We start from the raw sequence: 57,671 nt of genomic DNA on the forward strand, positions 1-57,671 counted from the left end.
GAAGCTAGATGTTGAGAGAGAAAATCATATAGTTCGTCTTATATTGAGTTTTTTTTTTTAAGGCGGTGGCATGTACAGGTTCGTTATCCCCGTGCCGAGTCCAATGATGCAGCCCGTCCGCTGCACCGCATCGGGCATGGGTCACAATCTATACAACCCGCCACACGCATTGTCTTCCGGTCCATGGCCGACGCACGTTCCTCCCCATGCCCTCATCCAAGTCCACCTACGATCTGTCCTCCGGAGCCCCGGGCTTCGTCGTCAAAGAACAGCACATCGAATACGGCTTCATTGGCACGCTTCAGAACCTGAAGTACGACTACCGTGACGACATCCGTGATCGCGTTGCACTGGAAAAGAACTTCCGCGAGAGGTTCCAGGACCTCAACCGAGTCAAACTGACCGACGCCGAGTTCGCCAGGCTTCTGGATGAAATCGTCACCCAGGACGTCTTCACCGCTGCTAAGACCCTCCGTGGTATCAATGCCTTCACTCGCGACGACGGCACACCTCTGAACTACACGTTGGTGAACATCAAAGATTGGTGCAAAAACCACTTTGAGGTCGTCCGCCAACTCCGAATTAACACCGACAACAGCTACCACTGCTACGACGTTCTCATCCTCATCAACGGCGTGCCCTGTGTGCAGATCGAACTGAAAACCCTGGGCGTGAATCCGCGGCGCGCCATGGAGCAGATCGTCGAATATAAGCAAGACCCCGGCAACGGCTACACCAAGACGCTGCTCTGCTTTATGCAGCTCTTCATAGTCAGTAACCGCGACCGCACCTACTACTTCGCCAACAACAACGCCCGCCACTACGCCTTCAATGCCGATGAACGCTTTCTGCCCATCTATGAATTTGCAGGTGAGGACAACCGCAAGATCACTCAACTCGACGAGTTCGCCGAGCACTTTCTGAAGAAGTGCGATCTAGGCCGCACCATCAGCCGCTACATGGTGCTGCTCGCGGGGGAGCAAAAGCTCATGATCATGCGGCCATATCAGGTGTATGCCGTGCAGCATATCGTGAAGTGCATCGACGAAGACAACGGCAACGGCTACGTCTGGCACACCACGGGCAGTGGCAAGACACTCACCTCCTTCAAGGCCTCCACGCTGCTGAAGGAAAACGACCACATCCACAAATGTGTGTTTGTCGTGGACCGCAAAGACCTCGACCGCCAGACGCGAGAGGAATTCAACAAGTTCCAGGAAGGCTGTGTTGAAGAAAACACCAACACCGCCGCTCTCGTGCGCCGCCTGCTTTCGGAGGACTACGCCGACAAAGTCATCGTCACCACCATCCAGAAACTTGGCCTCGCGCTGGATGAAAACAGTAAGCGCAACAAGCAGCGCACCAAGAATGGCCAGGTCACCTACAAGGAACAGCTCGAAGCGCTGAAGGACAAACGCATCGTCTTCATCTTCGACGAGTGCCATCGTTCGCAGTTTGGCGAGAACCACAAAGCCATCAGAACGTTCTTTCCCGAGGCGCAGCTCTTCGGCTTCACCGGTACTCCTATATTCGGTGGTCCCAAGGGCAACGCCAGTCGGGTAAAAATCGACGGCGAGGTGGCCTCATATCAGACCACCGAAGAGCTGTTCCAGAAGCAGCTCCACGCCTACACCATCACCCATGCCATCGAGGATGGGAACGTCCTGCGTTTCCACGTCGATTACTTCAAGCCCGAGGGCAAGAGACCGCCTAAGCCCGGCGAGGCCATCGCCAAGAGGGCCGTCATCGAGGCCATTGTGGCCAAGCACGATGCCGCCACGGGCGGACGCCGCTTCAACGCCATCCTTGCCACCTCGTCCATCAATGACGCCATCGAGTACCACGCCCTGTTCAGGACGATGCAGGTGGACAAACAGGCTGCAGATCCTGACTTCAAGCCGCTGAACGTCGCCTGCGTCTTCTCCCCACCTGCCGAGGGCGACCCGGATGTGAAGCAGATCCAGGAAGACCTGCCGCAGGAGCAGGCAGACAACGAAGAAGATCCCGAGGGGAAGAAGGCCGCGCTCAAGACCATCCTCGCCGACTACAACGCCCGCTACGGCACCAACCACCGTTTGAGCGAGTTCGATCTCTATTACCAGGATGTACAAAAGCGCATCAAGGATCAGCAGTGGCCCAATGCCGACTATCCTGCTGCGCAGAAGATCGACATCACCATTGTGGTGGACATGCTGCTCACCGGCTTCGATTCCAAGTTTCTGAACACGCTTTACGTGGATAAGAACCTCAAGCACCACGGCTTGATACAGGCGTTCTCCCGAACCAACCGCGTACTCAACGGCACCAAACCTTACGGCAACATCCTCGACTTCCGCCAGCAACAAGATTCCGTAGATGCAGCCATTGCCCTCTTCTCTGGCGAGAAGACCGGCGAGCAGGCGCGCGAAATCTGGCTCGTGGACAAGGCCCCTGTGGTCATCCAGAAGCTGGAGACTGCCGTGCAGAAGCTGGACGACTTCATGAAGTCCCAGGGCCTGGCCTGCACGCCTTCCGATGTGGCCAACTTGAAAGGCGACGAGGCTCGCGCCGCCTTCATCACCCACTTCAAGGAAGTCCAGCGGCTCAAGACACAACTGGATCAGTACACTGACCTCACGGGGGAGAGCAAGGCCATCATCGAGCAGGTCCTGCCCGATGAAAATCTGCGCGGCTTCAGGGGCCAGTATCTAGATACAGCCAAACGGCTCAGAGCGCGGCAGGGCAAGAGCGGAGAGGATGGTGATGGACCCGGCCCCGACGACCCCGTGGACCAGCTTGACTTCGAGTTCGTCCTCTTCGCCTCCGCCGTCATCGACTACGACTACATCATGGGCCTCATTGCCAAGTTCTCGGCCAAGGGGCCAGGTAAGGCAAAGATGACCCGTGAGGAACTCATCGGCCTCATTAGCGCCGATGCTAAGTTCATGAACGAGCGCGACGATATAGCCGAATACATCGGCACGCTCCAGGCAGGGGAAGGCCTCTCCGAGGTAGCCATCCGCGATGGCTACACCCGCTTCAAGGCCGAGAAAAACGCCAAGGAACTCGCCGCCATTGCCGCGAAACGCGGCCTTGCCACCGCTGCCCTTCAAAACTTCGTGGACGGTATTCTCGACCGCATGATCTTTGATGGCGAACAACTCAGTGACCTGATGGCCCCGCTGGACCTCGGCTGGAAAGCCCGTACCCAGGCCGAAATCGCCCTAATGGAAGACCTCCATCCCCTCCTCACCAAACGCGCCGCTGGCCGCGACATTTCGGGACTGAGCGCGTATGAGCGGTAAGAACAAAATCACCACCAAGAAGGAAGATGCAGGGGCCATGCTGGTGCCGACGCTGCGGTTTCCGGAGTTTCGGGAAACTAAGGGTTGGGAGAGCTCTATCTTGGGAGATTTATCCGAAGTTGTTCGTGGTGGATCACCGCGTCCGATTGATGGATTCATCACTACCCTTAAGGATGGACTCAACTGGCTCAAGATTGGCGATGTGGACAAGGACGCCAAATACGTCACTCGGACGGCAGAGAAAGTCCGTCCTGAAGCGCTGAGTAAGACCCGAGTTGTAAATCCTGGGGACTTGATACTGTCAAATTCCATGAGTTTCGGGCGGCCCTACATTCTTCAGATCAAGACTTGCATTCATGATGGCTGGATTGCCATTACGAAAATTTCCGAAAAGGCTGACAGAGACTTCCTCTATTATTCTATATCGGCACCCAGCAGCCAAAGATATTTTGTTGATAACGCCGCAGGCAGTGGGGTCCAGAATTTAAATGCGGAAATTATCAAAGCTCTACCGATCTGTTTCCCATCCCTTATCGAACAACAAAGAATCGCCGGATGCCTGAACTCGATGGACGAGCTAATTTCCGCGCAAGCGAGAAATGTGGGCGAGCTCAAGACCCATAAAAAGGGGCTGATGCAGCAGCTTTTTCCTCGCGACTACGAAAACCAACCCCGCCTCCGCTTTCCTGAGTTTCAGAACACCGGGGATTGGGAGGAAAAGAGGCTTGAAGACCTCGCTAAGCGTGGTTCTGGGCACACTCCTAGTAAGAGCCATTCCGAGTACTACAATGGCGGGATTAAATGGGTTTCTTTGGCAGACTCTAAGCGGTTGGATAACGGTATTATTTCTGAAACCGCAATTGAGATATCCAAGGAAGGAATTAAAAATTCATCTGCCGTGCTTCATCCGAAGGGCACTGTATTCGTCAGCCGTGACGCTGGAATCGGTAAGAGCGCGGTCATGGGTGAGCCAATGGCGGTGAGTCAACACTTCATCGCCTGGACCTGCAATTCCCGCATGCTTTCCAACTGGTTCCTGTATCACCTTCTTCAAAATGCAAAGCCACGCATCGAGAGAGCCGCCACTGGAAGCACAATAAAAACAATCGGACTCCAATTTTTTATTGATCTTGCGTTCCGAGTTCCTGTGCTGGCTGAGCAGCAGCGCATAGCCGAGTGCCTTAATCACCTCGACAACCTTATCACCGACGAAATCAAAAAGCTCGAAACGCTGAAGACTCATAAGAAAGGTCTTATCCAGCGGATTTTTCCAGCTTTGGAGGATTTAGAGTAATGGTAACCGTGCAAATTGAAAACCTCGAAGAGCTTGCTGCCCGTTTCCGGAGAACGCTGGATTCGAAGAGCGCTAAGAAATTCATTATTCTTTATGCCTATAATGGCACCGGAAAAACGCGGCTCTCGGGTATATTTAAAGACCTTGGTAAGAAAATCAATAAGGATGGGGAAACAAAGCATCGTGATACGCTATATTTCAACGCTTTCACGGAAGATCTTTTCTCTTGGTACAACGACTTGGATAACGACAGCGAACGTTATCTGACGCTCCACCCAACATCTCGGTTCTTTGCGGGCCTTGAGGAGTTGGAGATGGATAATCGTATTGGACCAATTCTTAGTCGTTACACTGATTTTGAGTTTAAGCTTGATAAAGCGCCGCTTAATAATTCACTTGGAGAATCAATTGGGGAGCAGCATATTGTTCGCTTCTTTCGAACGTTCATCACGCCATCTGGGAAAGTTGAGGTAAACAACATTAAAATTTCCCGTAGCGAAGAGAATATATTTCTTTGGTGTTTCTTTCTCGCTATTGTGCAATTGGTTCTTGATGGCGACAAGAACTACCAATGGGTAAAATACGTTTACATTGATGATCCAATATCCTCTTTGGACGAGAATAACGCTATCGCGGTTGCTAGTCATTTAGCCCACTTGCTGACAAAAGCGAGAAACACCCCCAAGACTGTGATCTCGACGCATCACACACTGTTTTTTAATGTTCTGTGCAACGAAATCGGAAAAGGAAAATCGAGTCGTTTCTTCCTGAAGAATGATGCTACGTCAGACGATTATTTGTTGTCCGATACCGACAATAAACCTTTTCTTCATCACCTCGCAACGCTGGCTGAATTGAAAAAGGTCACACAGTCTGGTGAAATTAAGCGACATCACTTTAATATGATGCGTTGCATCATGGAGCAGACGGCCATCTTTTGCGGATTAGACGGGTGGACGGCGTGTATCAAAGTGCCAGAGAATGACCCCGACCGAGACCTGCATGAACGTATGATAAATGTGATGAGTCATGCTGATTACTTGATTAACGAACCACATGACCCACCAGATCGATATAAAGATGATTTTCGAAATATTTTTGAAAAATTCGCCTCAAGCCATTTTTTCAGTGCAGCGCTGTATTCAGAGGCTACAAAAGCAGATTTACCATTGAAGAGGTCCAAAGAAAAATCTGAGAAACAAGGGCCGGAAAAATTAGAGATCAAGACTCCAGTTATATGACCGATATCAATCAACAGCAATTGGGAAACACACTCTGGAGTATCGCGGATAAACTGCGAGGCGCCATGGATGCGGACGATTTTCGCGACTACATGCTGTCCTTCCTGTTTTTGCGATATCTCTCCGACAACTACGAGACGGCGGCAAAGAAGGAGCTGGGGCGAGACTATCCCGATGTCAGCGGCGACATCCACAGGGTGCCGCTGGCCCTCTGGTATGCAAACAACGTAGACGACATCCTGACATTCGAGAAGCAGATGCGCCGCAAGGTGCACTACGTTATCCAGCCCGAGCACCTTTGGAACAGCATCGCCAACCTTGCGCGTACCCAAAATGCGGACCTGTTGAACACGCTGCAAGCGGGCTTCAAATACATCGAAACGGAGTCGTTCGAGAGCACATTTCAGGGACTTTTCTCCGAGATCGATCTGAGTTCTCCTAAGCTCGGCAAAACCTACGCCGACCGGAACGCCAAGCTCTGCACCATCATTCAGAAGATCGCCGAAGGGCTGGTGGAGTTTTCCACTGACATTGATGCGCTGGGCGATGCCTATGAATACCTGATCGGCCAGTTTGCCGCCGGGTCCGGCAAGAAGGCGGGTGAGTTCTACACCCCCCAGCAGATTTCCGACATCCTCTCTGCCATTGTCACGCTGGACAGTCAGAATCCAAAGACCGGTACCAAGAAGCGGTTGGAAAGTGTGCTGGACTTTGCCTGTGGCTCCGGCTCGTTGCTGCTCAACGTCCGCAAGAAGGTGGCCAAGGCGGACGGCACCATCGGCAAAATCTTCGGACAGGAAAAGAACATCACAACCTATAATCTTGCGCGCATGAACATGCTGCTGCACGGGGTGAAGGGCGCAGAGTTCGAGATCTTCCACGGCGATACCCTGCTTAACGAGTGGGACATAATGCGGGAGCAGAACCCGGCCAAGAAACCGAGCTTTGACGCCATCGTTGCCAACCCGCCCTTCAGCTACCGTTGGGAACCGACCGACGCGTTGGCCGACGACGTGCGCTTCAAGAGCCACGGCCTCGCGCCCAAGTCCGCTGCCGACTTCGCATTCCTACTGCACGGTTTCCACTACCTCAAAGACGAAGGCGTGATGGCTATCATCCTTCCACACGGCGTGCTGTTCCGAGGCGGGGCGGAAGAACGCATCCGCACCAAGTTGCTGAAGGACGGGCACATCGACACGGTGATCGGCTTGCCCGCCAATCTGTTCTATTCCACTGGCATCCCCGTCTGCATTTTGGTGTTGAAGAAGTGCAAGAAGCCGGACGACGTGCTGTTTATCAACGCCGCCGAGCATTTTGAAAAAGGGAAGCGCCAGAACCAGCTCAAGCCAGAGCACATCGCCAAGATCATCAGGACCTACCAGTTCCGTGAGGAAGAGGTGCGCTATTCACGCAAGGTGGAGATGGCCGAGATCGAGAAGAACGATTTCAACCTGAACATCTCGCGCTATATCAGTACGGCATTGACCGCGGCGGAGATTGTTCTGGATGAGACTCACCAAGAGCTGGTGGATATTGAAAAAGCAATTGGGGCTGCGAAGGACAAGCACAATGCATTCCTGAGAGAACTGGGTTTGAAGCCTTTGCCATAGTTGCTTACGCTGATTGGTCCGCGCAGACCGTGCTCAGCCTGCGCATCCTGATTCCGTAGGTTCAGCCCGTAGCCCATAACATTTTCTCAAATCTCTCTATCACCTCCGCCGCACTGCACTCCAGCCCCACGCAATCTTGAACACGATAACTAAGGCTGGTATGTGCTCCCCGCACTCCACCTTGCCCAACTGCGAACGCTCTAGGCCGGCGAGCTTGACCAGTGACTGCTGGTTCTTGCAATGTGCGTTGATCAATTGCGCCACAGGCCATGAGTTAAAGAAAACGTGGCCCAGCGCGCCTTGCAAAATAAGAATTGTGCGCCATGATCCACGCACAGCGAGCTTCGATGGAGCCACCAACCCTCGCCACCATTCCCCAACCCAAACTCGAAGACCTTGCCATCGACGCCGTCCTGCACCTGGGCGCTGCCCTCGAAGTGCTGGAGCTGCACGCTAGCCACAAGGTCACGGCCATCAACTGCGTGTGCCGCGACCTGCTGCGCATCTACTACGCCAAGGCCGATCAAGCGCAGTCGTTGGAGCCGCAGGACAAGGAACTGCTGGGCCTGCTGCACGACACGGCGGTGGACCTGGGCTATGCCGTCGAGGTGGTGGACCATCTGAATGGCGACGAGGCCGATGACCCCATCCTCTATGCCGTGAGCTATCTGCTCAAGGCGGCCAAGCGGTTTGCGGATGAGGGCGTTGCTGTGGCGCTTGCCGTGAAGGGGTAGGGCGCAGGGCTGCCGCCTGCGTTGCAGGGGCTGGGTTTCAAGGGCAGGGTTTGAGGTGTGCGGCCGTGGCCTGTTCGGTGAGCGGGTCTTCGGCCAGGGCCTGCAGCAGCGCGTCCAGCAGGCCGGGAAAGCGTGCATCCAGGTCTTCGCGGCGCAGGGAGAGCAGGTTTTCGCGGCCGTCGGGGCGCTGCCAGATCACGCCACTGTCGCGCAGCACGCGCCAGTGGTGAGTCATGGTGGATTTGGATTGGCCTTGCAGCAGCGAGCCGCAGGCGCGCTCATGGCCTGCGGCCAGCGCGCGCACCACGGCCAGGCGGAGGGGGTTGCCCAAGGCGTTGAGCAGGTTTTCCAGGCGTATCTGTTCGCGGTCGGGGTGGTTGGCAAGCATGAATCGTCCAGTCGATGGGGCGCCACTGTGCCATGGAAGCAGTGCCGCAGGGCGCTGCTGTGGTGTGCGGCGCGGGTGTGGGGCGGGCAGTTATCTGGCAGACACGCCCCTTGCGTGGTGAAAACATGAACCGTTCTGCAAGAAGTTGCGGAAGATAGTACGATTGTCTTCGTACATTCCAATTGTCATCAACCCTCATTCAACCCCCGCGAGAATCCCAGCCCACGGCAGATCCACGCATCAACGCTTATCAGCACCCAGGAGTCCTTTCATGGCCCGCCATACCCCCATAGAACGCTATCGCAACATTGGTATCTCCGCGCACATCGATGCCGGCAAGACCACCACGACCGAGCGCATCCTGTTCTACACCGGGGTGAGCCACAAGCTGGGCGAGGTGCACGAGGGCGCCGCCATCATGGACTGGATGGAGCAGGAGCAGGAGCGCGGCATCACCATCACCTCGGCGGCCACGACCTGCTTCTGGAAGGGCATGGACGGCCGCTTTGACCAGCACCGCATCAACATCATCGACACCCCGGGCCACGTGGATTTCACCATCGAGGTGGAGCGTTCCATGCGTGTGCTCGACGGCGCCGTGATGGTCTATGACGCCGTGGGCGGCGTGCAGCCGCAGTCCGAGACGGTCTGGCGCCAGGCCAACAAGTACAAGGTGCCGCGCCTGGCCTTCGTCAACAAGATGGACCGCACGGGCGCGGATTTTCTGCGCGTGCGGCAGATGATGATCGACCGCCTCAAGGCCAACCCGGTGCCCATCGTGCTGCCCATTGGCGCAGAGCAGCAGTTCACCGGCGTGGTGGACCTGCTCAAGATGAAGGCCATCATCTGGGACGAGGCCACGCAGGGCATGAAGTTCGAGTACCAGGAGATTCCCGCAGCCATGGTGGCCGACGCCAGGAAGTGGCGCGAGTCCATGGTGGAGGCGGCTGCCGAGGCCAGCGAAGACCTGATGAACCGCTACCTGGAAGAGGGCGACCTGCCCGAGGCCGACATCCTGCGCGGCCTGCGCCTGCGCACCATTGCGGGCGAGATCCAGCCCATGCTGTGCGGCTCGGCCTTCAAGAACAAGGGTGTGCAGCGCCTGCTGGACGCCGTGGTCGAGCTCATGCCTTCGCCGCTGGAAGTGCCGCCCGTGGAAGGCCATGCGGAAGACGGCTCCATCATCGTGCGCCATGCCGATGACAGCGAGAAGTTCTCTGCCCTGGCCTTCAAGCTGATGACCGACCCCTTCGTGGGCCAGCTCACCTTTGTGCGCGTCTACTCGGGCGTGCTCAACAAGGGCGACAGCGTGCTCAACTCCGTCAAGGACAAGAAGGAGCGCATTGGCCGCATCGTGCAGATGCATGCCAACGAACGCCTGGAGGTCGATGAAATCCACGCCGGCGACATTGCCGCCTGCGTGGGCCTGAAGGACGTGACCACGGGCGAGACCCTGTGCGACCCGTCAGCGCCCATCGTGCTGGAGAAGATGGTCTTCCCCGAGCCCGTCATCGCCCAGGCCGTGGAGCCCAAGTCAAAGGCCGACCAGGAAAAGATGGGCATTGCCCTGTCGCGCCTGGCGGCCGAAGACCCGTCCTTCCGCGTGCGCACCGATGAGGAATCGGGCCAGACCATCATTGCCGGCATGGGTGAGCTGCACCTGGAAATCATCGTGGACCGCATGAAGCGCGAGTTCAACGTGGAAGCCAACGTGGGCAAGCCCCAGGTGGCCTACCGCGAGACCATCCGCAAGAAAGTCACTGATGTGGACGGCAAGTTCGTGCGCCAGTCCGGCGGCAAGGGCCAGTACGGCCATGTGGTCTTCACGGTGGAGCCGCAGGAACCCGGCAAGGGCTTCGAGTTTGTGGACGCCATCAAGGGCGGCGTGGTGCCGCGCGAGTACATCCCTGCGGTGGAAAAGGGCGTGGTCGAGGCATTGACCAGCGGCGTGCTGGCCGGCTACCCCGTGGTGGACGTCAAGGTCACGCTGACCTTCGGTTCGTACCACGACGTGGACTCCAACGAAATGGCCTTCAAGATGGCGGCCATCTTCGGCTTCAAGGAAGCCGCCAGGAAGGCCAGCCCCGTCATCCTGGAACCCATGATGGCCGTGGAAGTCGAGACGCCTGAGGACTACGCCGGCACCGTCATGGGCGACCTGTCCTCGCGGCGCGGCATGGTGCAGGGCATGGACGACATGGCCGGCGGCGGCAAGTCCATCAAGGCCGAAGTGCCGCTGTCCGAAATGTTCGGCTACGCCACCTCCCTGCGCTCGCAAACGCAAGGCCGTGCCACCTACTCCATGGAGTTCAAGCACTACGCCGAAGCACCGCGCAACGTGGCCGAGGCCGTGATCAACGCACGCGCGAGGTAAAAGAGGCGGCAAACGTGCAGTGGGCAGCATGCTGCCCCTGACCGTGGCCCCCTCTCACCCCTCCCGTATGTCCACGCCTGCGTCGGGTCGCCTGCGGGGTTGCAGTCCTGCCGAAGGACAGGACTGCCTCGTCATCTGACTCGCCGTGATGTTTGAACGTAGCGCGCAGCGCGAAGTGAGTTTCACGGCGAACCCCGCAGGCGGCCCGGCGCAGGTTGCCCGCAGCGAAGCGAAGGGACGTGGACATTCGGGTCGCCTTCTTTGATCTGACCTTTCTTGGCGAATCAAGAAAGGGCAGTCGGCCGCCGGGCCGAGACCCGGCCTCGAAAAGCAACCCCCCGGCAGGGTCAAAAACAAAGTACCCAAATCCAAAGGCCCAATAAAAAACAGCCCCTTGAAGGAGCTGTTTTAAAGAGAGACAGGAGAAGCCGGAATCAAGCCTCAGGCTGCTGCTCAGACTCAGCAGTCTCAGCATCAGCGACGGGAGCCGCCTCTCCAGAGTCAGACAGCGCCTGCCGCACACCAGCCTTCTCACCAGCAGAAGCAAACTTGCTGTACTTGCCAACGATGCCGACCAGCGCACCATAGATGCGCGGATTGCCCGCCAGGCATTCCTTCTGCTCCAGGAAATCCGCCTCGCCCGTGAAGTTGCCGACCAGGCCACCGGCCTCGGTCACCAGCAGGCTGCCGGCGGCCACGTCCCAGATCTGCAGGCCGCTTTCGAAGAAGCCGTCTGCAAAGCCGGCTGCCACGTAGGCCAGGTCCAGCGCGGCGGCGCCGGGGCGGCGCACGCCTGCGGTTTCCTGCATCACGTCGCCCAGCATGTTCATGTACTGCTTGAAGTTGTCGCCACGGCGGAAGGGGAAGCCGGTGGAGATCAGGCTGTCCTTGAGCTGGATGCGCTTGGACACGCGGATGCGGCGGTCGTTCAGGTAGGCACCGCGGCCGCGCGTGGCCGTGAACAGGTCGTTGCGCGAGGGGTCGTACACCACGGCGTGCTCCACCTTGCCCTTGAAGGACAGGGCAATGCTCACGCAGTACACGGGGAAGCCGTGGATGAAGTTGGTGGTGCCGTCCAGCGGATCGATGATCCAGACGTAGTCGGAGTTCTTGGCGCCGAACTCGTTGCCCGATTCCTCGGCCAGGATGCCGTGGCCCGGGTAGGCGCCCAGCAAGGTTTCGATGATGGCCTGCTCGGCCGCCTTGTCCACCTCGGTCACAAAGTCGTTGACCTGCTTTTGTGCGACACGCACGGATTCCACGTCAAGAGCCGCGCGGTTGATGATGGCGCCGGCGGCGCGTGCGGCCTTGATGGCCACGTTGAGCATGGGATGCAGGTTGGTCGACATAGATTGTGAGGCGTTGGCGGAGCAGCGGCTGTGCAAGGAGAGGACGGTCCTCTCTGGCAAAAGCAGGCTGTTTGACGCGGGTAAGAACGGAAAAAGCCGCGTCCGGCGATGCGGGGCGGCGACAATAGCGCGCAATTTTACCCGCCTTGTCCGTTTTGTGCTGCGCAACCTGTCCCGTCTTGGGGGCTCTGCCGGCGCCGGCAGGCCAGCGACGCCATGAAAACCCGATTCGTACTGATAGAAACCAGCCACGCCGGCAATGTGGGCGCCGCCGCCCGCGCCCTGAAGACCATGGGCTTTGACGACCTGGTGCTGGTGCGCCCGCGCTGGCCCAACGTGCTGCGCAAGGAAGAGACCATCCAGCGGGCCAGCGGCGCGCTGGACGTGCTGGGCAATGCGCGCGTGGCCGAGACGCTGGAGGAGGCGCTGGACGGCATCAGCCACCTGTGCGCCACGGCCATGACGCCGCGCGACTTCGGCCCGCCCACGCGCACGCCGCGCCAGCATTTCGAGCTGCTGCTCAGCGGGGCGCTGGATGTGCTGGCTGCGCCCGATGAAGCGGCGGCGCCTGCCGATGCATCCGTGTCGGCACCGGCTCCCGCGCCGCGCTGCAACCAGTCGGGCGTGGCCTTCCTGTTCGGCTGCGAGCGCTTCGGCATGAGCAACGACGATGTCTACCGCAGCGATGTGGCGCTGTCGATTCCGTCCAATCCGCAGTTCGGCTCGCTGAACCTGGGGGCGGCCATCCAGGTGGTGGCCTACGAATGGCGCCAGGCGCTGGGCGGCTTTCCCGTGGTGGAGCACACGCCCGCGCCGCAGCGCGCCGACGCGGCCCAGGTGGCCGGCATGCTGGGCCATTGGGAGCAGGCGCTGGCGCATATCGGCTTTCTTGATCCGGCCGCACCCAAGAAGCTGATGCCGCGCCTCAACCAGCTTTTCAACCGCTCGCAACTGACCGCCGAGGAAATCCACATCCTGCGCGGTGTTGCGAAGGCCATGCTGCAGAGCACCCCACCGAAACGCTAGACTGAGCGGTCTTGTCAACAATAACCAGCCCCTAGATGCTTGACCGCCTGCGCTCCGATATCCAGTGCATCCTCGACCGCGACCCTGCGGCACGCAGCACCTGGGAGGTCATCACCTGTTATCCGGGTCTGCATGCGATCTGGCTGCAGCGCCCGGCGCACTGGTGCTGGAACCATGGCCTCAAGTGGCTGGGGCGCTTCATCTCGCACATCGGCCGCTGGCTCACGGGCATCGAGATCCACCCCGGCGCCGTCATCGGCGAGCGCGTCTTCATCGACCACGGCATGGGCGTCGTCATCGGCGAGACGGCCGTGGTCGGCGACGGCTGCACCATCTACCACGGCGTGACCCTGGGCGGCACCTCGCTGTACAAGGGCGCCAAGCGCCATCCCACGCTGGGCCGCGATGTGGTGGTCAGCGCGGGCGCCAAGGTGCTGGGCGGCTTCGAGGTGGGCGACGGTGCCAAGATCGGCAGCAATGCTGTGGTCATCAAGCCCGTGCCCGCAGGCGCCACGGCCGTGGGCATTCCGGCACGCATCATCGCCAGCAAGAACGGCCACAGCGCTGATGTGACCGAGCACGACCTGGCATCGGCCAAGGCCGAGTCCATCAAGGTCCCGTCGGCCGCCGCGCCCCAGCCGTTCACGGCCTACGGCATCACCCAGGAAATGGACCCCGTGGCCCAGGCCATGCGCGGCCTGAGCGATGGCGCGGCCGCGCACGAGCAGCAGATTGCGCTGCTGTGGGAGGCCATTGCCAAGCTCTCGGCCGGCAGCAAGGTGGGCGACTGCGTGCCCTGCGAGTCCGAGCGCCCGCAGGCCTTCCAGAAGGACAAGATCGACCAGATCATGGGCAAGTAGGCCTGCAGAAGATCACCAAAGATCCCCAAGAAGACCGGAGACTCCGACCAGCATGAACGTTGAACAGGCCTTGCATGCGCGCCGCTCCGTGCGCGCCTTCCTGCCCCAGTCGCCCGATGCGGCCCTGGTGCGCTCCCTGATGGAACAGTCGGCACAAGCGGCCTCGGGCGGCAACCTGCAGCCCTGGCGCGTGCTGGCGCTGACGGGCGAGCCGCTGCAGCAGCTGCTCACCGCCGTTGCCGAAGCCGAGCCCCAGGACGCCCAGCCCGGTCTGTCCTACCCGCCCAACCTCTGGGAGCCCTACCGCAGCCGGCGCTTTGCCAATGGCGAGGAGCTGTACCAGTCGCTGGGCATTCCGCGCGACGACAAGCCCGCGCGGCTGGAGCAGCTGGCGCGCAACGGCCAGTTCTTCGGCGCGCCCGTGGGCCTGATCGTGGCGGTGGACGAGCGCATGGGCCTGCCGCAATGGGTGGACCTGGGCATCTACCTGCAGTCCTTCATGCTGCTGGCCTGCGCCAATGGCCTGGCCACCTGCGCCCAGGGCTTCTGGCGCCGCTACAACGACGCCGTGACCCAGGCGCTGGCGCTGCCCGAGGGCTACCACGTGGCCTTCGGCATTGCGCTGGGCTACGAGGACAAGGATGCCCCCATCAACGGCTGGCGCGCCACGCGCGCACCGGTGGCCGAATGGGCACAGATGCGCGGCTTCGACTGAGCAGGGCTTTCAGGCCCCTGGGCAAACCCGCAGGGCAAGGGCGCCTTGCCATCCCCTATACTGCGCTCTGCTCCGGGGTGTGCTGATGCACTGAGATGCCAACCGGTCCATGCGCTGCATGGGCCAGGCGGCGAACCCGACGAACTTGATCCGGTTGATACCGGCGGAAGAAGAGCGGGACCCTGAAGCGGGGCCGAAGTCAGAGGATGGAAGTCCGCCACGGCGGATACACGCAGGGCCGCAACGGCCAGGCAGGCCACCATCCAACGCACATCGACCCTTGCCAACCAAGGCTGCTCGTGCGCCTTGGCGTGCGTGGCAACCAGGGGCCAAGGCCATACGGCCCTGGCAGGCCCACACTGGCATAGCCCGGTGCGCGGCCTTTGGCACAGCCCAAGGAGTGTCCGGTTCCCGGAGCGTTGTTGATCGACGCTTTGAACGCAAGGAACCCGACATGAACGCTCCCGATTCCATCTTCACCCCCGCAGCCGGCGAAGCTCCAGACGCACAGCGTTTTTCCGACCTGCTGGCGCAGTCGCGCAAGCCGTTCCCGGCCTCCACCAAGAGCTATCTGCAAGGCAGCCTGCATGCCGGCCTGAGCGTGCCCGTGCGCGATATCCAGCTGACCAATGGCGAGCAGGTCAGCGTCTATGACACCTCGGGCCCCTACACCGATCCGGCCGTGGCCATCGACGTGCGCAGCGGCCTGCCGGGCGTGCGCAATGCCTGGATCGAGTCGCGCGGCGACAGCGAGTACTACGCCGGCCGCCTGCGCCAGGCCCTGGACGACGGCGGCAAGCGCGGCGAGGAAGACGAGCGCGTGGCACGCCTGCGGGCCGAGGCCGCATCGCTGCAGCGCCAGCCGCGCCGCGCCAAGAGCGGCGGCAACGTCACCCAGATGCACTATGCGCGCAAGGGCATCATCACGCCCGAGATGGAATACGTGGCCCTGCGCGAGAACGGCCGCCGCGAATGGATGGCCGAGTACCAGCAGGACGCCGCGCGCGAGGCGCGCCTGGCCGGCAACGGCCTGGGCGCCGCCATCCCCAAGATCATCACGCCCGAGTTCGTGCGCGACGAAGTGGCGCGCGGCCGCGCCATCATTCCGGCCAACATCAACCACCCCGAGATCGAGCCCATGGCCATCGGGCGCAACTTCAAGGTCAAGATCAACGCCAACATCGGCAACTCGGCCGTCACCTCCAGCATCGAGGAAGAGGTCGAGAAGCTGGTCTGGGCCATCCGCTGGGGCGCGGACAACGTGATGGACCTGTCCACCGGCAAGAACATCCACACCACGCGCGACTGGATCATCCGCAACTCGCCCGTGCCCATCGGCACCGTGCCCATCTACCAGGCGCTGGAGAAAGTGGGCGGCATTGCCGAGGACCTGACCTGGCCCATCTTCCGCGACACCCTGATCGAGCAGGCCGAGCAGGGCGTGGACTACTTCACCATCCACGCCGGCGTGCGCCTGGCCTACATTCACCTCACGGCCCAGCGCCGCACGGGCATCGTCTCGCGCGGCGGCTCCATCATGGCCAAGTGGTGCATGGCCCACCACCGCGAGAGCTTCCTGTACGAGCACTTCGAGGACATCTGCGACATCATGAAGCAGTACGACGTCAGCTTTTCGCTGGGCGACGGCCTGCGCCCCGGCAGCGCCTCGGACGCCAATGACGAAGCCCAGTTCGCCGAACTCAAGACCCTGGGCGAGCTGACCCAGCTGGCCTGGAAGCACGACGTGCAGACCATGATCGAAGGCCCCGGCCACGTGCCCATGCACATGATCCAGGCCAACATGACCGAGCAGCTCAAGCACTGCCACGAGGCGCCGTTCTACACCCTGGGCCCGCTGACCATCGACATCGCCCCCGGCTACGACCACATCGCCAGCGCCATCGGCGCGGCCATGATCGGCTGGTTCGGCACCGCCATGCTGTGCTACGTCACGCCCAAGGAACACCTGGGCCTGCCCGACCGCGACGACGTCAAGCAGGGCATCATCGCGTACAAGATCGCCGCCCACGCCGCCGACGTCGCCAAGGGCCACCCCGGCGCCCGCGCCCGCGACGACGCGCTGAGCCAGGCCCGCTTCGACTTCCGCTGGCAGGACCAGTTCAACCTGGGCCTGGACCCCGACACCGCCCAGGCCTACCACGACGAAACCCTGCCCAAGGACAGCGCCAAGGTGGCGCACTTCTGCTCCATGTGCGGCCCCAAGTTCTGCTCCATGAAGATCACCCAGGAAGTGCGCGAATTCGCCGCTGCCAAGGGCGTGGCCGAGCAGGAAGGCATTGCCGCCGGAATGCAGGCCAAGGCCGAGGAATTCAACCGCGCGGGCGGAGAGTTCTATATCCCCATCGTGGCGGCCAGCAGCGATACGACGGCGCGTTGAAATCCGCTGACTCCTGATCGGGATTGCACCGTGTAGGCTGATATTTCCCCTATAGTCGATCCAGCCTTGGACTGGTCAAATAAACACCGCAGGCGCTTTGGTGCCTGCGGTGTTTTTTCTTAGGGCTATTCCTGTTTTTGCCGAGAAATAGACGGAAGAATCTGAATTGTCTTATGGGTGACTTCTTTGCGCATTCCACAGCCAATGCTTCAAAGTCCGATTGGCAATCCCTGCCGGATCACCTGAAGGGTGTGGGCACATTGGCTCGACAGTTCGCACGGGCCTTCGGTGCCGGTGAGCTGGCTGAGATACAGGGCTGGCTGCATGACCTGGGCAAGTACACCGGGCCCTACCAGTTGCGTCTGCAAGGCGATGCTCTTCGTGTGGACCACTCCACCTGGGGTGCGCGCATTGCAGCCAGGCACTATCCCGGAATAGGCCATTTGCTGGCCTATGGCATTGCCGGGCACCATGCGGGATTGGCCAATGGGGATGGGCAAGGGGAAAGATCCGCATTGCGCCAGCGGCTTGATGACGGGTACGAATTGCCGGCGCTGGATTCCGCCTGGAAGCGCGACATCGCATTGCCCGCCAAGCTGCCAATGGTCGATCTCAAGCCCTGTGACGGCAAACGCAAGAATTTCCAGTTGGCATTTTTCACACGCATGATGTTTTCATGCTTGGTCGATGCCGATTTTCTCGATACGGAGCGCTTTTATCTGAAGACGGAAAGCCGTCCCGATCATCGCAGCGCGGGTGAGCCGGCCCCTAGCCTGCAGGCCTTGCGCGAGCAACTCGACCACCACCTGGCAGGTTTGCCAACGGGGGGTGACGTCAACCCCATTCGCGCAGCCATCCTGCAGCATGTGCGTGCGCAGGCGGAACTGGCGCCGGGGCTGTTTTCCCTGACGGTGCCCACGGGCGGGGGCAAGACGCTGGCCTCGCTGGCCTTCGCACTGGACCACGCCATACGCCATGGCCTGAGCCGAGTGATCTTCGTGATTCCGTTCACCAGCATCGTCGAGCAGAACGCCGCCGTATTTCGCAGGGCCCTGGGCCCGCTGGGCGACGCCGCCGTGCTGGAGCACCACAGCGCTTTCGTGCAGACCGAGCCGCCGCGCGACGACCCCGAAAAATACCAGGCGCAAAAGAAGCTGCAGCTGGCCATGGAGAACTGGGACGCGCCCATCATCGTCACCACGGCCGTGCAGTTCTTCGAAAGCCTGTTTGCCGCCCGGCCATCGCAATGCCGCAAGCTGCACCGCATCGCGGGCAGCGTGGTCGTGCTGGATGAGGCCCAGACCATGCCCCTCAAGCTGCTGAGGCCCTGCGTAGCGGCCATCGACGAACTGGCGCGCAACTACCGCGCGAGCGTGGTGCTGTGCACCGCGACCCAGCCTGCACTGGTGGTGCCAGATTTCGAGGGCGGCCTGAAAGAAGTGCGGGAACTGGCGCCCGACCCGGACCGGCTGTTCACGCAGCTGGAGCGCGTGCGCGTGCGGCACCTGGGCGTGCTGGACGATGAGGCGCTGGCCGGACACATGCGCTCGCGCGAACAGGTGCTGTGCATCGTCAACAACCGCCGCCATGCGCGGGCCGTCTACCAGGCCATGGCCGATCTGCCCGGCGCACGCCATCTGACCACGCTGATGTGCGCAAGGCACCGCAGCGAGGTGCTGGCCGAAGTGCGGCAGATGCTCAAGGAAGGCAAACCCTGCCGGCTGGTATCGACGAGCCTGATCGAGGCCGGCGTCGATGTGGACTTTCCCACCGTGCTGCGTGCCGAGGCGGGCCTGGACTCCATCGCCCAGGCCGCTGGCCGCTGCAACCGGGAGGGACGGCGCGCCAGGGATGCCAGCGAGGTGCTGGTGTTTCTGCCGGGCAATCCGGATTGGGCGCCGCCACCTGAACTCAAGCAGTACGCGGAGAAGGCGCGAGAAGTGCTCAGGCAGTTCGAGGCGCAGCCTCTGGCCCCCGAGGCCATCCAGCGCTACTTCTCGCTGCTGTACTGGCAAAAGGGCTCGCAGGCCCTGGATGTGCCGGATCTGCTGGGGCAACTGACGGCAAGCCGCTTCGACAGCCTGCCGATGGAAACCCTGGCGGCGAAGTTCCGGCTTATCGACAGCGTGCAGATGCCGGTGATCGTGCCGTATGACGACAAGGCCAGGGACGCGCTGCGGGCGCTGGAGCATGCGCAAGGCAGCGTGGGCCTGGCGCGCAGCCTGCAGCCCTACCTGGTGCAACTGCCGCGACAAGGCTTTGATGCGCTGCGCAAGGCCGGGGCCGTGGTGCCGGTGGCCGAGAGCAAATGGGGTGATCAATTCATGGTGCTGGCGCACGAGGGCTTGTACGACCCGCGCCATGGCATCCATTGGGATGAGCCCGCGCTGATCCAGACCGAGCATTTGTGCTGGTAGCGCAGGCAACGGTGTCTTGCCGCTGAAGGAGAGGAGAGGGCATGGGATTTGGAGTGAAACTGAAGGTCTGGGGTGAGCGCGCCTGCTTCACCAGACCCGAGATGAAGGGTGAGCGCGTCAGCTACGACGTCATCACGCCTTCGGCCGCGCGCGGCATTCTGGAGGCCATCCACTGGAAGCCGGCTATACGTTGGAGCGTAGACCGCATCCACGTACTGAAGCCGATCCGCTTTGAATCGATACGGCGCAACGAGGTCGGCAGCAAGATCTCTCCGGCCAGTGTGTCCAAGGCGATGAAGGCCGGCTCCACGGAAGGCTTGGTCACGCATGTGGACCAGGACCGCCAGCAGCGTGCGGCCACGGTGCTGCGCGACGTGGCCTATGTGATCGAAGCGCATTTCGAGCTCACTCCCAAGGCCGGCGCCGACGACTCGGTGGGCAAGCACCTGGACATCTTCAACCGCCGAGCGCGCAAGGGCCAGTGCTTTCAGATGCCCTGCCTGGGCGTGCGCGAGTTTCCGGCGGACTTCGGCCTGCTCGAAGACGGCGAGGCATTGCCCACGCCGCACGAAAGCCTGCTGCCCGAGCGGGACCTGGGCTGGATGCTGCACGACATCGACTTTGCCAACGGCATGGCCCCGCGCTTTTTCCGCGCCAGCATGGCCGGTGGCGTGATCGCCGTGCCGCCCTGGCACAGCGAGGAGCTCAAGTCATGATCCTGCAGGCGCTTGCCACCTACTACCAACGGCTGCTGGAACGCCGCGAGGAAGGCCTGGCGCCCTTTGGCTACAGCCCCGAGAAGATCAGCTACGAAATACTGCTGTCCGCCGATGGCCGTGTGGTGCAGGTCAACGACATCCGCGACACCACGGGCAAGAAGCCGCTGCCGTGCGTGATGAACGTGCCCCAGCCGGAGAAAAGAACGGTGGGCATCAAGTCCAACTTCCTCTGGGACAAGACCAGCTATGTGCTGGGCGTGAGCGCCACCAGCAAGCGCGCGGACAAGGAGCATGAAGCCTTCAAGGCCTTGCACCGCGAGCATCTGGCCGGCACGCAGGATGCGGGCCTGAAGGCCTTGCTGGGCTTTTTCGACGCCTGGACGCCGCAGCAATTCGAAGCGCCCCATTTCACCCCGGACATGCTCGATACCAACATGGTGTTCCGCATGGATGGCGAAAAGGCCTATCTGCACGAACGCCCGGCCGCTCAGGCCCTGCGTGCCCGGCTGCTCGCCAGGGACGACGGTGGAGAAAGCAGTCAGGAGTCGGTGGCGACCTGTCTTGTGAGCGGCGAAAGCCTGCCCGTGGCGCGCCTGCACCCGGTCATCAAGGGCGTCAGTGGTGCCCAGAGCTCCGGCGCCTCCATCGTCTCCTTCAACCAGGAGTCCTTCACTTCCTACGGCAAAAGCCAGGGCGACAACGCACCTGTCTCGGAGCAGGCCGCCTTTGCCTACACCACCGTGCTCAACCACTTGCTGCGGCGCGGCGAGCATAACCGCCAGCGCCTGCAGATCGGTGATACCAGCATCGTCTTCTGGGCCGAGGCCGCAGATGGCCAGGAGGCCGAACAGGCCGTGCGGGCCGAGTCGCTGCTGGCCGACCTGCTCGATGACCGTCCCTCGGACGACCAGGAGGCCGCGCGCATCCGCATCGAACTGGAGAAGGTGCAGAAAGGCCGGCCGCTCAGCGACATCGACCCCAGGCTTGAGGAAGACACGCGCATGTACGTGCTGGGGCTGGCGCCCAATGCCTCGCGCATCTCCATCCGTTTCTGGGAGGTCGGCACGCTGGGCCTGTTTGCGCGCCGCCTGGCGGAGCATGCCCATGATTTCGCGCTGGAGCCGCAGCCCTGGAAGACGGCCCCGTCGGCCTATCGCGTGGTCTTGGCCACGGCACCGCACCGTGAGGGCAGCGCGCCCAAGATGGACGACGCCATGAGCAATCTCGTGGGCGAGTTCATGCGCGCCGTGCTCACCGGCCGCCCCTATCCGCGCAGCCTGCTGGCCAACGTGCTGATGCGCATGCGCAGCGACGGCCATCTGTCGGGGCTGCGCGTGGGTATCTGCAAAGGCATTCTGGCGCGTGAGCGCCGCCTCGGAATCAACAGTGACAAGGAGGAGATCCCCGTGAGTCTGGACAAGGAATCCACCAACGCGGCCTACCGGCTGGGCCGCCTTTTCGCCGTGCTGGAAAGTGCCCAGCGCCAGGCGTTGGGCGGGCAGGTCAACGCGACCATCCGCGACCGCTACTACGGCGCGGCCTCGGCCACGCCGGCATCGGTATTTCCCATGCTGCTGCGCAATGCGCAAAACCATCTGGGGCGCCTGCGCAAGGACAGGCCGGGCGCTGCCGTGGGGCTGGAAAAGGACATTGGCGAGATTGTCGGCGGCCTCACCGACAGCTTCCCCCGCAGCCTGCGCATCGAAGACCAGGGCCGTTTCGCCATCGGCTACTACCACCAGTCGCAAAGCCGCTTCAGCAAATCGGTTGCCAACGACGACAGCAACGATTCCACAGAAGACACCTCCGAGGAAGCCTCCGCATGACCGCCATCGCCCACCGTTACGAATTCGTCTACCTGTTCGACATCACCAATGGCAATCCCAATGGCGATCCCGATGCCGGCAACCTGCCGCGCCTGGACCCCGAGACCAATCGAGGCCTGGTCACCGATGTCTGCCTCAAGCGCAAGATCCGCAACTTCGTGAGCCTGGACAAGGAAGATGCGCCTGGCCATGCGATCTACATGCAGGAAAAGGCCATCCTGAACCACCAGCACCGCAAGGCCTACGAGGCCATCGGCCTCAAGCCTGAAGACAAGAAACTGCCCAAGGACGAAGCCAAGGCCCGCGAGATCACGGCCTGGATGTGCGCCAACTTCTTCGACATCCGCACCTTCGGCGCTGTCATGACCACGGGCGTCAATGCCGGCCAGGTGCGCGGACCCATACAGATGGCCTTCGCCACCTCCATCGACCCCGTGGTGCCGCTGGAAATCTCCATCACGCGCATGGCCGTCACCACGGAAAAAGAGGCCGAAGCCCAGAGTGGCGACAACCGCACCATGGGCCGCAAGCACATCATTCCCTACGGCCTGTACCGTGCCCATGGCTTCATCTCGGCCAAGCTGGCCGAGCGCACCGGGTTTTCCAACGAGGACCTGGACCTGTTCTGGCGCGCGCTGATCAACATGTTCGAGCATGACCGCTCCGCTGCACGCGGCGAGATGGCGGCGCGCAAACTCATCGTCTTCGAACATGAAAGCGCCATGGGCAACGCGCCTGCGCATGTGCTGTTTGACGCCGTCAAGGTGGAGTCCGCACAGCCGGCCGATGCGGGCGCTCCCCGGCGCTTTGCTGACTACCGTGTGCACATCGACACTGCGGCCGTGCCTTCGGGCGTGACCCTGCGGGAACTGATCTGAGACGGGTGGCAAAGCCGCCGACGCACCATGAGCGAAGACGACGCTATTGCCCTGTCGGCATTGCAGCACTACCTGTACTGCCCAAGGCAATGCGCCCTCATCCATGTCGAGCAACTGTGGGCCGAAAGCCGGCATACGGCCGAGGGCCGGCTGCTGCACGAAAAGGCCGACAAGCCCAAGGCCGAGCGGCGCAAGGGTGTGCGCACTGTCACGGCCATGCCGCTGGCCGATACGCGCCTGGGCATCACCGGCATTGCCGACGTGGTGGAATTCCACCAGGGCCCACAGGGCGAGCGAGCGTTTCCCGTGGAGTACAAGCGCGGCCGGCCCAAGGCCCATCGTGCCGATGAAGTCCAGCTCTGCGCCCAGGCGCTGTGCCTGGAGTCCATGCTGGGCCAGCCGGTAGAGGCGGGAGCCCTTTACTACGGCGAGGCCCGCAGGCGCACCGATGTGCGCTTCGACAACGAACTGCGCCAGCTCACCTGCGGCACCATTGCTGCGGTGCGCTCCATGCTGGAGTCGGGCACCACGCCCACGGCGCGCTACAGCCCCCGGCTGTGCGATGCCTGTTCGCTGCTGGACCTGTGCCAGCCCAGACTGTTGGGGCGAACCCAGAGTGTCAATGCCTGGCTGTCAGCGCAATGGGGCCAGCAGATGGAAGAAGGTCCATGCGACGGCAACTGAACACCCTGTACGTGACCACCGAAGGCGCCTGGCTGCGCAAGGACGGTGCCAACATCGTGATGGAGGTCGAGCAGCGCGAGCGTGCCCGGCTGCCGGTGCACATGCTCGAAAGCCTGGTCTGCTTCGGGCGCGTGCTGGTGTCTCCACCGCTGATGGGCTATTGCGCCGAGCAGGGCATCTGCACCAGCTTTCTCACACCCAACGGGCGCTTTCTTGCGCGGGTGGAGGGGCCTGTTTCCGGCAACGTGCTGCTGCGTCGTCAGCAGTACCGGGTCAGCGATGATCCGGGCCGTTGCGCTGCCATCGTTCACAACATCCTGCTGGGCAAGCTTCACAACCAGCGCGCGGTCCTGGGCCGGGCACTGCGTGACCACGGCGACAAGCTGGAGCCCGAAGCCGAGGCAGCACTGACGCACGCCTACAAGCGCCTGGGGCGCATTGCGGAAAAACTGCCCGGAGAAACCAGCCTGGACATGCTGCGTGGCTATGAAGGCGAGGCGGCGCAGGCCTATTTCGGCGTGTTCGACATGCTCATTCGCGTGGACAGCCCCGCCATGCGCTTTCAGGGGCGCAGCCGGCGTCCGCCGCGCGACGCGGTCAATGCCTTGCTGTCCTTTCTCTACACCCTCGTCACGCACGACTGCCGCTCCGCGCTCGAAAGCGTGGGCCTTGACCCCGCCGTGGGCTTCCTGCACCGTGACAGGCCCGGGCGCCCCAGCCTGGCGCTGGACCTGCTGGAGGAATTCCGCCCCCTGCTGGCGGACCGGCTGGCACTGTCGCTGATCAACCGTAAACAGCTGGGTGAGCGCGACTTCCAGATCATGGACAACGGCGCGGTCCTGCTGACCGAAGCATCACGCAAGACCGTGCTGACCGCCTACCAGGAGCGCAAGCGCGAAGAACTGCGCCACGCCTTCATCGAAGAAAAAGCCGCCATCGGACTGTTCCCCTTTATCCAGGCGCAAATGCTGGCCCGCCACCTGCGCGGTGATCTCGATGCCTATCCGCCATTCCTTTGGAAATGAAACATGGCCCCCACGCTTCCTTTGTTGCGCAAGGTCCGCTGCCCCCCGAGGGAGCCGCTTTTTTATCTTGGGGCAGCCCGGCGATGAGAAATGAGGTGTGCCGATGATGGTCCTGGTGAGCTATGACGTCCGTACCCAGGACCCGGATGGTGCCCGCCGCCTGCGGCGCATCGCCAAGGCCTGCCGGGACTTCGGCCAGCGCGCGCAGTACTCCGTCTTCGAAATAGAAGTGGACGCCGCGCAATGGGTCGCCCTCAAGGCGCGGCTGATGCAAATCATCGACCCCACCCAGGACAGCCTCAGGTTCTACTACCTGGGCCAACACTGGCGCAGCAAGGTCGAACACATCGGCGCAAAGCCCGTGCTGGACCTCGACGCCCCCCTCGTCTTCTGAACCTCCGCGCGAACCCCAAGTGACCGCCGCCTGCCCTTGAGGTTCGCGGCCGCGCAAGCTGTTGTTTTCAAAAGGGGGTGGGCGAGCGAATGGCTGAACGCCGATCCCGCGGCATGACAGTGCCGCCTGGTTCGCGGAAGCCTGGCTTTTTTCATAGCGGTGAAATTGCTCTATAAGTACCCCCGCCCCGTGCGGGCGCGTGGATTGAAACACTGCTGGGCGCGCTGGCCCTGGCCGGCTGCAGCTCGCGCCCCGTGCGGGCGCGTGGATTGAAACACGCACCGAACAACGGCACACGGTGATCCACGGTGTCTGCGCGCCCCGTGCGGGCGCGTGGATTGAAACACGCCGTCACTGGACGCCACCACGTCAAAATCACAGTCGCGCCCCGTGCGGGCGCGTGGATTGAAACACCCGGGTCGTAACGCCCTGGAAGGTGAACGCCACGTCGCGCCCCGTGCGGGCGCGTGGATTGAAACATCACGCGCACCTACCAGCGCGCGGCGGCCGTGCCGTCGCGCCCCGTGCGGGCGCGTGGATTGAAACGGCCACGGCCAACCCATCAGCGCGAGGGCAGCACGTCGCGCCCCGTGCGGGCGCGTGGATTGAAACTGGAGCCAGCGCACGCAGCGCGTAGCCTCTGCCGTCGCGCCCCGTGCGGGCGCGTGGATTGAAACGTGGCATCGGTCAGCCGGATGCTCAGCGAGACGCGTCGCGCCCCGTGCGGGCGCGTGGATTGAAACAGATCACTCTCAGCAAACAAGCCCCCTAAGAGCGTCGCGCCCCGTGCGGGCGCGTGGATTGAAACCTCACTGACGCCCAAGCGGTCGGCCAGCTCAGCCAGGTCGCGCCCCGTGCGGGCGCGTGGATTGAAACGACAGTTGACCCAGCGACTGCTGTATCCCAGACTTGTCGCGCCCCGTGCGGGCGCGTGGATTGAAACATGGGACATCACTGACAAGACCAAATACGCCGGGTCGCGCCCCGTGCGGGCGCGTGGATTGAAACGACGCGGACTCGGGCCTGCTGTCGGTCGAAGAGGCGTCGCGCCCCGTGCGGGCGCGTGCATTGAAACAGCCCACTGCGTCCGTTTGCCGCGTAGCTGTCCCCGTCGCGCCCCTTGCGGGCGCGTGGATTGAAACAAGCGTGGCGCAGCGGGCCTCCAGCTCCATCAGCGTCGCGCCCCGTGCGGGCGCGTGGATTGAAACAGGTCCATGCTGCCTCCCATGTGGTCAGGTCATGGTCGCGCCCCGTGCGGGCGCGTGGATTGAAACTATTCCGAAGCCGAGCGCGCAGAGATTCTGCAGCGTCGCGCCCCGTGCGGGCGCGTGGATTGAAACAGCTCTACATCCCGCTTGCCTGCCTCGGTCTTGGGGTCGCGCCCCGTGCGGGCGCGTGGATTGAAACGGCTTCACGGAGCGCCACAGGGTCACCGCACGCCGTCGCGCCCCGTGCGGGCGCGTGGATTGAAACAACGTACTCAAGATCCTCGACTTGTGCGAGATGGTCGCGCCCCGTGCGGGCGCGTGGATTGAAACGGATGCCATCCACATTCGCGCGGCGCTGCTACCTGGTCGCGCCCCGTGCGGGCGCGTGGATTGAAACCGCGCGAGCCTTCTTGCAAGCCGCGTCGAACTCTGGTCGCGCCCCGTGCGGGTGCGTGGATTGAAACCCAGGGGTGGCGGCTTAGGCCGTTGGCGTCATGCGGTCGCGCCCCGTGCGGGCGCGTGGATTGAAACGATCCCGAGCGCGCCGGCCAGCAGGACGGCATCACGTGGCGCCCCATGCGGGCGCGTGGATTGAAACATTGCGCGGCTCCTAATGTGTGAGTCCTATCGAACGTCGCGCCCCGTGCGGGTGCGTGGATTGAAACGACGCACTGCTCAACTACGCGGGCTCCGTGCACGTTGCGCCCTATTCGGGCGCGTGGATTGAAACGACCCTGGCACCGGTGCCTACCTCAACGACATCACCTTGTGCCCCATGTGGGCGTGGATTGAGACATCTCGCACCATCTGCACGAGGTCTATGAGATCTGTTGGCGCCCCATACGGGCACGTGGATGGTATCCCCCGTTTGCACTGCAGCCTCGTGTGGTGAAGCATGGGGAACTTGGGAGTTTGTGGCGGCCATGCCCCATCCCCGAATGTCGCTCGGCCCCCCTTCCAGGGGAAAACACCGGGGCGCCCGCGCCGCAAATGCATAGGTCTGCGCATGAATCGTTCAGGCCCGGCGCCATCCCTGCGGAGAATTCATGAAAGCAGCCTGCAGGGCATCGCAACCACGGGACTGCATGCGCCCGCAAGAACAACAAGCACAAGAAAAAGAAAAAGGGCTGGAGACCGGTTTCAAGCTGCTCCCCATGGCAGCCGTGCTGCGGCCATGGGGATTTTCGCCAATCGGCAATGTCAAGGAGGAGAGGGAGATGAATAAACGCATGATCCGCAGCGCTGGCCTGGCCGCGCTGGCGCTGGGCACGGCCCTGGCGGCCCAGGCCCAGAGTTCGGTCACGCTCTATGGGCGTGTGGTCGCGGGGGTGGACTACCAGAGCAATGTGTACGACCCGGCCACGGGGGGCTCTGGCAATCTGTGGCGGGCCGTGGGCAACCAGTGGGGCACGAGCATGCTGGGTTTCAAGGGGGAGGAGGATCTGGGCGGCGGGCTGCATGCGCTGTTCACGCTGGAGTCGGGCTTCAGCATCGACGATGCCAGGTTCAACGGCGCAGGTTTCTTCAACCGCCGCACCTTCGTGGGCCTGCGCAGCGGATGGGGCACGCTGAAGCTGGGCAAGGACCTGTCGATCTCGGATGCGCACTGGGCGCTGGACCCCACGGGCCAGCAGTTCATCGGCTCGGCCACGCTGGTGCGGGGGCGCAACTGGGGCGGGCATGACAACATGATCTCGTACGAGACGCCCAGCTGGGGCGGCCTGCGCGTGCTGGCGCTGACCGGCCTGGGCGAGCAGCCGCAGGGCGCATCGCGGCTGCGCAAGGATGCGCTGTCCGTGTCCTATACCGCGCCCACGTTCGAGTTGCGCGCCATCTACGATGTGGCCCGCGATGCCAATGGCCGCTTCAGCGATCTGTACACCACCTCCCGCAACCTGACGCTGGGCGGCACGGTGACGCTGTCCGCGCTCAAGCTGTTCGCGGGCTATGAGCAACTGTCCGCGCCCGACAGCGCGGCTGGCGTGCCCAACAAGGCGCGGCAGTACTGGATGGGCGCGCGCTACAAGGTGTCAGGCCCGCTGACGCTGATCGGGGCGGGCTACCGCACCACGGTCAACAAGGGCGGCGGCAGCGCCAACCTGTTCATGGCGGGCGCCGACTACGCGCTGTCCAGGCGCACGCTGCTGTACGCCAGCGTGGGCAATGTGCGCAATGGCGGCAATGCGAACTTCTCGGTGGAGACCACCAACAACAACCCGGCGCCGGGCGGCAGCCAGACCGGCTTCTACGTGGGCATGGCGCATTCGTTCTGACTCTGGCGGACCCTGGGTGGTGGCTTCAGGAAGCCGGCCACCCTCCACCTAGGGCCTTGTGCAGCGTGAGCTGGTTCTGCAGGCGTGCCAGGTGCAGCGCGGACAGGGCCAGCTGCGCTGCGCGGCGGCGCTCCTGGGCGTCCAGCCAGGTGCGCAGCGGCACCTGGCCGGCGCGGTAGCGCGCCTCGTACAGCCGCGTGATTTCCACGGATTCCTGCGTGGCGCGCTGCTGGGCCTCTTCCTGGCGGGCCAGTTCGGTGCGGGCGGACAGGGATTTTTCCGTTTCGGCCAACGCGGCGTACAGCGTTTTGCGGAAGTTGATCACCGCCTCTTCGTACTGGCTGCGTGCAATGGCGGTGTTCAGCCGCATCTCGCGCACATTGAGAAACGGCAGGGCCAGGTTGGCGCCCAGGGCCGCCACGGGATTGGCCAGCACATCGAGCAGGGTGCTGCTGGAGGTGCCCAGGCTGCCGGTGAGCGATAGCCGGGGGTAGTAGCTGGCGGCCGTGGCATCGCTGCCGGCCAGGGCGCCGCGCAGCCGCAGTTCGGCGGCGCGCAGGTCGGGGCGGCGCCCCAGCAGATCGGCGGGCAGGCCTGGCTGCACGGCAGGCAGGTCTGCCACGGGCAGCGCCAGGGGCTCGCCACCGGGCGGCTCGGCGCCCTGCAGCAATTCGGCCAATGCCTGGCGCAGTTCGGCGCGGGCCTGGGTGTATTGGCTCAGCAGGGCCTGCTGCTCGGCCAGGGCTTGCCGGGCCTCGCGCAGCTCCAGGCCGGACACTGCGCCGCTGCGGTACTGGGCCTGCACCAGGTCGATGGTGCGGCGCACGTACTCCAGGCTTTGGCGTGACATGTCCAGGCGCTCGTTGGCCAGCGCCAGTTGCCAGTACAGGCTGGCCGTGGTGGTGGTCAGTGACAGCGCCACGGCATCCTTGTCCTGCACGCTGGCCTGTGCTTCGAAGACGGCGGCATCGCGCTGCGCGCCCAGCCGGTCGAACAGGTCCAGCTCCCAGGCCACGCCCAGTGTGGCGCTGGCGTTCTCCAGGGTGCTGCGCTGGCTGCCCGACAGCGGGCGGCTGGCGCCCGTGCCTACGCTGCCGCTGGGCTGGGGCAGCAGCGCATGGCCTGCCAGTTGCGCCTGCAGCGCGGCACGCCGCACGCGGATGCCGGCCGTGGCCATGTCAGGGTTGCGCGCCAGCGCCAGGTCAATCCAGGCATCGAGCCGTGGATCGCCGAAGCCGCGCCACCAGGCATCGGTCATGGGCGTGGGCGTGGGCGTGGCTGCCGGGGACGATGCCTGCGCATGTTCGAACTGCGCGGGCAGCTCCACCTGGGGCGCTTCGTAGGGGGTGCGCGTGATGGCGCCGCAGCCCGCAAGGGCCACGGCGCATGCCAGCGCGCTGGTCTTGAGCATATGCATGTCAATCTCTGGAGAGGGCCTGGACGGGGTCCAGGCGCGCCGCGCTGCGCGCGGGCAGGAAGCCGAAGGTGATGCCTATGAGCGAGGAGCAGGCGACGGCCAGCACGATGGAGGCGGCCGAGAACGACAGCTGGAAGCTGGAGCCCGACAGGCTCACTGCCAGGCCCAGGCCCAGCGCCAGAGAGACACCCAGGATGCCGCCCACGATGCAGACCAGCACGGCCTCGATCAGGAACTGCTGAAGGATGTCCGACTGGCGCGCGCCGATGGCCATGCGCACGCCGATCTCGCGCGTGCGCTCGGTGACCGACACCAGCATGATGTTCATCACGCCGATGCCGCCCACCAGCAGCGCGATCATGGCGATGGCCGAGACCAGCAGCGTCAGCGTGGTGCTGGTGCGCGTGATGGCCTGGCGGATCTGGTCGGAGTTCCAGACGAAGAAGTCCTTGGTGCCGTGGCGTTCCGTGAGCAGGCTGGTGGCCGCCTTCAGCGCGATCTCTGCCGGCACCTCGTCCTTGATGCGCAGCGTGATGCTATCCAGGTGGTACTTGCCGACCAGGCGCGTGGCGGCTGCCGTGTAGGGCACGAAGAAGGTGGGCGTGGAGCCACCGAAGCTGTTTTGCGCGGGGCGCAGCACGCCCACGATCTCCACGGGCATCTCGCCCAGCATCACCACCTCGCCCAGCGGGCTGGGGTTGCCGGGAAAGAGCGCGGTGGCGGCCTTCTGGTCGATGACCGCGACCTGGGCGTGCAGGTCCACGTCGCGCTGGTCGAAGAACCGCCCTGACGCCAGGCGCAGGCCCTTCACGCGGAAATGCTCGAAGCCCACGCCCGTCACCTGGGCCATGGCCGCGTTCTCGCGGTACAGCGCCGTGACGCTGACCGACACATTGGGCGTGGCGCTGTCCACGTAGGGCTGCTCGGCCAGGGCCTGGGCATCGGCGGCGACCAGGGTTTCGATGGCGGCGGCGCGCGTGTCGCCGAAGTCCTTGCCGGGGAAGATGTCCAGCGTGTTCGTGCCCAGCTCGCTGATCTGGTTCATCACCTGCTGCTGCGCACCGCGCCCCAGCGCCACCACCGAGACCACGGCAGAGATGCCGATGATGATGCCCAGCATGGTCAGGAAGGTGCGCAGGCGGTGCGCGTTCATGGCCCGCAGCGCCATGCGCAGCGCTTCGCCGAAGCGGTCGCCGAACATGCGCCAGGAGGCGGCGCGCGGGGCGGCTGTGGCCTCCAGCGGGGGCTTGCTTTCATGCGGGGCGCTGCGCCGGTCCGCGATGATGGCGCCGTCGCTGATCTCGATCACGCGCGAGGCGTGGGCGGCCACTGCCATGTCGTGCGTGACCAGGATGATGGTGTGGCCGTCGGCATGCAGCTCCTGCAGGATGCGCATGACCTGCTCGCCGCTGGCCTTGTCCAGCGCGCCGGTGGGCTCGTCGGCCAGGATGACGGCGCCGCCGTTCATCAGCGCGCGGGCAATGGACACGCGCTGCTGCTGCCCGCCCGACAGCTGGCCCGGCCGGTGCTGCATGCGGTCGGCCAGGCCCAGGCGTTCGAGCAGGGCGGCCGAGCGCGCATGGCGGTCCGTGGGCGCCGTGCCGGCGTAGACCGATGGCAGTTCCACATTGCCCTGGGCCGTGAGGTCGGCCAGCAGGTGATAGCGCTGGAAGATGAAGCCGAAATGCTCGCGCCGCAGCGCGGCCAGCGCATCGGGGCCCAGCTCGCCGGTCTCGCGGCCGGCGATGCGGTAGCTGCCCGAGGTCGGATGGTCCAGGCAGCCGAGGATGTTCATCAGCGTGGACTTGCCCGAGCCCGAGGCGCCGACGATGGCCACCATCTCGCCGGCCTCGATGGTCAGGTCGATGTCCTTGAGCACGGCGACCGTGGTGTCACCGGCGGGGAACTCCCTGCGCAGTCCCCGCATCTGCAGCAATGGCTGGTCCATGCTCACATTCCCATGGGGTCGGCGGCGGGGGCGTTGTTCGGGCCCGCCTCGCCGATCACCACCTGCTCGCCGGCCTCCAGGCCCGACAGCACCTGGGCCTGGGCATTGGTGCGCAGGCCGATGCGCACCTTGCGCTCGGCGACCTTGCCTTCGCCGTCGCGCACGCGCACGGTGTAGCTGTCGTCCTCTGCCCGGCTGCCCAGTGCGGCGGCCGGCACCAGCACGGCCTTGTCGGCCTGGGCCACGCGCACGGTGACCTGGGCGGTCATGGAGGGGCGCAGCTTGCCGTCCGGGTTGGGCACGTCGAACTGGGCGTTGTAGTAGATGGCCTTGGCGGCGGGCGTGGCCGCAGCGGGCGAGGCGCCGCCGCCCGCGTCATTGACGATGGAGGTGGGTGCGGGCTCGATGCGCTCTATCTTCGCCATGTGCTTTTGGCGGTTGCTGCCCAGCGTGGTGAACCATGCCGTCTGGCCGAGCTGGATCTTGTCCACGTCGGCCTCGGCAATCTCGGCACGCACGGTCATCACGTCGAGCTTGGCCAGCATGACGATGGTGGGCGTGGTCTGGAAGGAGTTCAGGGTCTGGCCCTGCTTGGTGACCACGGCCACGATCACGCCGTCCATGGGCGCGACGATGCGGGTGTAGCCCAGGTTGATGCGCTCGGTCTCCACCTGGGTGCGTGCCTGCTCGATCTGGGCCTGCAGGGCGCCGACCTCGGCCTGGGCCGTGTCCAGCGCCGCCTTGGCGGCCTCATGGTCGGCGCGCGAGGTGGCGTCGGCCTGCAGCAGTTCCTGCTGGCGCTGGAAGGTGAGCCGGGCCTGGACGAGGGCCGCGCGCCGCGCGGCCAGCTGGGCCTGCAGCGCGGTGACCGAGGCCTCGGCATTGCGCAGCTTGATGCGCTGCGGCTGGGCATCGACTTCGGCGATCAGGTCGCCGGCCTTGACCTGCTGGCCCAGTTCCACATGCAGGCGCTTGACCTGTCCGGAGACCTGGGCGCCCACGGCAACCAGCTCCTTGGCATGCAGCCGGCCCACGGCCAGCACGGTCTGCTCCAGGTTGCCCACGGTGACGGCGGCCGTCGCGTACCGGGTGGCGGGCTTGGCGCTGGCCTTCCACAGTGCGCCCCCGGCGATGATGCAGGCGCCCACCACGGCGCCAATGGTCCACTTGCGATTGAACTTCATTCTTCCCCTGCCGCGCGGTCGGCCGCAGGGGAAGAAGTTCCTGCCCGGCGCCGCGCCCAATGCTCGAACTTACCAGTCTGGCGCGGTTCGATGTCCCGGCATTGACCAAGGCATGGAGATTCAGCGGAGAAAGGCCTGGGATACGCCTGAAACCTCGCAACTCTGTCTTATGGCGGGGACATGTTGACGCCCCAACCGCAAATCAGGGACACCGAGGAAGGGCCGCCCCGCCCCGAGGGTGTCGTCCCCCTCTGGGGGAAGCGGCGAAGCCGCTCAGGGGGAGCGATGTTTACCGCCAATATTGGCACTTGCTCTCTGCCTTCGTCGTCCAGACCTGCTCGGCCGGCAGCTTCTTGACCAGCTTGTAGTAGTCCCAGGTGCCCTTGGATTCGGCGGGGGATTTCACTTCCATCAGGTACATGTCGTGCACGTAGCGGCCGTCCTCGCGCAGGTAGCCGCTGCCGAAGAAGTCATCCATCTTCATGCCGCGCCAGGTGGCCATGACCTTGTCGGCGTCCAGCGTGCCGGCCTTCTCCACGGCCTTGAGCCAGTTCATGGTGGCCGAGTAGTCGGCCGCCTGGATCTCGCTGGGGCGGCGCTGGGTCTTGGCCATGAAGGCATCGGCGAACTTGCGCGAGGCATCGTTCATGTCCCAGTACCAGCTGGTGGTGAACTGCATGCCCTGGGTGTTCTTCAGGCCCAGGCTGTGCACGTCGGTGAAGAACACCAGCAGGCCGGCCAGCTTCATGTCCTTGGTCACGCCGAACTCGCGCGCGGCCTTGATGGAGTTGATGGTGTCGCCACCCGCATTGGCCAGGCCCAGGATCTGGGCCTTGGAGTTCTGCGCCTGCAGCATGAAGCTGGAGAAGTCGCTGGCGTTCAGCGGCGTCTTGACTGAGCCCAGCACCTTGCCGCCACGCGCCTCGATGATCTTGGTGGTATCGGCCTCCAGCGCATGGCCGAAGGCATAGTCGGCGGTCACGAAGTACCAGCTCTTGCCGCCGGCCTCCACCACGGCCGCGCCCGTGCCCTTGGCCAGGGCCACGGTGTCGAAGGCGTAGTGCACGGTGTACGGGCTGCACTGCTCGTTGGTCAGCGCCGAGCTGCCAGCGCCGTTGTCGATGAAGACCCGCTTTTTCTCCTGCGCCACCTTGGCCATGGACAGGGCCGTGGCCGAGTTCGTGCCGCCAAACACCAGGCTGATGCCCTGCGTGTCGATCCACTCGCGCGCCTTGCTGGCGGCAATGTCGGCCTTGTTCTGGTGGTCGGCCGTCAGCAGCTCGATGGGCTTGCCCAGCAGCTTGCCGCCGTAGTCATCGATGGCCATCTGAATGGCCACGGCGCCGTTCTTGCCCTCGACATCGGCATAGAGACTGGACATGTCGGTGATGAAGCCGATCCGAACCTTGTCCTGCTGCGCCAGGGCCGGCGTTGCCAGTGCGGCGGCGCACAGTGCCAGGGCCAGCGGTGTCATCAGCGATGTCTTGGGGCGTTGCTGCATGAAGTCTCCTTGCTTTGGATGGAAAAAGCCCGCTGCTGTTGCGCAGGGGCCGGGGTGATTCCATGCTGGCAGGGACAGGGGCCTGCCGCATTGGGGCAAGCACGGGCTTGGTGGCCCCGGTGCGACAGTCAGGCCGTGCGGCCGCAAAAAAGGCAGCCCTGAGGCTGCCTTGTTGGATGCACCGTGAGGGGCCTCCTGGCCTGGAACTCAGTCAGCAGTGCGCGGCGCGCGCACGGCATTCTTGGGCCGGAAGGCCTTGCACACGCTGTCATCCGTTTCCAGATAGGGCCCGCCGATCAGGTCCACGCAATAGGGCACGGCCGCAAAGATGCCGTTGACCGTTTGCGTGCCATCAGGGTTTTGCAGGCCTTGCAGAGTCTCGGCAATCGCCTTGGGCTGGCCCGGCAGGTTGATGATCAGGCTCTTGCCACGGATCACCGCCACCTGGCGCGACAGAATCGCCGTGGGAACAAAGGCCAGGCTGATCTGGCGCATCTGCTCGCCAAAGCCCGGCATTTCCTTGTCGGCCACGGCCAGGGTGGCTTCGGGCGTGACATCGCGCGGCGCGGGGCCGGTGCCGCCGGTGGTCAGCACCAGGGAGCAGCCTGCATCGACCAGTTCGATCAGCGTGGCGCTGATGCCGGCCTGCTCGTCGGGGATCAGGCGCGGCTCGAACGTGATGGGGTTCCTGAGCGCGCGGGTGAGCCAGTCCTGCAGGGCCGGCAGGCCCTTGTCCTCATAGACGCCGCTGCTGGCACGGTCGCTGATCGAGACGATGCCGATGCGCACAGCGTCATGGACGGGTTCACTCATCGTCAGCTTCCTCGCCAGCGCCGTCACCGTCCTCGGCAGCCTCGCGGCCCGTGCCGCCCAACTGCTGGCGAACCAGCTGGAAGAGATCGCGGTAGGCGCGGCCCTTGCGCTGGGCCAGGCCGGTGGATTCCTGCACATTGGCCTCATGGGCGCCCGGCATGTCCTTGCGGGCCTGGCGGATCAGGGCGCGCAGCTGCTGGGTGTCGGTGTCGGGGAAATGGTCCAGCCAGATGGACAGGGCCGATTCCTCGGCAATCAGGCGGTCGCGCCATTGCTCGGCGGCGTGCAGGGCCATCTTCTCGGCGGCCGAGCCGTTGTGCTGCTCGTCCAGTGCCGCGCGCACGGCGGCGATCTCGGCCTCGTCCAGCTTGCGCATGAGCTTGCCGACGAATTGCATCTGGCGGCGCTTGCCTTCGAAATTGGTGATGCGCTTGGCCTCGGCCAGGGCATCGGCCAGCTGGTCGGGCAATTGCAGGCGCTTGAACAGGTCGGAGCGCAGCGTCAGCAAATCCTTGCCGAGGTCCTGCAAGGCGTCGGACTCGCGCTTGAGATCCGTCTTGCTGGAGTCGGGGGTGCCTTTGAGTTCGGCCTTGAGCTGCAGGTCGAGTTCGCTGCCTTCGGCAACGAAGTGACCTTTGACGTAGTAGCCTTTTTTGGGTTTGCGTGACATGGGGTAGGGGACAAATGCAGTGGCGGCGCGGAGAGCGCTGCAGTGGCGGCTATCATAGCCGCCGCTATGAAAAAACCCCGTCCCCGCTCGGCAAGCACCGCCAAACCGCAGGCTGATTCCGGCTTCAGCTACAGCCAACCGTTTTTTGAAGACTTGGTGGACCGTGCCCTGGTCCACGCCAAGAAGCTCGGCGCCACCAACGCCGGGGCCGAGGCTTCCGAGGGCTGCGGCCTGAGCGTGAGTGTGCGCAAGGGGGCTTTGGAGACCGTGGAGCGCAACCGCGACAAGTCGCTGGGCGTGACCGTCTACCTGGGCAACCGCCGTGGCAACGCCAGCACCTCGGACTTCTCGGATGCCGCCATCCAGCAGACCGTGCAGGCCGCCTACGACATCGCACGCTTCACGGCCGAAGATCCCATGGCCGGCCTGCCCGATGCGGCCGACATCGCCCAGCCCGGCACCCACCGCGACCTGCAGCTGTTCCACCCCTGGGACCTCACCAGCGAGGCTGCGGCCGAACTGGCGCTGCAATGCGAGGAAGCCGCGCTGCGCACGCACAAGCGCATCACCAACAGCGAAGGCGCGGGCGTTTCGGCCCAGCAAAGCCATTTCTTCAGCGCCCACACCAATGGTTTCCGTGGCGGCTACGCCAGCTCGCGCCACAGCCTGTCGGTGGCGCCCATCGCCTCGCTGCCCGGGCGCAATGGCGAGATGCAGCGCGACGCCTGGTACAGCTCCATGCGCAACGCGGCCGACCTGGCCTCGCCCGAAGCCGTGGGCCGCTACGCCGCCCAGCGCGCCCTGAGCCGCCTGGGCAGCCGCAAGATCCCGACCACCGAATGCCCGGTGCTGTTCGAGTCCACCCTGGCCGCAGGCCTGCTGGGCAGCTTCGTGCAGGCCGTCAGCGGCGGCGCGCTGTACCGCCGCAGCACCTTCCTGCTCGACTCGCTGGGCAAGCCCGTCTTCCCCAAGCACATCGACATCACGGAAGACCCCTTCATCCTCGGCGGCAAGGGCAGCTCGCCCTTCGACGAGGAAGGCGTGCGCGTGCAGGCCCGCAAGGTGGTGGATGCCGGCCGCGTCGAGGGCTACTTCCTGTCCAGCTACTCGGCCCGCAAGCTGGGCATGAAGACCACCGGCAATGCCGGCGGATCGCACAACCTGGTCATGACCTCGCGCCGCACCAAGGCCGGCGACGACCTGCCCGCCATGCTCAAGAAGCTGGGCACGGGCCTGTTCGTTATCGAACTCATGGGCCAGGGCGTGAACTACGTGACCGGCGACTACTCGCGCGGTGTCAGCGGTTTCTGGGTGGAAAACGGCGAAATCGCCTTCCCCGTGCATGAGATCACCATCGCCGGCAATCTCAAGGACATGCTCAAGGGCATCGAGGCCGTGGGCGCAGATGCCTACAACTACGGCGCCAAGACCGTGGGCTCGATCCTGATCAACCGCATGAAGGTGGCGGGCAGCTGATTGGCTTGCGGCTGCGCATGCTGATGAAGAGCGGCCTGAAAGGCCGCTTTTTTGTGGGCACCCAGACACCGCGCGCCCCGGCTGCAGTTGGCCGCACCAGCGCGCGTTCCGCGAACCCCAAGTGACCTTTGTCCTCCCCTGACGTTCGCATTTCTGCAAGCCGTTGTTTTTGTTGAGGTATCACCGCGTCTGTCGTGGTCCTTGCCGTTTTTCCGTGACAGAGCGCGCAGGTTCGCGATGGCGAAGCTTTTTTTGCGGTGGTGCGGCTGGGTTATAAGCATGCCGTCGCGCCCCGTGCGGGCGCGTGGATTGAAACGAAACGTTGCCCTCAAACCAGACGGTTTCGCCGGTCGCGCCCCGTGCGGGCGCGTGGATTGAAACAAGGAAACGCTGGGCATTGCCAGCCCGAGCCGCGGTCGCGCCCCGTGCGGGCGCGTGGATTGAAACAAATGCCGATGCCAACCAGGGCTACCAATAAGGTCGCGCCCCGTGCGGGCGCGTGGATTGAAACTTTTTCAGGGCGACGGATTGCTGCCCGCTTGGCGTCGCGCCCCGTGCGGGCGCGTGGATTGAAACAGCAACATGCTTGCGAACATGCAGCTAAAGATAATGTCGCGCCCCGTGCGGGCGCGTGGATTGAAACAACCTGATCATCCCAAGAAGCCGCCTTAGGAACGTCGCGCCCCGTGCGGGCGCGTGGATTGAAACCCCAGGCATCAGTGCCCAGCACCTGCTTGACGGCGTCGCGCCCCGTGCGGGCGCGTGGATTGAAACGGCAAGGGGCGCACGGAGATCGAGCGCATGACGCTGTCGCGCCCCGTGCGGGCGCGTGGATTGAAACAGTCTGGCCAGGCCCCGCTGACGGTGCTCCTGCGTCGCGCCCCGTGCGGGCGCGTGGATTGAAACCTGCTCAATGCGGTAGTCCTCTGGACGCCCTGGAGTCGCGCCCCGTGCGGGCGCGTGGATTGAAACGGTCGTCACGTCCGCAGCAAGGGTGTGTTCAAGGGGTCGCGCCCCGTGCGGGCGCGTGGATTGAAACGATACCAGGCCTGCCCAGCATGGGCGGCAGCTATGTCGCGCCCCGTGCGGGCGCGTGGATTGAAACAATGCCATCGCGATCAGTTGAGGACTGGCCAGGTCGCGCCCCGTGCGGGCGCGTGGATTGAAACTTCACCGCCGGCGGTGACCTGGTGGATGGGCTGATGTCGCGCCCCGTGCGGGCGCGTGGATTGAAACCAGTCGCCGATCCGCGGTGCCGGCCTGGTGCGAAGTCGCGCCCCGTGCGGGCGCGTGGATTGAAACGCCCTCGCATTTATCGCCCTTGCACTCGCCGTCGTCGCGCCCCGTGCGGGCGCGTGGATTGAAACATGATTCCAATACAGCCGTCCCGGTGCAGCACGGTCGCGCCCCGTGCGGGCGCGTGGATTGAAACAACGTCCGAGATAGATACTGCTTTACCAGCTTTGTCGCGCCCCGTGCGGGCGCGTGGATTGAAACTATAACGCTAGCAACAGCTACGACTTGGGGCGTGGGTCGCGCCCCGTGCGGGCGCGTGGATTGAAACTTGTCTTGGGCTTGGAAGTGATCCAGCAACGGCTGTCGCGCCCCGTGCGGGCGCGTGGATTGAAACACGCCCAGGGTCTTCTGGGCCACCTGCAGGGCCGTCGCGCCCCGTGCGGGCGCGTGGATTGAAACCCGCTGATCCCGCAAAGGAGGCCACCCCATGCCGTCGCGCCCCGTGCGGGCGCGTGGATTGAAACACGACTCTCGCAAAAACCTCGAAGTCCATCTTCGTCGCGCCCCGTGCGGGCGCGTGGATTGAAACGCATCGGCCTCGACAGCGACAACGACGTGTGGGCGTCGCGCCCCGTGCGGGCGCGTGGATTGAAACATCGAATTCGGCGGCAGGTGCTGGTGCAGCGGGTCGCGCCCCGTGCGGGCGCGTGGATTGAAACAGCCCCACCATCTCGGCGGCGCCTTTCACGACATGTCGCGCCCCGTGCGGGCGCGTGGATTGAAACCATTTCCCATGCGGAATGCAGCGCCTCGCTCTGGTCGCGCCCCGTGCGGGCGCGTGGATTGAAACATGCAATCTTGCCAGTCCAAGCGCTCGATGTACGTCGCGCCCCGTGCGGGCGCGTGGATTGAAACACGATCATGGGTGAGACGTCCTGCGCCCTGGACTGTCGCGCCCCGTGCGGGCGCGTGGATTGAAACATCACCCTCCTCATCAGCCTGCATCTGGTGGTGGTCGCGCCCCGTGCGGGCGCGTGGATTGAAACAAGGTCAGGCCGTTGTCTATTCGGAACTGTCGCGGTCGCGCCCCGTGCGGGCGCGTGGATTGAAACACGAACATCAGCACGGGCCGCACATCCGCGCCGCGTCGCGCCCCGTGCGGGCGCGTGGATTGAAACTTTCGCTCGAACACACGGGGCACGTTCGCAGTCGGTCGCGCCCCGTGCGGGCGCGTGGATTGAAACAGCGACTTGGTGGGCATCACGCAAAGCGCCGTCGTCGCGCCCCGTGCGGGCGCGTGGATTGAAACAGCATCCGACCTCCCGCATCACATCGAGCAGCGCCGTCGCGCCCCGTGCGGGCGCGTGGATTGAAACGACCGGGACACCGGCAAGCTGGGCAAGGAGCTGTGTCGCGCCCCGTGCGGGCGCGTGGATTGAAACCAACCATTCCCGAAATCAAAATCCATAATCCAGGTCGCGCCCCGTGCGGGCGCGTGGATTGAAACATCCGCCGTGCCCAGGACGACACGGGCTATAGCCGTCGCGCCCCGTGCGGGCGCGTGGATTGAAACCGCTGCTCCAGCATCGGCAAGCTGATGACCGCGGTCGCGCCCCGTGTGGGCGCGTGGATTGAAACAAGCTCTCAGGAATGCCTTTGAGCGAATGGCTCGTCGCGCCCCGTGCGGGCGCGTGGATTAAAACGAGTTCTCGATAGGGCAGGGGGGCTATCAGCCCAGTCGTGCCCCGTGCGGGCGCGTGGATTGAAACAGGTCATCGAACACCATGCCGGTGACGTTGATGTCGTCGCGCCCCGTGCGGGCGCGTGGATTGAAACATCAATCGTGGGCGCAACCCTGAACTGGACACGCAGTCGCGCCCCGTGCGGGCGCGTGGATTGAAACGGCAAGTACGCCGGGATGCCCTACGGCACGCACGCGTCGCGCCCCGTGCGGGCGCGTGGATTGAAACATTACTGTCGCTTTGGCCTCGTTGGGCTGGACTGGTCGCGCCCCGTGCGGGCGCGTGGATTGAAACATCACTGTCGCTTTGGCCTCGTTGGGCTGGACTGGTCGCGCCCCGTGCGGGCGCGTGGATTGAAACTGCGAGAGGTCGCGGATCGTGCTGTACAGGTAGTGTCGCGCCCCGTGCGGGCGCGTGGATTTAAACATGGCCATCAAGCGCGAAATGACGGGTTCGGGCAATGGCTGGCAGCCCGATCCCTGCATGCCGGCAAGGCGCTGTCCTACTGGATGTGCAGGGTTTGGGAAGGCGACACGACTGATTCAAATTGTCAAATTTGTTCCTGAATGTGTTTCTTCCGTGCCAGCAGTCTGGCCGGTTTGCGTAGGTGGTTCGAGGGAGAGCGACGTGGGTTTTCTGAGGCGTATGAAGTTGGGAACCATGCTGGGCATGGGTTTTTTCGCGGTGATCGTGGTTTGCGTATGCGTGGCGGCCTTCGGCTGGATGAAGTTGCGTGACCAGGGCGAGCAGTTGCGCGTGCTGGCCGAGGACCGCATGGGCAATCTGGCCCGGCTGCAATCGCTCAAGGACAACGCCAACGCGTCGGCACGGGTGGTGCGCAATCTGGCGCTGATCACCGATCCGGCGCAGATGGCCGAGGAGAGCCGCCGGCTGGATGAGGTGGTTGCCAGGAACGGCCTGGTCATGAAGGAGTTGGACCAGCGCCTGCAGACCGAGCAGGCGCGCCGGCTCTTTGCGGACATACGTCAGGCGCGCCAGCCTTTCGTGGAGACCATGCGCCAGGCCGGGGACCTGGGCCTGGCCAACCAGGGCGATGCCGCCAGGGATCTGATCATGGGGCGCCTGCGCTCCTTGCAGACGACCTATTTCGATGCGGTCGAGGCACTGGTCGATTACCAGAAGGCACAGACGCAGGCCACGGTGGACGGCTCGCTGCGCCGCGTGGCCGAAGACGGCGTGGCCATGCTGGTGCTGACGCTGCTGGCCGCCGCGCTGGGCGGTTTGGTGGCCTGGATGATCACCAGGACGGTCAAGCAGCAACTGGGCGGAGAGCCCTCCTATGCCGCCGGGGTGGCACGCCAGATCGCGCAGGGCGATTTGTCCGTGCGGGTGCAATTGGCGCCCGGCGACACCTCCAGCCTGCTGCGCGCCATGGAGGACATGCGGGCCGGTCTGGCGCGCGTGGTTGCCGATGTGCGGCAAAGCAGCGAATCCATCGCGACCGGCGCCAGCCAGATTGCCTCGGGCAATGCGGACCTGAGCCAGCGCACGGAAGAGCAGGCCAGCAACCTGGAGCAGACCGCCGCCTCCATGGAGGAGATGAACGCCACCGTCAAGCTCAATGCCGATACGGTGCGTACCGCCACCCAGCTGGCCGCTTCGTCGAGCCAGGCGGCCACCGGCGGCGGCAAGATCGTGGATCGCGTTGTGGCCACCATGGAGCAGATCACCGCCAGTTCCCGGAAGATCGAGGACATCATCGGCGTGATCGACTCCATTGCCTTCCAGACCAACATCCTGGCGCTCAATGCCGCCGTGGAGGCAGCGCGGGCCGGCGAGCAGGGGCGCGGCTTTGCCGTGGTGGCATCCGAAGTGCGCAGCCTGGCCCAGCGCAGCGCGGGGGCAGCCAAGGAGATCAAGGCCCTGATAGGCGAGAGCGTGTCCAAGGTGGACGAGGGCTCGGGCCTGGTGGGCGAGACGGGTTCCGCGATGAAGGACATCGTCCAGCAGGCGCAGCGCGTTGCCGACCTGATCGGCGAAATAGGCGCGGCCACGGCCGAGCAGGCCGACGGTGTGGCGCAGGTGGGCGATGCCGTCGTACAGCTTGACCAGGTCACGCAGCAGAATGCGGCCCTGGTCGAGGAATCGGCGGCGGCTGCCGCAAGCTTGAACGCGCAGGCTGCCAGGCTGGTCGATCTGGTCAGTCTGTTCAAGCTGGACGGGGTGTCCTCGTCCGTGTCCCTGCCCGCGTCCTCACCCGCCCAGGCGCCAGCGCCGGCCGCCGCAGGCAGCAAGGGCGGCCAGCGGACGAGGGCGTCCGCAGCGGCACCCAGGGTTGCTGCAGCGCCTGCCAAGGCCACCCCGCTGCGCAATGCGGGCGAGCGTGTGGACGAGAACTGGGAAGTGTTCTGACCGCGAGCGGGGCAATGCCGCTCTGTGCGCGTGGAACCGGGGGACTTGTCGGCCTCATGCCGTCGGATGGGGTGGGGTCTGCCCAGATGCCTGCCCCGGTGCCTGCCCCGGTGCATGGGCGGGCATGTTGCGCACATGCAGGTCCAGTTGCGGGAAGGCCACGGCAATGCCAGCGTCCTTGAGCCGGTCGTTGACGCGGCGGTTGAGGTCGTGGCGCACGGGCAGGCGGTCTTCGACCTTGCCCACGTAGGCGCGCAACTCGAAGCGCTGGCCGTTGCCTTCCAGCGCCATGAACCAGCAGTTGGGCTCGGGCTCGCGCAGCACCTGGGGGTGTTCCCTGGCAATGCCCAGCAGCATGTCGCGCACTCGCTCGGGGTCATTGCCGTGGGCCACTGGCACGTCGATCACCAGGCGGGTCACGTCGTCGCTCAAGGTCCAGTTCGTCACCTGGCCCGTGATGAAGGTCTTGTTGGGGATGACGATTTCCTTGTTGTCGAAGTCCAGCACCGTGGTGGCCCGCGTGCGGATGCGCGTGACGGTGCCGGTGAGGGTGTCGATGGTGATGACATCGCCCACGCGGAAGGGCCGCTCCACCAGCAGGATCAGGCCCGAGACGAAGTTGGCGAAGATCTCCTGCAGGCCGAAGCCCAGGCCCACGGTGAGCGCGGCGACCATCCACTGCAGCTGGCCCCAGCGCAGGCCCAGCAGCGTGAAGGCGCTGACCGTGCCCGCGATGGTGATGGCGTAGCGCGCCAGCGTGGCCAGGGTGTAGCGCGCGGAGCTGCTGATGCGGTTGGAGGCCGACAGCGTCACTTCCAGCAGGCCCGGCAGGTTGCGTGCAAAGCTGAAGGTGAGCAGCAGGATCATCACGCCCAGCAGCGCATCCATCAGGCTCACGGGGGCGGCATGCGCGATGCCGTCGGCGCCGGTGTTGGTGGTGTACCAGAGCACCACGCCTTCCGAGCGCAGCAGCGCAGGCAGCACGGGCAGCCAGGCGTAGACGAGGGTCAGCACGACCAGCACCTGCTGCAGCAGGCCCAGCAGCCTGTGCGCCTGGGCGCCCACGGTGACCAGGGCCATCTGAGTGGCTTCGTCGGTGGGTGCCTTGCCGGTGTCCACGCCCGAGCCGCTCTGCGCCAGTCTGGCGGCTTCGCGCAGCCGGTTCAGCGCCAGGCGTCGCTCGCCCAGCAGCAGCCAGCGCCGCAGCAGGTTGACCACGACCTCGACCGCGCCCAGGAACACGAAGCTGGCCATCAGGGCCTGGATGAATTCGGTGGCCGTGTAGACATAGCCGAGCACGATGCCCACGGCCAGCGCGCTGAGCATGAGCATCAGCACCACGCTGACGATCTGGCCCCAGTGGATGCCGGGCCGCTTTTGCTGCATGACACGGCGAAAGTACAGCCAGGCCATCCAGGCCAGGCCCAGTGACAGCATGAGGATGGAGATGCGGCCCCAGGTGCTGATGGCGTGGTTGTCATGGCTGTAGAAGGCCAGGCCGCCCAGCAGTTCGGCAGGCACGATCAGCCAGGCGGCGCGGCGCACCATCTGGCGCAGCATCTGCACGCGGGCGGCCGGCCAGCCGAAGTGGGCCAGTGCCAGCCCGCCTGGGCAGAACAGGGCGTTGAGCAAGGTGGCCACGAAGATGAAATCGCTGAGCTGGACCAGGGTGGCGCCCAGCGGCTCCAGCGCCGTGCCCACGGTTTCGGGGCCTTGCAGCAGGCTGCCCAGCGCCGCGGCTGCAAAGCTCCAGGGCAAGGTGTAGAGCAGGCTCCAGCCCAGCGCGAGCAGGCTCAGCCCGAAGTTGTCGCGCATGAAGTCGCCCACGCGCACGGCGATGGACTGCAGCTGGCGCAGCGCGTAGCGGCGCAGGCCCAGCAGCAGGGCCACGATCAGGCCGACGGCGCCAAAGGCCCAGGGATCGTTCCAGATGCTGGCGGCCAGGGCGCGCGCGGTCTTCCAGGGGGAGCTGCTGCCTTCGATGTCCTGCTCCAGCGCCTGCCACTCGCTGAGCCAGGTGCGGTCCATGGGGCGGTGGCTGGGGAACCACAGCAGTTCCTTGTCCAGCACCTGGCGCAGTTCGTTGCCGCTGCGCAGGGCGGCGCGCAGGGCTTCATCGGTCTGCTCCAGCACGGCAATGCGGCGCAGCAAAACGGGCTGCAATTGATCGGTGAGCGCCACCTGCCGGGCCAGCAGGGCGGTCTGCTGTGCCGAGGTGGATGCATTGCTGGCCGTGGTGGCGCTGGCGGCAGGTTCAGGTGCCGCCACGCCGCCTGCATCCGCAGCGTCGGCCGGGGCCTGTGCCGCCGTGTCCGCGCCGGGGTTCTGGCGCCATTTGCTGGAGTTGAATAGCATCAGCCGCAGCTCGGCCAGCTGGCGCTGCACGGCGCGGTGCCTGGACTGCAAGGTGTTGCCGGAGGACAGCTCCACGCGCTGCTGCCACAGCCACTGGCCCACGGCCGCACTGCCACCGCCCAGCCGCAGGCGTGCCTGGGTGTCGCGCAGCGTGGCGCTCAATTGGTCGCGGACATATTCGTCATTGGCCAGGGTCTTGCGCTCCTGCGCCAGTTCATTGGAGTTCTTGAGGATCTGCGCGGCCAGCGCCGCATTGCGCTGGGCCAGGTCGCGTATGGCGGGATCGGCGGCGGAAGCGTGCTGGGCGGCCAGCTCCATCTCCTGCACCTGCTGCTCCAGTTGCTGGCGGCTGCGCTCGGCAATGCGCTGGGTCAGCCAGGCGGCGCGCGGCATGCGCTCCAGCAGCTCGCGGCGCTGGGCCTGCAGCTGGGCGGCCAGCAGGCGCTGGCGGGCTTCGATGGTGGACTGCTCTTCCTGGCGCAGCGCCAGCTCCAGCAGGGCGCGGCGGTGCTCTGCGCTGCGCCGTGCCTGGCGGGCCTGGGTGAGGTCGGGGGCTTCGCCGGGCTCGGCGGTCACGGGCTCGGCGTTTTCCTGCGCGCGTTGTTGGAGGATGGACAGATCGATCCGCCCCGGGCCGGGCTGCGAGACCAGGTTGGCCTGGTCGGCCGCGGATTTTTCGATGCCCACCTTGAGTGCGGCGATGGCATCGCGCTCATCGGCCAGCAGGCGTTCCAGCACTTCCTGGCTGGCGTTGGCGGGAACGCGTTCCTTCCAGCGATCGAACAGGCTGCCCAGCTGCTCGTCGCTCAGCGGCGCGGGCAGGGCAGGCACGGGCGTGCGTGCCCTGGCGCGCAGGCGGTCCAGTTCCTGCGCCAGCGCATCGGCTTCCTTTGTGGCCGATGCGGCGGCATCCAGTTGTGCCTGAATGGCGTTGCTTCGTTCCTTGTCGGACGCGGAGCCACCGCCCAGCGTGCCCTGCAAGGCACCCAAAGGGCCTGCTGCCGGTGCGGCCTTGGCCGGGCCCGGTGCCAGCAGGGCGAGGAGCAGGCCGAGCACCAGGCACATGGCCCGCAGCAGGTGCATCGGCGTCACGGCAGCCAGTTTGCGCGATGGGCGACCGGCGGCAAGTAGGGGGTTGTCGGCAGGAGACATCGGTTCTGAATTCGGGCCTGTGCCGCTGTGTGAGTGCGGACTATCATTTGTCAAAAGTGGGAGCGTCAGGCGCTGTATTCACGGGCCTTGCTGCAGGCCCGGCTGGCTCAAGCCCCTGTCCCGGCGCCGCAAAAAGCGGGGTAGTCCAGGAACCTGACATTGTGACCTCGCGCGCAATGCAGACATGTGGGACGTATGAGCTATTCAAAGCCGATGCAAGGTGCTACAACAGTTCCACACGGTAGCGAATGCCTTGCAACTTCGCGGCACTGTTCGCCCTCGGGTGCCGCCGGGAGAGGTCGTATGGATGTCATCAGCAACTCGGCTGCACGTTACGTTCGCCTTCGCGAAGAAGAGATGTCGCTGGACGAATTTCTCGCCCTGTGCCAGCGCGATCCCATGGCTTACGAAGGTGCTGCCCAGCGCATGCTGGCAGCCATCGGCGAACCTGAAATGGTGGACACGCGCAATGATCCACGCCAGTCGCGGCTGTTTGCCAACAAGGTTATCCGGCGCTATCCGGCCTTCGCCGAGTTCTACGGCATGGAAGACTCCATCGAGCAGGTGGTGAGCTTCTTCCGCCATGCGGCCCAGGGCCTGGAAGAGCGCAAGCAGATCCTCTATCTGCTGGGCCCCGTGGGCGGTGGCAAGAGCTCCATCGCCGAGCGCCTCAAATACCTGATGCAGAAGGTGCCGTTCTACGCCCTCAAGGGCTCGCCCGTGAACGAGTCGCCGCTGGGCCTGTTCGACCCCGTGGAGGACGGGCCGCTGCTGGAGGAGCAGTTCGGCATTCCTCGGCGCTGCCTCAACCATGTGCTGTCGCCCTGGGCCGTCAAGCGTCTGGAGGAGCTGGGCGGCGACATCCGCCAGTTCCGCGTGGTCAAGCGCTATCCCAGCATCTCCAGGCAGGTGGGCATTGCCAAGACCGAGCCCGGCGACGAGAACAACCAGGACATCTCCAGCCTGGTGGGCAAGGTGGACATCCGCAAGCTGGAGAACTTTGCCCAGGACGATACTGACGCCTACAGCTACTCGGGAGGCCTGTGCCTGGCCAACCAGGGCCTGCTGGAGTTCGTGGAAATGTTCAAGGCGCCCATCAAGGTGCTGCACCCGCTGCTGACGGCCACGCAGGAGAGCAACTACAAGGGAACGGAAGGCTTTGGCGCCATTCCCTTCGACGGCATGGTGCTGGCCCACAGCAACGAGAGCGAGTGGAAGGCCTTCCGCAACAACCGCAACAACGAGGCCTTCCTGGACCGGGTCTACATCGTCAAGGTGCCGTACTGCCTGCGCGTTTCCGAGGAGGTGCGCATCTACGAGAAGCTGATCCGCGAGTCGTCCCTGGCCAGCGCCGTATGCGCGCCCGGCACGCTCAAGATGATGGCCCAGTTCGCCGTGCTCACGCGGCTGAAGGAGCCCGAGAACTCCAGCATCTTCAGCAAGATGCAGGTCTATGACGGCGAAAGCCTCAAGGACACGGACCCGCGCGCCAAGAGCTTCCAGGAGTACCGCGACTATGCGGGCGTGGACGAGGGCATGTCGGGCATCTCCACGCGCTTCGCGTTCAAGATCCTGTCCAAGGTCTTCAACTACGACAGCACCGAGGTGGCGGCCAACCCGGTGCACCTGATGTATGTGCTGGAGCAGCAGATCGAGCGCGAGCAGTTCCCTGCCGAGCTGGAGACCAAGTACACCAGCTACATCAAGGAATACCTGTCGCCGCACTATGCCGAGTTCATCGGCAAGGAAATCCAGACGGCCTATCTGGAGAGCTACAGCGAGTACGGCCAGAACATCTTCGACCGCTACGTCACCTACGCCGACTACTGGATACAGGACAGCGAGTACCGCGACAACGATACCGGCGAGGCCTTCGACCGCAACGCGCTCAACGCCGAGATGGAGAAGGTCGAGAAGCCCGCGGGCATTGCCAATGCCAAGGACTTCCGCAACGAGATCGTCAACTTCGTGCTGCGCGCGCGGGCCAACAACCAGGGCAAGAACCCCAGCTGGACCAGCTACGAGAAGCTGCGCGTGGTGATAGAGAAGAAGATGTTCTCCAATACCGAGGAGCTGCTGCCCGTGATCAGCTTCAATGCCAAGGCCAGTGCCGAGGACGCGCGCAAGCACGAGGACTTCGTCACCCGGATGGAGGCCAAGGGCTATACGTCCAAGCAGGTGCGCCTGCTGTGCGAGTGGTACCTGCGCGTTCGCAAGAGCAACTGACGGGTGGGTGCGCCGCCCTTCGGCGCGCCCGGGCTGGGGGGAACAGATGGCATTGCAAATCATCGATCGCAGGCTGGCCGGCAAGAACAAGTCGGTGGGCAACCGCGAGCGCTTCGTGCGCCGCTACAAGGCGCAGATCGCCGAGGCGGTGCGCCGCGCGGTGGACAAGCGCGGCATCCGCCACATGGAGGAGTCCGAGAGCGTCTCCATCCCGCGCAAGGACATCCGCGAGCCCGTGTTCCACCACGGGCAGGGCGGCGTCCATGACACGGTGCACCCGGGCAACACCGAGCATGTGCGCGGCGACCGCATTGCCCGGCCGCAGGGCGGCGCAGGCGGTGGCGGCTCCCAGGCCAGCGACAGCGGCGAGGGCGAGGACGACTTCACCTTCACCCTGACCAAGGAAGAGTTCATGGAACTGTTCTTTGAAGACCTGGCCCTGCCGCGGCTGCTGCGCACCCACATCGGCAACACCATGCAGTACAAGACGCGCCGCGCCGGCTACAGCCACGACGGCACGCCGCACAACCTGGCCCTGCTGCGCACCATGCGCGGCGCCCTGGGCCGGCGCATTGCGCTGACCAAGGCGCCGCACCGCGAACTCAAGGCACTGGAGGAGCAGCTGCAAGCGCTGCTGGCGCAGGACGATGGCACCAGCGAGGCGGCGGCCGAGCTGCAGCAGCGCATCGATGCGCTGAAGCTGCGCATGGGCACGGTGGCCTTTCTCGACCCCATCGACCTGCGGTTTCGCAACCGCACGCGCGTGCCTGCGCCCATCAGCCAGGCCGTGATGTTCTGCGTGATGGATGTGTCCGGCTCCATGGACCAGGACCGCAAGGACCTGGCCAAGCGCTTCTTCATCCTGCTGTACCTGTTCCTGACGCGGCACTACGAGAAGATCGACATCGTCTTCATCCGCCATCACACGCAGGCGGCCGAGGTCAGCGAGGACGAGTTCTTCCACTCCCAGGAAAGCGGCGGCACGGTGGTCAGCAGTGCGCTGGTGCTGCTGGACCAGATCATCCGCGCGCGCTATCCGTCCGCGGACTGGAACATCTACGTGGCCCAGGCCAGCGATGGCGACAACTTCGGCGACGACGGCTCCAACTGCCGCAACCTGCTGGTCGAGAAAATCCTGCCGCTGGTGCGCTACTTCGCCTATGTGCAGGTGGTGCAGGAAGAGCAGAGCCTGTGGCAGGAATACAGCCAGGTGCTGCCGCTGTTCTCGCACTTCGCCATGCGCAAGGTGTCGGACGCCAGCGAGATCTATCCCGTGTTCCGCGACCTGTTCAAGAAAGAGGGGGTATCGGTATGAACCTCTCTCACTATCCCGTGCTGGCGCCCCGCCATGCCACGCCGCAGTGGAAATCCCATCTGGCCAGCGACCGGGTCCAGCGCATCGTGCCCTCCGCGCCGCTGCCGGCGGGGGCGCGGCCAGCCGAGCCTCTGCCCGATCCCAGCGACTGGACCTTCGAGCTCATCGAGCGCTATCACGCAGCGATTGCGGCCGCCGCCGAACGCTATGGCCTGGACACCTATCCCAACCAGCTGGAAGTGATCTCGGCCGAGCAGATGATGGACGCCTACGCCAGCGTGGGCATGCCCGTGGGCTACCGCCACTGGAGCTATGGCAAGGAGTACATGGCGACGGAGCGGCGCTACCGGCGCGGCCACATGGGCCTGGCCTACGAGATCGTCATCAACTCCAATCCCTGCATCAGCTATCTGATGGAGGAGAACACCACCGCCATGCAGGCCCTGGTGATCGCCCATGCGGCGTACGGCCACAACAGCTTCTTCAAGAACAACTACCTGTTCGGCATGTGGACGGATGCGGGCAGCATCATCGACTACCTGGTCTATGCGCGCGACTTCATCTCCCAGTGCGAGGAGCGCCATGGCCTGACGACGGTGGAGCAATGGCTGGACTCCTGCCACGCCCTGTCCAACCTGGGCGTGGACCGTTACCGCCGCCCCTCCAAGAAAAGCCTGGCGCGCGAGCGGGCCGAGCGCGAGCAGCGCGAGGCCTATGCCCAGCAGCAGGTCAACGAGCTGTGGCGCACCCTGCCGGCGCGCCCGGGCAAGGACAGCGCGGCGCAGCACAGCGAGCGCTTTCCCAAGGAGCCCGAGGAAAACCTGCTGTACTTCATCGAGAAGAACGCCCCGCTGCTGGAGCCCTGGCAGCGCGAGATCGTGCGCATCGTGCGCAAGATCGCCCAGTACTTCTACCCGCAGCGCCAGACCCAGGTGATGAACGAGGGCTGGGCCACGTTCTGGCACTACACCCTGCTCAACACCCTGTACGACGAAGGCTGGCTGACCGACGGCGTGATGATCGAATGGCTGTCCTCCCACACCAACGTCATCTACCAGCCCCCGGCCGGACACCGCGCCTACAGCGGCATCAATCCCTATGCGCTGGGCTTTGCCATGTACCGCGACATCCGCCGCATCTGCCAGGACCCGACCGAGGAAGACCGCCGCTGGTTCCCCGACCTGGCAGGCACGCCCTGGCTGCCGGCGCTGCACCATGCCATGCAGAACTTCAAGGACGAGAGCTTTGTCGGCCAGTACCTGAGCCCGCAGCTGATGCGCGACATGCGCCTGTTCTCCATCCATGACGATGCCAGCGAACGCGAACTGCTGGTCAGCGCCATCCACGACGACGACGGCTACCGCACCCTGCGCCAGACCCTGTCGCAGCAGTACGACCTGGGCGCGCGCGAGCCCAATATCCAGGTCTGGAACGTGAACCTGCGCGGCGACCGCTGCCTGACCCTGCGCCACACGCGCTACCAGGGCCGGCCCCTGTCCGACGATGCGCTGGAAGTGCTCAAGCACGCAGCGCGCCTGTGGGGCTTTGGCGTGCAGATGGAAAGCGTCAACGGCGATGGCGACGCGCCCGTGCTGCTGCACTCCGTGCCTGCTCCACCGGCCTGATCAGGCAAGACGCTAGCGCAGCGTGCCCACGTACTTGCGGTTTTCCGCGCGCTGGCGCATCAGCTCGCCGGCGCGCTGCATGAGCGGCGAGCGCTCGGCGGGCCCAGCCAGCGCGGCATTCCAGGCCGCTTCGAAGCGATGGGTCCAGTCCACCAGTTCGGGCGTGCTGCGCGTCCCTTCCTGCTCCCGGGAAAAACGGATGATTTCGGCGGCGTACTCGGCATTGGCCGCCAGCCATTCGGTATCGGTCACGCGGCCGCAGCTTCTGCGCAGCAGCACATGCAGGTGCGCGGCGATGGCCAGGAGTTCGCTTTCGGGCATGTAGTGGGCACTCCTTCGGTTTGACGATCATCGGGCGCCGGGCCGCTTTGCGGCCCGGCCGTTCATCCACTCAGGCGTTCGCGGTGCAGCGCCAGGTCCAGGCCCTGCAGCTCGCTTTCCTCGTCCACGCGCAGGCCGATCAGCATGTCCAGCAACCACAGCAGCACGGCCGTGGCCACCAGCGTGAACAAGGCCACGGCCAGCACGCTCACGGCCTGGGTGAGCACGCTGCCCTGCACGCCGCCGATCTGCGGGCTGGCAAACACGCCGGTGAGCAGCGAGCCCACGATGCCGCCCACGCCATGCACGCCAAACACATCCAGCGAATCGTCCGCGCCCAGCAGCCGCTTGAGGCCCGTGGCGCCCCAGTAGCAGGCGACACCGGCGATCAGGCCGATGCACAGCGCCGACAGCGGCGTCACGAAACCCGCTGCCGGCGTGATCGCCACCAGGCCGCCGACCAGCCCCGAGCACAGCCCCAGCAGCGTGGCCTTGCCGCGCACCACATACTCGGCCAGCGACCAGGCCAGGGCGCCCGCGCTGGCGGCAATGTGGGTGACGGCCAGCGCCAGCGCCGCCCGGCTGTCCCCGGCCAGCGATGAGCCGGCGTTGAAGCCGAACCAGCCCATCCACAGCAGGGCCGCGCCCATCATGGTCAAGGCCAGGTTGTAGGGCTCGAAGGGCTCGTGCCCGTAGCCGCGGCGCGGCCGCAGGAACCAGGCGCAGACCAGGCCGGCCACGCCCGCGTTCACATGCACCACGGTGCCCCCGGCAAAGTCCAGCGCGCCCATGCGCGCCAGCCAGCCCCCGGGCTCCCATACCCAGTGCGCCACCGGTGCATAGACCAGCAGGCTCCACAGGCCCACGAAGATCAGCATGGCACCGAAGCGCATGCGCTCCACCCAGGCGCCCACCAGCAAGGCGGCGGTGATCACGGCAAAGGCCAGCTGGAACATGGCATAGGCTGCTTCAGGCACATGCGGCGCCAGATGGCTCACGGCCACCAGGCCCTTGGCGGCGTTGAAATCCAGCCCCGCGAACCAGGCGCGCGAATCACCGCCTATCCACGCATTGCCGGGCGTGAAGGCCAGCGAATAGCCGAGTGCAAACCACAGAATGCTCACCAGGCAGGCAATCGCCACCACGCTGGCCATGGTGTTGAGCACGTTCTTGCGGCGGACCATCCCCGCATAGAACAGCGCAATGCCGGGCAGCGTCATCAGCAGCACCAGCACCGTGGCCGTCATCAGCCAGACCGTGTCCACGGCGCTGATGGATTCCACCGCCACCAGCGACGGCCGCGTGATCGCCTGCTCGGCCGCCTGCGCCGTCTGCGCCGCACCCAGGACCGCGACCCATCCTCCCCCCACCAATGTTCTCAATGCCCGTGCGCACCTGTGCATGCAATGACTCCCTTGTTTGTTGTGGTCATGGGGCCGTCTGCCTTTGCCGCCATGGCTGCATTGGCCGGCCTGCAGCGGCCTTGCACAAGTCGTGCCAGCGCACACGGGGCCCTTGGGGCCCGCGCGATGCGGCTGGAACACCAAAACGGGAAAACCGCGAGTCAAAACAGGGCAGCCGGGCAGGCGGTGCACCATCGCCGTGCGGTGGTGCAGCTCTTAAACTGCCTGCATGAATCGAAGAAATCTGATGTGCGCCGCGCTGCTCGCCTGTCTGTCACAGGCGGCTCTGGCGGCTGCCGAACTGCAGGACAAGCCCGAGTGGGACCGCTTCTTTGCCGATGCCAAGGTCGATGGCAGCATCGTCGTGGTCGATGCCAGAGGCCAGGCCGAAGCCGTCTACGTCCACAACCGTGACCGCGCGGCGCGGCGCTACTCGCCCGCTTCCACCTTCAAGATCCCGCACAGCCTGTTCGCACTGGACGCCGGGCTGCTGCGCGATGAATTCCAGCGCATTCCCTGGGATGGCGTGAAGCGCCAGTTGCCGGCCTGGAATGCCGATCAGGACCTGCGCTCGGCCATGCGCAACTCCACCCTGTGGGTGTACGAAGGCTTTGCCAGGGAGCTTGGCAGCGCGCGTGAGGCTGCCTACATGCGCAAGATCGACTACGGCAATGCGCTGGCCACGGGCGAGGCGCCGTTCTGGGTGGAGGGCGACCTGGCCATCTCGGCACTGGAACAGGTGGCCTTCCTGCAGCGGCTGTACCGCAATCGGCTGTCATTGCCGGTGGAGCACCAGCGGCTGGTGAAGGACGTGATGATCAACGAGGCCGGCCCGGACTGGATACTGCGCGCCAAAACCGGCTGGACGGGCCGTATCGGCTGGTGGGTGGGCTGGGTGGAATGGCCGGCCGGCCCTGTGTTCTTCGCCATGAACATGGACACGCCCCACCGGCTGGCCGACTTGCCCAAGCGCCAGGACATCACGCGCGACATCCTGCGCTCCATCAACGCGTTGCCCAAGGCGCCGTAGCGCGCGGGACAAGGGCCATGCGCCAGCCCGTCAGCCCGTCAGCCCATCAGGCCTGGAGGCCGCTTGTCGGCCTTGCGCTCCACCGGATTTGCGGTGAGCCAGTTGGACGGGTACTGGCGCATGAACTCGCGCGCCTTTTCCACGCGCGCGTTGAGCCAGGCGTCGTAGGCGCCCTCGTTGAGAATCGCCGGCATGCGCTTTTCCGCGCCGGGCTGCTGGTAGCGGTGCAGCAGCGCATGGCTGTTGGCGTTGACCGTGAGCAGGGCGTAGCTCAGCAGCACCTCGCCGTCCGGGCCCGTCCACTGCGCCCACACGCCGGCCACGCCCATGGGCTTGCCGTCGATGCGCGAGATGCGCGTGGGCAGGGCCTTGCCGTTGCGGTAGTCATCCTCGAAAAAGGCGGCCATGGGCACGATGCAGCGCTGGCCATTGAGCCAGGCATCGCGGAAGGCCTGGGCCGTGGACACCGTTTCGGAGCGCGCATTCACCAGCTTGAGCGCGCGCAGCCGGCCGTCCGAAGCTGACTTCACCCAGTGCGGCACCAGGCCCCATTGGGCGGCAACCAGCTCGCGTGCGGGAGTGGTGGGTGCTGCCGGCGGTGTGTCGGGAGCTGCAGGCTCTGCCTGTTCAGCGGCTGCCTCTGCAGCCACGGCGACGCTGCGGATGAAAAAGCCGGACTTGCGCGGCGTCATGTTGCGCTCGCTGGCCGCGGGCGCTTCCACGTCGAAGGCGTCGCGGTAGGCGTCGGCTTGCGACAGGGATTCGTAGTGGGTACTCATGCGCGGATGGTACCTGCGTGTCTCGGGGGTATCGGCAAGGCGAGAGACTATTCCCTGCGCATTGCGAGCCCGGCGCCGCGGCCGGGTCGATACACTGCCGCGGATTCCATGGCCTCTGGAAAGGAAGCGTGAATGCGGATATGGGTACTGGGCCTTGCAGGCCTGTTGAGCGGCTGCGCAATCTCTGCAGGCATGTGCGATGCCCTGGGTCCCAGCACAACCGCGTCGCTGGTCCTGCCCCAAGGCGCCTCGGTCGAGCAGGCCTTTGCCTGCCTTGACGAAGCCATGGCCGGCAACGAGGGCGCCTACCACCTTGGCCACGACCATGCCATCCGCGACACCAGGGCGGGCGTGCTGGAGACGGCCGACTACGGCGCGCCCAACGTGGCGGGCTTTCGGCTGAGGGCCGAGGTTTCCAGGAGCAAGCCTGCCACTCTGGATCTGTCACTGCGCGGGGCGGGCGCCTATTGCGCCGACCTGGGCGTGGACAGGGAAATGGCCCGCCTGATCGATGGCGCCGGCCGCTGCCTGCGGCGCTGATGTGCCTTCCGGGTCGGCTCCATCGGAACGGGCCCGCAGTCAGACGGTGATCGTCCCGGTCAGGTAACGCGCGCAGTGGCCAGCCACCTCGACGCTGGCATCGGTCACTTCGCAAAACAGCGTGCCCGTGCGGCGCGAGGCCTGGTGGCCGACCAGACGGTTCTTGCCCAGCCTGCCCGCCCAGTAAGGCGCAAGCGCCGCATGGATGGAGCCCGTGACGGGATCTTCCTCGCCGCCATTGGCGGGCCAGAAGTAGCGGCTGACGAAGTCATACGAGGCGCCCGCATCCGCAGGCGCCGTCACCACCACGTCCAGCGGGCCCAGCGATTTCAGGCGTTCCAGATCCGGCTTGACGGCCAGCACATCGGCCTCGGCGGCGTAGACCGCCACGTAGGCCTGCTGGTTCACAAGATAGGCCGTGGGCGCGGGCGTCAGGCCTTCGCGCAGCGCGGCCGGCGCTTCATCCACAGGCTTGGCATCGCGGCGCGGGAAGGTCATGACGATGCGTCCGCCATCCTCCTGCATGGCAGTGACCTTGCCCACGGCAGCGGCCCAGAACGTGATGCTGCGCAGCGCCGGGTCGGCCTCGAACAGCACGAAGGCGCTTGCCAGCGTGGCATGGCCGCAGAACGCGATCTCCGTGAGCGGGGAGAACCAGCGGATCTCGAAGGCGGCGCGCTCGGCACTCCAGACCAGGAACGAGGTTTCCGAGAGATTGTTCTCTGCGGCAATGGCCTGCAGCGTGGAATCGGCAAGCCATGCATCCAGGGGAATGACGGCGGCCTGATTGCCCTTGAATCGTTCCGATGTGAATGCGTCGATGACGTGGATGGGGAGTTGCATTTGCAAAAGGCCTTTGGGTCGGATTCGTGTGCAGCCCGTCATTGTTGTCTCGGTCTCCAATGGCTGCGCGCGGATTCTACGGCCCCGCAGGGCAATGGCCGGGAATGGGCCAGGCATTGCGGCTGATGCACTGGGTACCGTCTTTTCTGGAAAACCCTGGTGTAGTTTGCAAGTGCTTGTGAAAATAGAATGAAGATTCGTTCTACTATCGGTTCTCATGCAAGACGAGGCCTGGACATTCTTTCCGCACGCGGGATCGCGCCATGTGCAGACGCTGCGCGTGGCGCTCAGGCTGTTCGTGGAGCGGGGCTTCTTCAATACCTCGATACAGGACCTGTGCGCCGAGGCCGGCGTGTCCATCGGTTTCTTCTACAACCACTTTGCCGACAAGGAAGGCATTGCGCGCGAGCTGTACCGGCATTTGCTGGCGCGCATGAATGTGCTGCTCGACGATATCGAGGAGCGGCACGCGGGCAGCGCCCAGCGCTGCCGCGAGGTGCTGCGCATGCTGTTCGGGCTGGCCGAGGCCGAGCCCGAGGCCATGGGCTTCGTGGTCAATGCGCGCCACCGCGAGTTTCTGCCCGACGAGCAGGCCATCTGCTCGGCCTCGGCCTTCGTGCGCATGCGCGGCTTCGTGTTCGCCGGCATGACCGATGGCGAGATCCGCCAGATGGAGCCCATGGTGGCGGCCAGCCTGATGTACGGCAGCGCGATCCGCATGATCTGCCTGCGGCTGGACGGCATCATCGACACGCCCATAGAGCCCCTGTTCGACGCGCTCTGGGACGGGGTGTGGCGATCGCTCAAGCCTGACTGAGCGGCGCATTTTCCGGCGCTGGCGCCGTGCGGCGCCAGCGGTTGTTCCACTGAGGCGAAAGCACAAGGAGTAGCAGGGATGGCGCATCACATATTGATCATCGGAGGGGGCATTGGCGGCACCATGACCGCCAACCACCTGGTCAGCAAGCTGTATCCGGAGGTGGTCACAGGCAAGGTGCGCATCACCATGCTGTCGAACTCGCCCT

40 protein-coding genes, 2 CRISPR repeat arrays and 1 riboswitch (1 of these 43 running past the window's edge) are annotated in these 57,671 nt (G+C 64.6%); of the genes, 27 read left to right on the forward strand and 13 right to left on the reverse strand.

Going from position 1 to position 57,671, the window contains the following annotated elements:
• The first annotated feature begins 206 nt into the window (after positions 1–206).
• The 5 genes from INR38_RS23775 to INR38_RS23795 all read left to right on the forward strand — a co-directional run bounded on the left by INR38_RS23775 (position 207) and on the right by INR38_RS23795 (position 8,163).
• Positions 207–3,284, forward strand: a complete 3,078-nt coding sequence (locus INR38_RS23775; RefSeq protein WP_242699174.1) for a type I restriction endonuclease subunit R — start codon at positions 207–209, stop codon at positions 3,282–3,284.
• Positions 3,274–4,578, forward strand: a complete 1,305-nt coding sequence (locus INR38_RS23780) for a restriction endonuclease subunit S (RefSeq protein WP_207443692.1) — start codon at positions 3,274–3,276, stop codon at positions 4,576–4,578. Before INR38_RS23775 ends, INR38_RS23780 begins: the two co-directional genes overlap by 11 nt.
• The gene (locus INR38_RS23785) at positions 4,578–5,819 is read left to right on the forward strand and encodes an AAA family ATPase (RefSeq protein ID WP_207443691.1); all 1,242 of its coding nucleotides are present in this window, start codon (positions 4,578–4,580) and stop codon (positions 5,817–5,819) included. Before INR38_RS23780 ends, INR38_RS23785 begins: the two co-directional genes overlap by 1 nt.
• Entirely contained in the window at positions 5,816–7,429 is a 1,614-nt protein-coding gene (locus INR38_RS23790; protein ID WP_207443690.1) for a type I restriction-modification system subunit M, read from the forward strand. The genes INR38_RS23785 and INR38_RS23790 overlap by 4 nt, the downstream gene beginning before the upstream one ends.
• A gap of 347 nt (positions 7,430–7,776) precedes the next feature.
• Positions 7,777–8,163, forward strand: coding sequence for a hypothetical protein (locus tag INR38_RS23795; protein ID WP_207443689.1), 387 nt, complete (start codon positions 7,777–7,779; stop codon positions 8,161–8,163).
• 37 nt (positions 8,164–8,200) lie between these two features.
• Here the strand turns inward: INR38_RS23795 and INR38_RS23800 are convergent, their stop codons facing one another.
• Positions 8,201–8,551 (reverse strand): helix-turn-helix domain-containing protein, encoded by a 351-nt coding sequence (locus INR38_RS23800; protein ID WP_012204227.1) that lies wholly within the window; start codon positions 8,549–8,551, stop codon positions 8,201–8,203.
• Positions 8,552–8,822: 271 nt separating this feature from the next.
• Between INR38_RS23800 and fusA the strand changes: the two genes are divergently transcribed.
• Entirely contained in the window at positions 8,823–10,925 is a 2,103-nt protein-coding gene (gene fusA, locus INR38_RS23805) for an elongation factor G (protein WP_207443688.1), read from the forward strand.
• Between the two features lie 434 nt (positions 10,926–11,359).
• On the opposite strand, the gene INR38_RS23810 is transcribed toward fusA, so the two are convergent.
• Positions 11,360–12,274 (reverse strand): inositol monophosphatase family protein, encoded by a 915-nt coding sequence (locus INR38_RS23810; RefSeq protein ID WP_016449664.1) that lies wholly within the window; start codon positions 12,272–12,274, stop codon positions 11,360–11,362.
• A 216-nt stretch (positions 12,275–12,490) separates the two neighbouring features.
• On the opposite strand from INR38_RS23810, the gene INR38_RS23815 reads away from it, so the two are divergent.
• The 12 genes from INR38_RS23815 (at position 12,491) to INR38_RS23870 (ending at position 28,697) form a co-directional block, all read left to right on the forward strand.
• Positions 12,491–13,300 carry an RNA methyltransferase gene (locus INR38_RS23815; protein WP_207443687.1) on the forward strand — a complete coding sequence of 270 codons (810 nt, stop codon included), beginning with the start codon at positions 12,491–12,493 and terminating at the stop codon, positions 13,298–13,300.
• A 35-nt stretch (positions 13,301–13,335) separates the two neighbouring features.
• On the forward strand, positions 13,336–14,160 hold the full coding sequence (gene cysE / locus INR38_RS23820) for a serine O-acetyltransferase (protein WP_017407425.1): 825 nt from the start codon (positions 13,336–13,338) through the stop codon (positions 14,158–14,160).
• 52 nt (positions 14,161–14,212) lie between these two features.
• Positions 14,213–14,875, forward strand: a complete 663-nt coding sequence (locus tag INR38_RS23825; protein WP_012204232.1) for a nitroreductase — start codon at positions 14,213–14,215, stop codon at positions 14,873–14,875.
• A gap of 63 nt (positions 14,876–14,938) precedes the next feature.
• Positions 14,939–15,064: riboswitch (TPP riboswitch) on the forward strand.
• A gap of 265 nt (positions 15,065–15,329) precedes the next feature.
• Complete coding sequence (thiC, locus tag INR38_RS23830; RefSeq protein ID WP_047218741.1) at positions 15,330–17,273, forward strand: phosphomethylpyrimidine synthase ThiC; 1,944 nt, start codon at positions 15,330–15,332, stop codon at positions 17,271–17,273.
• 173 nt (positions 17,274–17,446) lie between these two features.
• Positions 17,447–19,690, forward strand: a complete 2,244-nt coding sequence (cas3, locus tag INR38_RS23835; RefSeq protein WP_207443686.1) for a CRISPR-associated helicase Cas3' — start codon at positions 17,447–17,449, stop codon at positions 19,688–19,690.
• A 41-nt stretch (positions 19,691–19,731) separates the two neighbouring features.
• Positions 19,732–20,406, forward strand: coding sequence for a type I-C CRISPR-associated protein Cas5c (gene cas5c / locus INR38_RS23840; protein WP_043792880.1), 675 nt, complete (start codon positions 19,732–19,734; stop codon positions 20,404–20,406).
• Positions 20,403–22,235, forward strand: coding sequence for a type I-C CRISPR-associated protein Cas8c/Csd1 (gene cas8c / locus INR38_RS23845; protein WP_207443685.1), 1,833 nt, complete (start codon positions 20,403–20,405; stop codon positions 22,233–22,235). Before cas5c ends, cas8c begins: the two co-directional genes overlap by 4 nt.
• Positions 22,232–23,113 (forward strand): type I-C CRISPR-associated protein Cas7/Csd2, encoded by an 882-nt coding sequence (cas7c, locus tag INR38_RS23850; protein WP_016453849.1) that lies wholly within the window; start codon positions 22,232–22,234, stop codon positions 23,111–23,113. Before cas8c ends, cas7c begins: the two co-directional genes overlap by 4 nt.
• Before the next feature lie 27 nt (positions 23,114–23,140).
• Positions 23,141–23,797, forward strand: a complete 657-nt coding sequence (gene cas4, locus INR38_RS23855; protein WP_207443684.1) for a CRISPR-associated protein Cas4 — start codon at positions 23,141–23,143, stop codon at positions 23,795–23,797.
• The gene (cas1c, locus tag INR38_RS23860; protein WP_207443683.1) at positions 23,782–24,822 is read left to right on the forward strand and encodes a type I-C CRISPR-associated endonuclease Cas1c; all 1,041 of its coding nucleotides are present in this window, start codon (positions 23,782–23,784) and stop codon (positions 24,820–24,822) included. The genes cas4 and cas1c overlap by 16 nt, the downstream gene beginning before the upstream one ends.
• Positions 24,823–24,925: 103 nt before the next feature.
• Entirely contained in the window at positions 24,926–25,216 is a 291-nt protein-coding gene (gene cas2, locus INR38_RS23865) for a CRISPR-associated endonuclease Cas2 (RefSeq protein ID WP_207443696.1), read from the forward strand.
• Positions 25,217–25,395: 179 nt separating this feature from the next.
• A CRISPR array of direct repeats spans positions 25,396–27,154; the repeat unit is 31 nt; unit sequence TCGCGCCCCGTGCGGGCGCGTGGATTGAAAC.
• A gap of 487 nt (positions 27,155–27,641) precedes the next feature.
• A complete protein-coding gene (locus INR38_RS23870; RefSeq protein ID WP_207443682.1) occupies positions 27,642–28,697 on the forward strand; it encodes a porin in 1,056 nt (351 codons plus the stop codon).
• Positions 28,698–28,722: 25 nt separating this feature from the next.
• Here INR38_RS23870 and INR38_RS23875 read toward each other — a convergent pair whose 3' ends face one another.
• The 6 genes from INR38_RS23875 to yjgA form a co-directional block, all read right to left on the reverse strand.
• On the reverse strand, positions 28,723–30,114 hold the full coding sequence (locus INR38_RS23875; protein WP_207443681.1) for an efflux transporter outer membrane subunit: 1,392 nt from the start codon (positions 30,112–30,114) through the stop codon (positions 28,723–28,725).
• Position 30,115: 1 nt separating this feature from the next.
• Complete coding sequence (locus INR38_RS23880; RefSeq protein ID WP_043822875.1) at positions 30,116–32,062, reverse strand: MacB family efflux pump subunit; 1,947 nt, start codon at positions 32,060–32,062, stop codon at positions 30,116–30,118.
• A 2-nt stretch (positions 32,063–32,064) separates the two neighbouring features.
• Positions 32,065–33,246: an efflux RND transporter periplasmic adaptor subunit gene (locus INR38_RS23885; RefSeq protein WP_013803516.1), complete on the reverse strand. Its 1,182-nt coding sequence runs from the start codon at positions 33,244–33,246 to the stop codon at positions 32,065–32,067.
• 289 nt (positions 33,247–33,535) lie between these two features.
• Positions 33,536–34,747: an ABC transporter substrate-binding protein gene (locus INR38_RS23890; protein WP_012204238.1), complete on the reverse strand. Its 1,212-nt coding sequence runs from the start codon at positions 34,745–34,747 to the stop codon at positions 33,536–33,538.
• Positions 34,748–34,954: 207 nt separating this feature from the next.
• On the reverse strand, positions 34,955–35,560 hold the full coding sequence (gene mog / locus INR38_RS23895) for a molybdopterin adenylyltransferase (RefSeq protein ID WP_063326819.1): 606 nt from the start codon (positions 35,558–35,560) through the stop codon (positions 34,955–34,957).
• Positions 35,553–36,230, reverse strand: coding sequence for a ribosome biogenesis factor YjgA (gene yjgA / locus INR38_RS23900; protein WP_207443680.1), 678 nt, complete (start codon positions 36,228–36,230; stop codon positions 35,553–35,555). Before yjgA ends, mog begins: the two co-directional genes overlap by 8 nt.
• A gap of 66 nt (positions 36,231–36,296) precedes the next feature.
• On the opposite strand from yjgA, the gene pmbA reads away from it, so the two are divergent.
• Both pmbA and INR38_RS23910 read left to right on the forward strand, forming a co-directional pair.
• Positions 36,297–37,706: a metalloprotease PmbA gene (gene pmbA, locus INR38_RS23905; protein ID WP_012204243.1), complete on the forward strand. Its 1,410-nt coding sequence runs from the start codon at positions 36,297–36,299 to the stop codon at positions 37,704–37,706.
• A gap of 284 nt (positions 37,707–37,990) precedes the next feature.
• A CRISPR array of direct repeats spans positions 37,991–41,110; the repeat unit is 32 nt; unit sequence GTCGCGCCCCGTGCGGGCGCGTGGATTGAAAC.
• Between the two features lie 219 nt (positions 41,111–41,329).
• A complete protein-coding gene (locus INR38_RS23910; RefSeq protein WP_207443679.1) occupies positions 41,330–43,057 on the forward strand; it encodes a methyl-accepting chemotaxis protein in 1,728 nt (575 codons plus the stop codon).
• Positions 43,058–43,111: 54 nt separating this feature from the next.
• On the opposite strand, the gene INR38_RS23915 is transcribed toward INR38_RS23910, so the two are convergent.
• Complete coding sequence (locus tag INR38_RS23915) at positions 43,112–46,495, reverse strand: mechanosensitive ion channel domain-containing protein (RefSeq protein WP_207443695.1); 3,384 nt, start codon at positions 46,493–46,495, stop codon at positions 43,112–43,114.
• Positions 46,496–46,867: 372 nt separating this feature from the next.
• On the opposite strand from INR38_RS23915, the gene INR38_RS23920 reads away from it, so the two are divergent.
• From INR38_RS23920 to INR38_RS23930, 3 genes are read left to right on the forward strand one after another with little or no spacing between them, the layout of a single operon-like run.
• On the forward strand, positions 46,868–48,790 hold the full coding sequence (locus INR38_RS23920; RefSeq protein WP_012204247.1) for a PrkA family serine protein kinase: 1,923 nt from the start codon (positions 46,868–46,870) through the stop codon (positions 48,788–48,790).
• A gap of 46 nt (positions 48,791–48,836) precedes the next feature.
• The gene (locus INR38_RS23925) at positions 48,837–50,105 is read left to right on the forward strand and encodes a YeaH/YhbH family protein (protein WP_065346470.1); all 1,269 of its coding nucleotides are present in this window, start codon (positions 48,837–48,839) and stop codon (positions 50,103–50,105) included.
• On the forward strand, positions 50,102–51,730 hold the full coding sequence (locus INR38_RS23930; RefSeq protein WP_099734292.1) for a SpoVR family protein: 1,629 nt from the start codon (positions 50,102–50,104) through the stop codon (positions 51,728–51,730). The genes INR38_RS23925 and INR38_RS23930 overlap by 4 nt, the downstream gene beginning before the upstream one ends.
• A 12-nt stretch (positions 51,731–51,742) precedes the next feature.
• Here INR38_RS23930 and INR38_RS23935 read toward each other — a convergent pair whose 3' ends face one another.
• On the reverse strand, positions 51,743–52,051 hold the full coding sequence (locus INR38_RS23935; protein ID WP_180317709.1) for a hypothetical protein: 309 nt from the start codon (positions 52,049–52,051) through the stop codon (positions 51,743–51,745).
• Between the two features lie 62 nt (positions 52,052–52,113).
• Positions 52,114–53,454, reverse strand: a complete 1,341-nt coding sequence (locus INR38_RS23940) for an ammonium transporter (protein WP_013803508.1) — start codon at positions 53,452–53,454, stop codon at positions 52,114–52,116.
• Positions 53,455–53,683: 229 nt separating this feature from the next.
• On the opposite strand from INR38_RS23940, the gene blaOXA reads away from it, so the two are divergent.
• The gene (gene blaOXA, locus INR38_RS23945; RefSeq protein ID WP_242699175.1) at positions 53,684–54,484 is read left to right on the forward strand and encodes a class D beta-lactamase; all 801 of its coding nucleotides are present in this window, start codon (positions 53,684–53,686) and stop codon (positions 54,482–54,484) included.
• A 38-nt stretch (positions 54,485–54,522) separates the two neighbouring features.
• Here the strand turns inward: blaOXA and INR38_RS23950 are convergent, their stop codons facing one another.
• Complete coding sequence (locus tag INR38_RS23950; RefSeq protein ID WP_013803506.1) at positions 54,523–55,263, reverse strand: SOS response-associated peptidase; 741 nt, start codon at positions 55,261–55,263, stop codon at positions 54,523–54,525.
• 132 nt (positions 55,264–55,395) lie between these two features.
• On the opposite strand from INR38_RS23950, the gene INR38_RS23955 reads away from it, so the two are divergent.
• A complete protein-coding gene (locus tag INR38_RS23955; RefSeq protein ID WP_207443678.1) occupies positions 55,396–55,803 on the forward strand; it encodes a hypothetical protein in 408 nt (135 codons plus the stop codon).
• 39 nt (positions 55,804–55,842) lie between these two features.
• On the opposite strand, the gene INR38_RS23960 is transcribed toward INR38_RS23955, so the two are convergent.
• Positions 55,843–56,646, reverse strand: a complete 804-nt coding sequence (locus INR38_RS23960; protein WP_207443677.1) for a PhzF family phenazine biosynthesis protein — start codon at positions 56,644–56,646, stop codon at positions 55,843–55,845.
• A 217-nt stretch (positions 56,647–56,863) separates the two neighbouring features.
• Between INR38_RS23960 and INR38_RS23965 the strand changes: the two genes are divergently transcribed.
• Positions 56,864–57,463: a TetR/AcrR family transcriptional regulator gene (locus INR38_RS23965; protein ID WP_012204257.1), complete on the forward strand. Its 600-nt coding sequence runs from the start codon at positions 56,864–56,866 to the stop codon at positions 57,461–57,463.
• A 78-nt stretch (positions 57,464–57,541) separates the two neighbouring features.
• A protein-coding gene (locus tag INR38_RS23970; protein ID WP_013803503.1) for an FAD/NAD(P)-binding oxidoreductase crosses the window boundary here: on the forward strand, positions 57,542–57,671 show its beginning. Its footprint extends 1,061 nt past the window's final position; 130 of the gene's 1,191 nt are visible here — the first part of the coding sequence; the start codon lies at positions 57,542–57,544; its stop codon lies beyond the right edge, outside the window.

Origin of the sequence: Delftia sp. SD018, from assembly GCF_017355445.1 — a bacterium.
Taxonomy (GTDB): domain Bacteria; phylum Pseudomonadota; class Gammaproteobacteria; order Burkholderiales; family Burkholderiaceae_C; genus Comamonas; species Comamonas acidovorans.

Coding starts and splice junctions, on each gene's coding strand:
- INR38_RS23870 (WP_207443682.1), top strand. CDS start 27,642: ATGAATAAACGCATGATCCGCAGCGCTGGCCTGGCCGCGCTGGCGCTG.
- INR38_RS23950 (WP_013803506.1), bottom strand. CDS start 55,263: ATGAGTACCCACTACGAATCCCTGTCGCAAGCCGACGCCTACCGCGAC.
- INR38_RS23910 (WP_207443679.1), top strand. CDS start 41,330: ATGAAGTTGGGAACCATGCTGGGCATGGGTTTTTTCGCGGTGATCGTG.
- INR38_RS23925 (WP_065346470.1), top strand. CDS start 48,837: ATGGCATTGCAAATCATCGATCGCAGGCTGGCCGGCAAGAACAAGTCG.
- INR38_RS23955 (WP_207443678.1), top strand. CDS start 55,396: ATGCGGATATGGGTACTGGGCCTTGCAGGCCTGTTGAGCGGCTGCGCA.
- INR38_RS23935 (WP_180317709.1), bottom strand. CDS start 52,051: ATGCCCGAAAGCGAACTCCTGGCCATCGCCGCGCACCTGCATGTGCTG.
- INR38_RS23890 (WP_012204238.1), bottom strand. CDS start 34,747: ATGCAGCAACGCCCCAAGACATCGCTGATGACACCGCTGGCCCTGGCA.
- cas7c (WP_016453849.1), top strand. CDS start 22,232: ATGACCGCCATCGCCCACCGTTACGAATTCGTCTACCTGTTCGACATC.
- INR38_RS23810 (WP_016449664.1), bottom strand. CDS start 12,274: ATGTCGACCAACCTGCATCCCATGCTCAACGTGGCCATCAAGGCCGCA.
- INR38_RS23785 (WP_207443691.1), top strand. CDS start 4,578: ATGGTAACCGTGCAAATTGAAAACCTCGAAGAGCTTGCTGCCCGTTTC.
- cas5c (WP_043792880.1), top strand. CDS start 19,732: ATGGGATTTGGAGTGAAACTGAAGGTCTGGGGTGAGCGCGCCTGCTTC.
- cysE (WP_017407425.1), top strand. CDS start 13,336: ATGCTTGACCGCCTGCGCTCCGATATCCAGTGCATCCTCGACCGCGAC.
- INR38_RS23915 (WP_207443695.1), bottom strand. CDS start 46,495: ATGCACCTGCTGCGGGCCATGTGCCTGGTGCTCGGCCTGCTCCTCGCC.
- cas4 (WP_207443684.1), top strand. CDS start 23,141: ATGAGCGAAGACGACGCTATTGCCCTGTCGGCATTGCAGCACTACCTG.
- INR38_RS23780 (WP_207443692.1), top strand. CDS start 3,274: ATGAGCGGTAAGAACAAAATCACCACCAAGAAGGAAGATGCAGGGGCC.
- pmbA (WP_012204243.1), top strand. CDS start 36,297: ATGAAAAAACCCCGTCCCCGCTCGGCAAGCACCGCCAAACCGCAGGCT.
- fusA (WP_207443688.1), top strand. CDS start 8,823: ATGGCCCGCCATACCCCCATAGAACGCTATCGCAACATTGGTATCTCC.
- cas2 (WP_207443696.1), top strand. CDS start 24,926: ATGATGGTCCTGGTGAGCTATGACGTCCGTACCCAGGACCCGGATGGT.
- thiC (WP_047218741.1), top strand. CDS start 15,330: ATGAACGCTCCCGATTCCATCTTCACCCCCGCAGCCGGCGAAGCTCCA.
- INR38_RS23800 (WP_012204227.1), bottom strand. CDS start 8,551: ATGCTTGCCAACCACCCCGACCGCGAACAGATACGCCTGGAAAACCTG.
- cas1c (WP_207443683.1), top strand. CDS start 23,782: ATGCGACGGCAACTGAACACCCTGTACGTGACCACCGAAGGCGCCTGG.
- INR38_RS23790 (WP_207443690.1), top strand. CDS start 5,816: ATGACCGATATCAATCAACAGCAATTGGGAAACACACTCTGGAGTATC.
- cas3 (WP_207443686.1), top strand. CDS start 17,447: ATGGGTGACTTCTTTGCGCATTCCACAGCCAATGCTTCAAAGTCCGAT.
- INR38_RS23795 (WP_207443689.1), top strand. CDS start 7,777: ATGGAGCCACCAACCCTCGCCACCATTCCCCAACCCAAACTCGAAGAC.
- INR38_RS23875 (WP_207443681.1), bottom strand. CDS start 30,114: ATGCATATGCTCAAGACCAGCGCGCTGGCATGCGCCGTGGCCCTTGCG.
- blaOXA (WP_242699175.1), top strand. CDS start 53,684: ATGAATCGAAGAAATCTGATGTGCGCCGCGCTGCTCGCCTGTCTGTCA.
- cas8c (WP_207443685.1), top strand. CDS start 20,403: ATGATCCTGCAGGCGCTTGCCACCTACTACCAACGGCTGCTGGAACGC.
- INR38_RS23880 (WP_043822875.1), bottom strand. CDS start 32,062: ATGGACCAGCCATTGCTGCAGATGCGGGGACTGCGCAGGGAGTTCCCC.
- INR38_RS23940 (WP_013803508.1), bottom strand. CDS start 53,454: ATGCACAGGTGCGCACGGGCATTGAGAACATTGGTGGGGGGAGGATGG.
- INR38_RS23825 (WP_012204232.1), top strand. CDS start 14,213: ATGAACGTTGAACAGGCCTTGCATGCGCGCCGCTCCGTGCGCGCCTTC.
- INR38_RS23815 (WP_207443687.1), top strand. CDS start 12,491: ATGAAAACCCGATTCGTACTGATAGAAACCAGCCACGCCGGCAATGTG.
- INR38_RS23965 (WP_012204257.1), top strand. CDS start 56,864: ATGCAAGACGAGGCCTGGACATTCTTTCCGCACGCGGGATCGCGCCAT.
- INR38_RS23885 (WP_013803516.1), bottom strand. CDS start 33,246: ATGAAGTTCAATCGCAAGTGGACCATTGGCGCCGTGGTGGGCGCCTGC.
- INR38_RS23930 (WP_099734292.1), top strand. CDS start 50,102: ATGAACCTCTCTCACTATCCCGTGCTGGCGCCCCGCCATGCCACGCCG.
- INR38_RS23920 (WP_012204247.1), top strand. CDS start 46,868: ATGGATGTCATCAGCAACTCGGCTGCACGTTACGTTCGCCTTCGCGAA.
- mog (WP_063326819.1), bottom strand. CDS start 35,560: ATGAGTGAACCCGTCCATGACGCTGTGCGCATCGGCATCGTCTCGATC.
- yjgA (WP_207443680.1), bottom strand. CDS start 36,230: ATGTCACGCAAACCCAAAAAAGGCTACTACGTCAAAGGTCACTTCGTT.
- INR38_RS23775 (WP_242699174.1), top strand. CDS start 207: ATGCCCTCATCCAAGTCCACCTACGATCTGTCCTCCGGAGCCCCGGGC.
- INR38_RS23960 (WP_207443677.1), bottom strand. CDS start 56,646: ATGCAACTCCCCATCCACGTCATCGACGCATTCACATCGGAACGATTC.